Here is a 51,552-nt window from a genome sequence, read left to right on the forward strand (position 1 = left end):
CCGACCTCCTCTACCAGTGGATGAATCGGGCCGCCACAGCCGACAGCATCGACGAGGTCTTCGCCTCCTGACGCCGACAGCGTGAGGGGCCGTGCCGCGTTCGCGGGACGGCCCCTCCGTCGCTCCGGAAGCCGGAAGGCTCAGACCTCGGCGGTCTCCGGTTCGGTCTCCAGGGTGGAGCGGCGCATGGAGTAGCCGAAGTAGACCGCCAGGCCCACGAGCATCCACACGCCGAAGGTCACCCAGGTCGCCACGCCCATGCTGAGCATCAGGTAGGCGCAGGAGAGCACGCCCAGCGCCGGGGTCAGCGGCGCCAGCGGCATGGTGAAGCGGCGCCGCAGGTCCGGGCGGCGCTTGCGCAGGACGATCACCGCGACGTTCACCAGGCCGAAGGCGAACAGGGTGCCGATGCTGGTCGCGTCGGCCAGGTGGCCCAGCGGGACCACGGCCGCCAGCACCGCGATGGCCGCCGACAGGATCAGGATGTTGGCCGTCGGGTTCCCCCGCTTGTCCAGCTTGGAGAAGACCTTGGGGATCAGCCCGTCGCGGGACATCGCGAACAGGATGCGGGTCTGGCCGTAGAGGACCACCAGCACCACGCTGGCGATGGCGATCACCGCGCCGACGGCGAAGACCACCGACCAGATCGGGGTGCCGGTCACCACGGTCAGGATGTGCGCCAGGCTCGCCTCGGTGTCCTGGAAGTCGGTCCACGGCATGGCGCCCACCGCGACGAAGGCGACCAGGCAGTAGATCGCGGTGACGATGATCAGCGAGAGCATGATCGCCCGCGGCAGGTCCCGCTGCGGGTCCTTGGCCTCCTCGCCCGCGGTGGAGGCGGCGTCGAAGCCGATGTAGGAGAAGAACAGCGTCGCGCCGGCCGCGCTCACCCCGGCCATGCCCAGCGGCATGAAGGGGGCGAAGTTGCCGTCCCGCACGGCGGTGGCGGCGATCGCCACGAACATGACCATCACGGCGACCTTGACGACCACCATGGCGCCGTTGAGCCAGGCGCTCTCCCGCACCCCGCCGATGAGGGCCACCATGGCCAGCACCACCACCACGGCGGCCGGGGCGTTCACGATGCCGCCGTCGGCGCCGGGCGGCTGGGTCAGCGCGGCCGGCAGGCTCGCCCCGGTCACCAGGCGCAGCAGTTCGTTGATGTACTCGCCCCAGCCGACGGCGACCGCGGCCACCGACACCCCGTAGGTGAGCATCAGGCACCAGCCGCAGACCCAGGCGACCAGCTCGCCCATGGTGGCGTAGGAGTAGGAGTAGGCCGACCCGGAGGCCGGGATCATCCCGGCCAGCTCGGCGTAGGCCAGCGCGGAGAACAGCGCGGTGATCCCGGCGATCACGAACGAGAGCACCACGGCCGGTCCGGCCACCGGGACCGCCTCGCCGAGGACGACGAAGATGCCGGTGCCCAGGGTGGCGCCGATGCTGATCATGGTGAGCTGGGCCAGCCCCATGGTGCGCCGCAGGCTGCCGCCCTCGCCGTGGCCGGCCTCCTCGGTGAGCCGCTCCACCGGCTTGCGCCGCGTCAGCCGCTGCTTCACCGTCCTCTGCGGCGCCGCCGGCGCGGGGGCGCCGACCGTCTTCTCCTCAACCACCAGGGTCTCCTCGGGGGATGTCAGGCGACAGGTTCCGGGCGCGCTCGCGGAGCGGATCCGTACGGACCCTGAACAGGGGGGAAACGCGCCTCGGCAACAGTAGCGATGTTACCTGGGCTACAGAACCATCGAACGTTGCGGGTTCGATCGCCAATCCCCGCATTCTTTGCGGTGTGGCGCAATGAAACGCCGCTATATGTGGGTCAACTCACATATTTGGCCTTGATGACCTCTGTCACGCACTCCTGTGGCGCGGATGTCCGAATATGCACAACGGATGCCCGGCATTCCTCCCCGGACACGCGAAAGGGCGGGGCGCCGGTGGGCGCCCCGCCCGGATGCAACGCCGGAAGGCGGGCCGGAAGTCCCGGAGGGTCAGCCGGCGACGGCCACGGACGGCTCGCCGGACTCGGCGCCCTCGTCCTTCATGTCCTCGGCCAGGCGCATGGCCTCCTCGATCAGCGTCTCCACGATCTTGGACTCGGGCACGGTCTTGATCACCTCGCCCTTGACGAAGATCTGCCCCTTGCCGTTGCCCGAGGCGACGCCCAGGTCCGCGTCCCGCGCCTCACCCGGACCGTTGACCACGCACCCCATCACCGCCACCCGCAGCGGCACGTCCATGCCCTCCAGGCCCGCGGTCACCTCGTCGGCCAGCGAGTACACGTCCACCTGCGCCCGCCCGCACGACGGGCACGACACGATCTCCAGGCCCCGCTCGCGCAGCCCCAGCGACTCCAGGATCTGCGCGCCGACCTTGACCTCCTCGGCCGGAGGCGCCGACAGCGACACCCGGATCGTGTCCCCGATCCCCTCGGCCAGCAGCGCCCCGAAGGCCACCGAGGACTTGATCGTGCCCTGGAAGGCCGGCCCGGCCTCGGTCACGCCCAGGTGCAGCGGGTAGTCGCACTGCGCGGCGAGCTGCCGGTAGGCGTTGACCATCACGACCGGGTCGTTGTGCTTGACCGAGATCTTGATGTCGCGGAAGCCGTGCTCCTCGAACAGCGAGCACTCCCACAGCGCCGACTCCGCCAGCGCCTCGGGGGTGGCCTTGCCGTACTTGGCCAGCAGGCGCTTGTCCAGCGACCCGGCGTTGACGCCGATGCGGATGGGCACCCCCGCTTCGGAGGCGGCCTTGGCGATCTCGCCGACCTTGTCGTCGAACTTCTTGATGTTGCCCGGGTTGACCCGCACGGCCGCGCACCCGGCCTCGATCGCGGCGAAGACGTACTTGGGCTGGAAGTGGATGTCGGCGATCACCGGGATCTGGGACTTCTTGGCGATGATCGGCAGCGCTTCGGCGTCGTCGGCGGTGGGCACGGCCACCCGCACGATCTGGCAGCCCGAGGCGGTCAGCTCGGCGATCTGCTGCAGGGTGGCGTTGATGTCGGCGGTGGAGGTGGTGGTCATGGACTGCACCGACACCGGCGCGCCGCCGCCCACGGGCACGTCGCCGACCATGATCTGCCGGGACTGGCGCCGCTCCGCCAGACGCAGCGGCGGGGTGGCGGGCATTCCAAGATCGACGGTCACGGTCTCACCTCGCGGGCCGCCGGGGTGGTCCGGCGGCTTCGGTTGAAAGTCGAAGGGGTCGGGACGCCGCACCGGGCGCCGCGCAGGAGGCGGCCGGGCGCACCGGGACCGGGGTCCCCCGGTTCCTGGGAGAGCGGTGGCGCCGCCGTCCGCATGCGCTGCCTAGGCTACCTCCCCCTGAGCGGGGACGGGCCCACGGCCGCCGGGCGCCACCCGCCGGGCGGACACCCGCGGGTCACTGCGTCACGCGCAGCGGGTTGACCACGTCGGCGATCAGCAGCATGACGCTGAAGGCCAGGAAGCAGGCCACGACCACGTAGGCCACCGGCATGAGCTTGGCGACGTCGAAGGGGCCCGGGTCGGGACGCTTGAACACCTTGGCGAAGGCGCGGCGCACCGACTCCCACAGGGCGCCCAGGATGTGCCCGCCGTCCAGCGGCAGGATCGGCAGCATGTTGAAGGCGAACAGGAAGAGGTTCACCCCGGCCAGCAGGTTGATCAGGAAGGACGCCCGCTCGATCAGCGGAATGGGCTGCGCCAGCACCTCTCCGCCGATGCGGGAGGCCCCCACGATGCCCACCGGCGAGTCCATGGTGCGCTCCTCGCCCATGAACGCCGCCCGGAAGACGTCGTCGACCTTGGTGGGCAGCGCCACCAGCGCCTCGCCCACACCGACGATGGTCTCGCCCATGAAGGCGGCGGTCTCCCCCGGGCCCAGCGCCGTGCGCTCGTTCTGGAAGGTGATGCCGAGGAAGGCCGCCTTCTCGGTGTCGGGGATGCGGAACCCCTGGTCGTCGGTGAGCGGCTCGCCGTCGGGTCCGGTCTTGTACTCGATCTCGCCGGCGGCGTCGCGCGCCACGACAGTGTTCTCGATGAGGTCGGCCTCCAGCTCGACCTCCTCACCCCCGCGCTCGACGGTGAACGCGGTGGGGCCGGGCGATTCGCGGATGAGCCGGTTGGCGTCGTTCCAGCCGGCCACCCGCTCCCCGCCGACGGCCACGATCTCGTCGCCGGGCCGGAACCCGGCCGCGGCGGCGGGCGTGGGCGGCGCGTCCTCGGGGCAGGTCGCGTCGGTGGCGGTGGCGGGGACCACGCACTCGCTCACCGCGTTCACGGTGGTGGAGGGCTGCGGGACGCCGATCCCCATGAGCAGCACGATGAAAAGGCCGACGGCCAGCACGAGGTTCATCGCGGGACCGGCCACCATGACGATGATCCGCTTCCACGGAGCGCGCTGGTAGAACTGGCGGTCCTCGTCCCCCGGCTCCACCTCGACGCTGCTCGCCTCGCGCGCGTCCTCGATCATCGCGCGGATGCGGCCCATCGGGCGCCCGGAGACGTCGGGGGCGGCCGGCGGGATCATGCCGACCATGCGGACGTAGCCGCCCAGCGGGACGCCCTTGACGCCGTACTCGGTGTCGCCGATGCGCCGGGACCACAGGGTCGGCCCGAAGCCCACCATGTACTGGGTGCAGCGGATGCCGAACATCTTCGCCGTGCCGAGGTGGCCCAGCTCGTGCCAGGCGATGGAGAAGAGGAGTCCAAGGAAGAAAAGGACGATCCCCGCGATCGTGAGCACTGCGGTCATGCACCTCTCCTCAGGCTGCCCGGGCGATCAGCTCCCGGGCGCGGCTCCGGGCCCGTTCGTCGGCCGCGCGGACGTCGTCGGGGGTGGGTTCCTCCGGTTCGTCCGTGCCGTGTCGCTCTGAGACTACCCGGGCCACGGTGTCCACGATGGCGGGGAAGGACAGCCGCCCCTTCAGGAAGGCGTCCACGGCCTCCTCGTTGGCGGCGTTGTAGACGGCCGGTGCGGTCCCCCCGGCGGCGCCGACCTCGCAGGCCAGCCGGACGGCGGGGAAGGCGTCGTGGTCGAGCGGCTCGAAGGTCCAGCTCTGCGCGCGGGTCCAGTCCACGGGGGGCGCCGCCGCGCCGACCCGGTGCGGCCAGGACATCCCGTAGGCGATCGGGATGCGCATGCTGGGCGGGCTGGCCTGGGCGAGCGTGGAGCCGTCGGTGTACTCGACCATGGAGTGCACGATCGACTGGGGGTGGACGACCACCTCGATGCGCTCCAGCGGGACGTCGAAGAGCAGGTGCGCCTCGATCACCTCGAGCCCCTTGTTGACCAAGGTGGCCGAGTTGACCGTGATCACCGGCCCCATGCTCCAGGTGGGGTGGTTCAGCGCGTCCTCGGGGCCGACTCCGGCCAGTTCGGCCCGGCCGCGGCCGCGGAACGGGCCGCCGCTGGCGGTGATGACCAGCCGGCGCACGTCCTCCACGCGGGCCTCGACCTGCCCCTGGGCCAGGGCGGTCAGCTCGGCGGCGGGCACCCGCGGATAGCACTGGGCCAGGGCGAAGTGCTCGGAGTCGACCGGCACGATCTGCCCGGGCTGGGCGGCGGCGCGCACCAGCGGCCCGCCGATGATCAGCGACTCCTTGTTGGCCAGCGCCAGCAGCCGCCCGGCGCGCAGCGCCGCCAGAGTGGACTCCAGGCCCAGGGCGCCGGTGATGCCGTTGAGCACCACGTCGCAGCTCCAGGAGGCGGCCTCGGCGACCCCCTCGGCCCCGGCGAGCACCTTGGCGCCGCTGCCGCGCTCGGCGAGCAGCCGCGCGACCTCGGCGGCGCGCCCGGCGTCGGCGACCGCGACGGCCTCGGCTCCGGTCTCGGCGGCCTGGTCGGCCAGGAGCTCGGCGCGGCCGCCCCCGGCGGCCAGCGCCCGCACCCGGAAGCGGCCCGGGTTCGCGCGCACGACCTCCAGGGCCTGCGTTCCGATGGAGCCGGTGGATCCGAGGAGGACGACCTCGCGGGTGTCGTCGGGCCGGGAGCTCTGCAGGAGTCGTTCAGCGATTCGCACCCGGCCATTGTCGCGCATGGCGCACATGATCAGGGGACGGACGGCGCGGCTGATCAGGCCCGGACGGCGCCCCCTTTACATCGGCCCCCGCCGCGTCTAAGTTACCGGCCATGCAAGTTACCTCACAGTAGACTTCCGGTCCGCCGCCCCCTGGCGGACCCGCCCCGACGGGGGTCCGGCCGCCACGGCGGCCGGACACGGCGCGACCCCGGACGGGCACCCGCGGCACCGCCGCCGCACTCCCCCGCACCCCCGCACACGGCCCGCCGAGGGCCGGAAACGAGGACGCCATGCGCCGACTCCGCACACTGTGCACCGCCGTGCTCGCATCGCTACTCATGGTGACCCTGGCCGTACCCCCCGCTCACGCCGAGACGGGGGTCCGCGTCACCCACGAGACGATCCCCGGCCACGGCGGCATCGGCCTCCCCGCGAAGGTGATCACCCCCACCGGCCACGACGGGCCCCGCCCGCTGCTGGTCATGCCGACCGCCTGGGCCACCAACAACCTGCTCTACGTGGGCGCCGCGAAGCGGCTCGCCTACGAGTCCGGATACCAGGTCGTCACCTACACCTCCCGCGGCTTCTGGGACTCCGGCGGCGCGATCGAGGTCGCCGGCCCCGAGGACGTGGGCGACGCGCGCGCCGTCATCGACTGGGCGCTGGAGAACACCGACGCCGACCCCGGCCGCGTCGGCATGGCCGGGATCTCCTACGGCGCCGGGATCAGCCTGCTCACCGCCGCCGAGGACGACCGGGTCAAAGCGGTGGGCGCGATGAGCGGCTGGGCCGACCTGGCCGAGTCGATCTACTCCCACGAGACGATCAGCTACCAGGCGGTGGAGCTGCTGCTGTCCTCGGCCCACCTGACCGGGACGCCCGGCGAGAAGCTGCTGGAGATGGAGCGCGAGTACCGCGAGGGCAACGTCCAGCCCGCCCTGGACATGGCCCCCGAGCGGTCGGTCTCCACCAAGGTGGACGCGATCAACGCCAACGGCACCGCCGTGATGATCGGCCACGCCTGGAACGACGGCATCTTCCCGCCCGGCCAGCTCACCGACTTCTACGGGGAGCTGACCGGGCCCAAGCGCCTGATGCTCTCGGCCGGCGACCACGCCACCCCCGAGGCCTTCGGCGCCGTCGGCCTGCCCAACGAGACCTGGTCGGAGCTGACCCGCTGGTTCGACCACCACCTCAAGGGCGCCGACAACGGCGTGGGCTCCGAGGACCCGGTGCGGGTCAAGCCCAACAACGGCCGGGGCGCGTGGGCGTCCTTCCCCGACTGGGAGTCGGTCTCCGACGGCTCGCTCGACTACGGGCTGAGCGAGCCCGTGCGCACCTGGGACAACTGGCAGTCCACCGGCGGGCTCGACGAGGGGGCCGAGCCCGGCTGGAGCTACGGCGTGGGCGCCGGGCGCGGAACCGTCGCCGAGAGCGGGACGCTGCTGCTCAGCGGCGCGCTCCAGCAGTTCGCCGACATCCCCACCGGGGTGTCCCTGCCGCTGGTGAACCGCTCCTACGCCGGGGTGTGGACCGGGCCGCGGCTGTCCGAGGGCGCCCGGGTGAGCGGGTCGCCGGAGGTGGACATGGTCGTCACCCCGACCGCCGCCGACCAGTCGCTGTACTTCTACCTGTACGCGGTGGACCGGTACGGCACCGGGTCGCTGATCACCCACGAGCCCTACACGCTGCGCGGCGCCGAGCCCGGCGAGCCGGTCGAGGTGGGCCTGCGGATGGAGCCGGTGGTCTGGGACGTCGCCGCCGGGCAGCGGCTGGCCCTGGTGGTGGACACCGAGGACTCCCGCTACACCGACTCGGGCGACCGCGGCGAGCGGGTGGAGATCGGCTCCACCGAGGAGGCGCCGGCCGCGCTGTCCGTGCCCACCGGCCCCGACCCCGACGGCCGGGTCTGACGGCGCCCCCTGCTTGAGGGGCGGTCCCCGGCCGGTGCGCACCGGCCGGGGGCCTCAGCCGTTCCGGGGCCCCGGCCCCGTGTTTCGGTCCGACACTCCGCGACACGTCGTCCAACCGAAAGTGGGCACACCGTCACCCTGCGTGTGGCATGATCACGTCCCATGACACCGTCCCTCCTGCGCGTCCTCGTCGCGCCCCTGGTCGCGGCCGCCCTGGCCGCGGGTGCCACCGGAGCCTCGGCCGCCACCGGCCCGACCGGCCCCGCACCCGCCGCGGGCGGCCCCGGCGCCGTCCGCCACACCGCCTCCGAAGAGCCCGCCTCGGTCCTGGCCTACTGGACCGAGGACCGGATGGCCGCCGCCCGCCCGATCGGGCGGCTGATCGGCGGCGCCGCCGACGGGCTGCTCGACGCGCCGCCCGGGTACGGCGCATCCGGACGGGAGCACCAGGCCGACGGCGGCGACGCGCCGGAATGGACCGGCGGCGGCGCCGTGGCCCGGACCACCGGGCGGGTCTTCCTGAGCATGGACGGGCGCGACTTCACCTGCACCGCATCGGTGGTGCGCTCCCGCAACGCCTCCACGGTGGTCACCGCGGGCCACTGCCTCAAGGACGGCTCCGGGGCGTGGGCGTCCAAGTGGGTGTTCGTGCCCGGCTACGACGACGGCGAGGAGCCCTACGGGCGCTACACCGCCCGGGAGATGCTGGTGACGCCCGAGTGGGCGCGGCGCACCGACGACAGCCGCGACTTCGGGGCGGCCGTGCTGCGCGAGAGCGGCGGCGCACCGGTGCAGGAGGCCACCGGCGCCCAGCGCATCTCCTTCTCCGGCGACCACACCGGGTCGGTCCGGTCCTTCGGCTACCCGGCCCGCTCGCCCTACGACGGCCGGACGCTGCGCACCTGCGACGGCCCCACCCACGCGGACCGCGGCGGCACCACCGCGCGCGGCATGTCCTGCGACATGACCGAGGGCTCCAGCGGCGGGCCGTGGTTCGCCGGCTTCGACTCCGGGTCCGGCCGCGGCACCGTGGTGTCCGTGGTCAGCTTCAAGTACGCCTCGGACGCGGGCACCCAGTACGGGCCGGTCCTGGGCGCGTCCGAACGCCGCGTCTTCGACGAGGCCCAGGACGCCTGACTCCGGCGCCCCGCGGGACGGCGGGAACGCGCCGAGGGGGAGGGGCGCCGTCGCCCCTCCCCCTCGTGCCGCTCGGCGGCCGGGCGGTCCCGCCCGGCCGGTGCGGCTAGGACTCCGCCGAAGCGCTCTCCTGGGCCGGGGCGGCGGCCCCGGCCTTGCGCCTGCGGCCGAACACGAACAGGCCCATGTACAGGCTGGCGGCCAGCCCGACCGCCATGATGATCAGGAACGGCACCGCGCCCACGTGCGGGCTGATGATCAGCGGGATGGCCGCCGCGGTCACCAGGCCGCCGCCGAAGAACGGCTCGAACACCAGCTGCTTGTAGCCGAAGGCCGGGTAGGCCGGGGTCTTCAGCTCCGGGTCGACGATGCGCATGAGCACCAGGCCGGTGGCGGTGACGCCGAGGGACTGGCCGAAGTCGCCGATGCCGCGCTCGAACCAGTGCGAGGGCATCATCCGCGGGGCCAGGAACAGGAAGGCACCGACCACCCAGAGGATGCCGGCCGCGGCCAGCAGCAGGAACGGCAGCAGGTTCTCGGCGAGCACCTGCAGGGACAGGGTGGCCATGGCCGAGATGATCAGCATGTCCAGGGAGAAGCCCTGCACGCGCTCGATCATCATGGAGTCGACGATCGCGTTCTTGTCGAAGCGGTCGATGAGGATCTGCAGCAGGATGCCGCCGATCATCGCCAGCGGGAACAGCGGCACGTAGGCGAAGATCTCGATGGTGTCCGCCCACAGCGCCTGCTCGACGGCCTGCATCCCGGACAGGATGAGCTGCCCGATCAGCACGGCGATGGCGATCAGGCCGAAGTGCAGCGCCAGCGGGTCCAGCGAGGAGGGGTGCACGGTCAGCATCGCGCCGGGGCCGCGCTTCTCGCCGACCAGGAGCCCGGCCTGCTCGGCGTCGGAGATCTCGGCCTTGGAGTCGAGCACGACGGTCTTGCGGCGCCGCACACCCCAGTTGATCAGGGCGATGCCCAGCAGGATCCCGGCGAGCAGGCCGACGGTGGCCATGCCCACGGCCAGGTCCTGGCCCTCGGGGAACCCGGCCTTGTCGAAGGTGTCGCCGAGCCCGGCCGCGGTGCCGTGGCCGCCGACGAACCCGATCTCGATGAGCGCGCCGGTCAGCGCGGGCAGGTTGAAGACCGGGACCAGCACCAGCAGGGCGAGCAGCAGGCCGATGACGTACTGGCCGGTGCTCAGCGTCAACCCGAAGGCGAGCTGGGGTCCGGCCAGCCGGGCGGCGTCCTTGAACCTCGGCAGCGGCTTGCCCAGGAACAGCCCGGCGAAGACCACCGAGATGAGCAGGCCGGGCAGCGCGGACCAGACCTCGTTGACGCCGGCCCCGAAGAGCCCTCCCTCGGTGAAGGAGTCGACGCCGACGAGGGCCATGGCGCGGCCGAAGATGTCCGGCCCGAGGAGCAGCGCGATGCCGCCCCCGATGATCGAGCTCGGCAGGAACAGCTTCTGCGTGAGCTTCCACTTGACCCGGACGAGCTTCGCGACCAGCAGCAACACCCCCAGGAGGAGGAGCGCGAGGCCAATGGTGTCGGGGGACATCTCTTACCTCTCCGTTGAAGCATGAGCGCGCCCTCGGGGCGGGAGCGCACCGCGGAGCGGGCCTCGGTCGGAGAGGCGGTGCCCCGGGGGCGCGCCCCGTCCTCGGGCGCCGTGGCTGTGAGGGCGCCGGGCCGCACCGGGCCCGCGCCGGGTGCTCCGCACCGCGACGCGGCCGGGAAAACACCCAATAAACACTCAAACCGGGATAAACCAGGCTTAAGTGGTCGTCACCGGAAAGTGTGCCACCGTCCCGATACCGCTAGGTAACCCCCGGGGCACCGGACGGGGCGACGCGCGGCGCCCCGGGGGACCGTCCAGGGGAGGCGGTCAGAAGCAGGTCCCCTGGTGTGCGGCGCTTCTCACGAGAGCCGCACCACTCCGTATGCCTCTGCTCACAGCTGCACGCCGGTGAGAACCATCACCCGCTCGTAGGTCAGATCGTCCATCGCGGCGCGCACGCCCTCCTTGCCCACGCCGGACTTCTTGACCCCGCCGTAGGGCATCTGGTCGGCCCGGAAGGTCGGCACGTCGCCGATGACCACGCCGCCCACCTCCAGCTCCCGGTGGGCCCGGAAGGCGGTGGCGATGTCGGAGGTGAACACCCCGGCCTGCAGACCGAAGTCGCTGTCGTTGACCGCGGCGAACGCCGCGCCGGTGTCCTCGGCCCGCTGCAGCACCAGCACCGGGCCGAAGACCTCCTCGCGCACCACCTTGGCGTCGGCGGGGACCTCGGCGAGCACGGTCGGCTCCACCGTCACCCCGTCCCGGCCGCCGCCGGCGAGCACCTTGGCCCCGGCCCGCTCGGCCTCGGCGATCCAGCCGTGCACCCGCTCGGCGGCGGCCTCGTCGATCATCGGGCCGACCTGGGTGGCCGGGTCGGCGGGGTCGCCGGTGCCCAGCTCGCCGACGCGCTCGACCAGGCGGGCGGCGAAGTCGTCGTAGACCCGCGCGTCCACCACCACGCGCTGCACCCCGATGCACACCTGCCCGGCCTGGTTGTTGCCGAACAGGGCGATGCGCCGCGCGGCGTGGTCCAGGTCGGCGTCGGCCAGCACCACGGCCGCGGCGTTGCCGCCCAGCTCCAGGGTGAGGTGCTTGTGCGGGGCCCGGCGCTGCAGCTCCCAGCCGAACTGGCCGCCGGTGAAGGAGATGACGGGCAGCCGCGGGTCGGTGATCAGGTCCGAGGCGCGCTCGTTGGGCATGGGCAGCACGGAGTACGCCCCGCGCGGCAGGCCGGTCTCGGCCAGCACCTCGCCGAGCAGCAGCGCGGTGAGCGGGGTGCCCGGGGCGGGCTTGAGGATGATCGGCGCGCCGGCCGCGAGCGCCGGGGCCACCTTGTGGGCGACCAGGTTGAGCGGGAAGTTGAACGGGGCGATGCCCAGGACCGGGCCCTTGGGCACGCGGCGCACCAGGGCGACCCGGCCGGTGCCCCCGGCGTCGGTGTCCAGGCGCTGCAGCTCGCCGCTGTCGCGCCGGGCCTCCTCGGCGGCCAGCCGGAAGACGGACACGGCCCGCCCGGCCTCGGCGCGCGACCAGGCGATGGGCTTGGCGCTCTCGGCGGTGATCAGCGCGGCGAACTCCTCGGCCCGCTCCTCGATCCGCCGTGAGACGTGCAGGAGCGCCTCGGCGCGCACGTGCGCCGGGAGCGCGGCCAGCTCGGCGGCCGCGGCGTCGGCCGCCGCCACCGCCTGCTCGATCTGCTCGGGCGAGGGCACGGCGGCGGACCCCGCGCTCTCACCGGTGTAGGGGTTGGTCACCTGGATCTCGGTGTCGCCGGTCGCGGCTTCCCCGGCCAGCCAGAACGGACGCGTAGACATGCCCGAGACGCTAGTGCCCGCCGCACGGTGCGGCGTTATCCGCATTGGCCAGCACAGCGGCCCCGCTTGGCCATTCCGGCGCACCCGCTCCGCCTGTGCGCGCGGGGCCTCAGCCTCTCCGGCGACCGCGTCGGCCGCTGCCCTGCCACCAGCGCAGCACCCGCACCAGCAACGCGTCGGACCCCTCCTCCGGCCCCGGGTCCGGGGACCGGACGGCGGGCGCGGGGGCGGGCTCGGGCGCGGGCAGCGGCTCCGCCGGCTCGAACTCCACCGGAAGCGCGGCCGGGCCCCGGTAGAACAGCGACGGCGCCCACCACAGCTCCTCAGGGGGCAGGGCCAGGCGCAGACCGCCCAGCCGGGCGCGCAGCCGCTCCACCCCGATCTCCACGACCCGCTCGGCCACCGCCCGCGCCGGGCAGCGGTGCTCTCCGGCGCCCCAGATCAGGTGCGCGCGGTTGTGCCCGGAGGGGACGGCGGTCTCGTCCTGGTCCCCGCGCCGAAGCCGCGGGTCGGCGTGCGCGGCGGCCAGCCCGAACGCCAGCGGCTCCCCCTCGGCCACCCGGGTACCGCCGACCACCGCCGGGCGGGTGGCGTAGCGGGCGGGCAGCACCTGCACCGGCGGCACCGTCCACACCACGTGGTCGACGACCTCGTCGAGCAGCAGCCCGCCCCCGGCGAAGTCGCGGGCCAGGCCGTCGTCGCTGAGCAGCTCGCGCAGCACGTTGCCGAGCAGGTTGGCGGTGGGCAGGTGGGCGGCGGCCGCCATGGTCACCAGCTGGTCGGCGGTCTCCTGGTCGGTCGGGCCCGACGCGTGGCCCAGCATCCAGCTGGTGAGGTCCTCGCCGGGCACCGCGCGCTTGTGGCGGACCAGCCCGGCGAAGTAGTCGCGCATGCGCGCGGCGGCCTCGGCCGACCGGTCGCCGTCGTGCCCCCACATGGCGGTGGTCAGGTCGCCCAGGGCGTAGCCGAACGCGTCGTCCAGGCCGAAGAGGCGGTTGAGCACCATGGACGGGAGCAGGGCGCAGTAGTCGGCCACCAGGTCGGCGCCGCCCTCGGCGCAGAAGTCGTCGATGAGGCGGTCGGCGGCGCGGGTGATGTCGGCGCGCACCCGGGCGTCGCTCAGCCGGGCCAGCGCGTCGGTGACCGGGGCGATGAGGCGGGCGTGCTCGGCGCCGTCGGCGTACAGGGCGCTGCCGCTGTACCCCATGCCGATGGGGAGGTCGTCGCCGGGTGAGCGCCTGCCGTCGCGCACATCGCACCAGCGGCGCGTGTCCCGGGAGAAGCCGCCCCAGTCCCGCATGACCTCCAGGTTCTCCTCGTACCCCAGGAGCAGCCACACCGGCAGGCCCGGCTCCAGCTCGACCGGCGCGACCTGGCCGTAGCGCTCGCGCAGGGTCTCCCACACGCGGGCGGCCTCGCCGTGCTCGGCGTACTTGTACAGCGGGACGGCGGCCTCGTGCAGTGGGCAGCCGGGGGCGGTGTCGGGGCGCTCGGTCACGGCTTCGCTCGCAGACTGTCAGGGGGCGGTGACTGCGGTTCCACGAGGGTAGCGCCGCGCCCCGCGGGCCACCACCACCGTTCCCGCCCCCGGCCGCGTCCCCGGCGCGGGGCGGGGCGGGTCGGTGCGCCCGTTTCCGGCCGCGCCTCTCGAACTCCCGGGGGGCGCCGGGGTAGCCTGCCTACGCACCGTCGCCCGGCCATCACCGACGATCCCCGATCGCGCGTCGCCCTCCCGACCGACCTCTCCCCCACCCATCCCCCGTCGACCTGGGAGGGGCCCCGACCCGATGGCGATCCTCCGATCCCGCGCGCTGCCGCGCGCCCGCCCGCTCGTGCGCGCCTGTGCCGCTCCCCTCCTGGCCGCGGGCCTCGTCGCCGCGGCGGCCTCCCCCGCCGCCGCCGACGGCCCCGTGCACGACCTGCGCCGCGACCTCGACGCCCTGCTGCAGGACCCGGCCCTGGAGGGGGCGGTGTCCGGGGTGGTGGTGCGCAGCGCAGGAACCGGCGAGGAGCTGTACGGCCGCGAAGCGGACACCGCGCTGCTCCCGGCCTCCAACATGAAGCTGCTGACCTCGGCCGCCGCCCTGGAGGTGTTCGGGCCCGGGCACCGCTTCACCACGGATGTGCGGGCCGACACCGCGCCGAACCGGGGCGGGGTGGTCCGCGGCGACCTCTACCTGGTCGGCGGGGCCGACCCCACGCTGACCGCGGACGCCTACGACGACCTGGCCGAGGAGGTGGCCGACGCCGGGGTCCGCCGGGTCACCGGGGACCTGGTCGCCGACGACACCCTGTTCGACGACGAGCGGCTGCACCCGGACTGGGAGGCCGGGGACGAGCCGTACTACTACGCGGCGCAGATCTCGGCGCTGACCGTGGCCGCCAACGAGGACTACGACACCGGCGTCGTCACGGCCTCCGCCGAGCCCGGCGGCGACGCGGGGGACCCGGTCGAGGTCGGCCTGGAGCCGATGACCGACAACCTGGAGGTGCGCAACGAGGCGGCCACCGGGGCGCCGGACTCCGAGCCGTCGCTGACGGTGACCCGCGAGCCGGGCACCAACACCTTCACCTTCTCCGGCTCACTCCCGGCCGGGGGCGACGGGTACGAGGCGCTGCGCACGGTCGACGACCCCACCGCGCACGCGGCGCACCTGTTCGCCGACGCGCTGGAGGACAACGGGGTGAAGGTGACCGGCGGTGTCGCGCGCGGCGCCGCCCCGGCGGGCGCCGACGGGGTGGCCGACCGCTCCTCCGAGGAGCTGGGCGACCTCCTGGTGCCCTTCATGAAGCTGTCCAACAACGGGCACGCGGAGATGCTGGTCAAGGCGATGGGGGCGGAGCGCGCGGGCCTCGGCTCCTGGAAGGCGGGCACCGCGGTGGTCGAGACGGCCGCCGCGGGCCTGGGGCTGGACCCGCGCCTCTACGAGCAGGCGGACGGGTCGGGGCTGGCCCGCACCAACACGATGACCGCCAACGGGGTGGCCGACCTGCTGCAGGCGGCGCGCGGCGCGTCGTGGTGGCCGGAGTACGAGAACGCCCTGCCGCTGGCCGGAGCCGAGGACCGGATGGTCGGCGGGACGCTGCGGAACCGGATGCGCGACACGGCGGCCGAGGAGAACGTGCGCGCCAAGACCGGCACCCTGACCGGGGTGAGCGCGCTGTCGGGCTACGTGGCCGGGGCGGACGGCGAGGAGCTGGTGTTCGTGGTGCTGAACAACGGGTACTCGGGGCCGGCGCCGCGCCACGTGCAGGACGCGATCGGTGTACGGCTGGCGGAGTTCTCCCGCGACGGCGCCCAGCGGATGGCGGACGGGGCCGCTCCGGCGGGCGTCCCGGCCGCGACGGGCGCCCCGGCGGCGGAGACGGCCGCACCGGGCACGCCCGTGCCGGACGCCTCCTCCCTGGAGTGCTCCTGGGCCGGGACCTGCTGACACGCGCCCCGGATCCCCGATGATCCCGGGAAAAACGACCCTACAAGCGCGGTTCTGGCGTCGTTTTCTCCCGAGATCAACGAACGACACCACTCCAGCGGACACCGTTCGTCCGTGCCTCCCCCGTGTCGCCTCCGCGGCGCCCGCCCTCCCCCAGCGGCCGGTCGTGCGCCCCTTCCGCCCGCCCCTCCACCGGCACCCCGGATCGGATGGGACGACTGGTGTGCGCGCTCCGCTTGGGCCAGAGTGGGGGACAGAGGCCCGAACACCGGCGCTTCGCAGGCCAGATTCCGGCCCCTCGCGGGTCGGGCCCGACCGACCGGGAGAGAAGCAAGGGTGTCGCTCGTCTACCGCAGCATCGCCACCGTGGACCTGGACCGCGACATCACCGGCGAGGCCGCCGCCGCACTCGCGGCCTGGCTGAGCCGCCGCGGCCCGGCCGGCGCGCGGGTGGACTTCTCCCGGTCGGGCTCCTACGAGCTCAGCAAGCGCTCCAGAGCCATGGTGGTGCGCCACGACAACCGCGAGGACCGCATCGCCTTCCTCCGGCTCACCACCGAGTCGGACAAGGCCGACGGCCGCTGGCGCACCACCGCCACCATCGTCTCCGACCCCCAGCGCCTCCCCCACGGCTACAGCTGGGTCGACATGACCGCCGACCCCCGGCACGAGCTGTCCGGCACCGACCGGCTGGACGTGGTCCCGCCCGACGCGGTGCGGCTGCTGCTGGAGCGGCTGCCCTGCCGGGACGGCGGGCAGCGGCTGGCCTCCGAGCCGGCCATCGTGCGCGGCCGCGACACCGCCGCGGTCCAGGCGCTCGCCGACGCGATCGCCGACCCCGCCCGCCGCCTGGCCGTCGTCGTGTTCGGCCCCCCGTCCGACATGACGGTGGCGGCCTGGCGGGACGCCATGGCCGCGGTGCTCTCCCGCTCGGCCGGGATGTGCGCCGGGTACGTGCTCGACGCCGCCGCCCACGAGCGCCTGTCGGCGCTGCTCCCCCCGGGCGCGGACGTGCCCGCGGGCGGCGTGCGCACCTTCCTGCCCGGCGTCGACCCCGACGACTGGACCGATGCCCAGCGGCACCCGCGCATGTCGGCGCACACCCTGGACTCCGCCCGCGAGGGGGACCGGGTGCGGCCGTGGGTGAGCAGGGCGCTGGCGCGGTCGGTGCGCGACACCGCGGTCGACTCGCCGCTCCCCTCCGAGCTGCGCGACATCGACACCCTCCTCAACGAGGAGGAGCTCGACGCCTACCTGCGCGAGCAGGAGAACGGGGCGGCCGCGGCGCCGGTCGCCCCCGCCACCACGGGGCCGCACGGCACCGACCTCGTCCCGCTGCTCAAATCCCGGCTGGCCGACCAGGCCCGCGACGCCGAGCGGCTGCGCTCCGAGGCCAAGCGGCTCAGCGTGCGCAGCACGGAGCAGGCCAAGGAGCGCGAGCGGCTGGCGGCCGAGCTGGCCGACGCCACCGAGGACCTGCACAACACGCGGGCCGCCCTGCACGCGGCCACCGGGGAGCTGGAATGGCTGCGCGAGCGGCTGCACGAGGAGGGGCTGCACCGGCTGGCCGGGGAGCACCCGCCGCCGGACCGCCCGATGGGGCCCCCGCGCACCGTGGAGGAGCTGCTGGAGCGGATCACCGACCGCAGCAACTTCCCGAACCTGTACTTCACCATCGAGGACCGCGACACGGTGCGGGAGCTGACCGGCAGCCGCAAGGAGAAGCTGTGGGTCACGCGCGCGTGGGAGGCGCTGCTGGCGCTGGACGACTATGCGCGGTACCAGCTGGCCAACCCGGGGTCGGGGCTGGGCTTCCACGATTACCTGCGGGAGCCGCCGAACGGGTACCGGGCGGTGCCGGTGAAGCGGCTCGCGTCCCGGGAGAGCGACACGGTGCGCAACCGGGACAAGTTCAGCGACAAGCGGGTGTTCAAGGTGCCCGCGGAGGTCTCGCCCACCGGCGAGGTGCCGATGTTCGCGCACATCAAGCTGGACAGCGAGTACGGGATCTGCCCCCGCCTGTACTTCTACAGCGACATGGGGCCGGGCGCCACCAACCGCATCTACATCGGCTACCTGGGGCGCCACCTACCGGTTCAGGGCACCAACTGAGCGCTCGTACCCTCGGAGGCATGCAGACCCCGACGGAAGCGGGCACCCGCGCGCTCCCTGAGCAGGCGACGCGCGTGCTGCCCGAGGAGGAGTGGCGCGAGCGCGAGGCCCGCCACCACGCGCGCGTGGACGCGCTCGTCTCCGCGCACCTGGAGCGCAGGGCGGCCGGTGTGAAGCACCCCGTCGAGGACTTCCTGTTCACCTACTACAGCCACAAGCCTGCGCAGCTCCGCCGCTGGCACCCCGGGGCCGGGACGGCGCTCGCCGGGATGGACCCCGAGGGCGCGCGGTGGTACCGCGCCTCAGGGGCCGCGGATCCGGCGGGCCCGTCTGACACCGTCGCCGCCGAGCTGGACGTCCCGGCGTTCCTGGAGAAGAAGGGCGCGACGGTCGCGTTCGTGCTGCGGCTGCTGCGCGCCGTGCAGGGGCGCCAGGCCCATCTGGGATGCTTCGGCCTGCACGAGTGGGCCATGGTGTACCGGCTGGGGCAGGAGCAGGTGCGGCACTCAGCGGTACCGCTGCGCCTGGGGCACGAGGGCACGGACGCGGTGGTGGAGTCGCACCGGATCACGTGCTCGCACTATGACGCGTTCCGGTTCTTCACCGATGAGGCGCGGCCGCTGAACCGGCTGCGGCCCACCCGGGAGGGCCAGGCCGACCTGGACCAGCCGGGGTGCCTGCACGCGAACATGGACCTGTACAAGTGGTCGTACAAGCTCTCCCCGCTGGTGCCGTCCGAGCTGGTCGCGGACTGCTTCGTGTTCGCGAAGGACATTCGGGTCCTGGACATGCGGGCCTCCCCCTACGACCTGGAGGCGCACGGGTACACCCCGGTCCGGATCGAGACGGCGGAGGGCAAGGCCGAATACCTGGAGGCCCAGCGGTCCTTCGCCGAGCGCGGCGGACAGCTGCGGGCCCGCCTTCTGGAGGCCCTCGGCCGCGCCGAGCACCTGCTCCCGGAGGAGCACCACCGGCACAGCCCCTGTTGACCTCGGGAGGCGCGACGCTGCGGGGGCGCATACCGGACCATTCGAGCGCACGAGGGCCGGTCCGGCCGTCGAGGGCGGTGGGTTCCACCGCCCTCTTGTCCCTGGAGCGGCTCTTTCACCACGCTGGGCCCCGTGTTCCTGCGCCCGGCGCCCTGCCGGCCTCCTCAGCGAAGGACGACGAGGCGGCCTCACCCCCGCCCGGCGCGGACCAGGCCCGAGTCGTAGGCGGCGATCACCGCCTGCGTCCTGTCCCGCACCCCCAGCTTGGCCAGGATGTTGGAGACGTGCGTCTTCACCGTCTCCACGCCCACGAACGCCTCGGCCGCGATCTCGGCGTTCGACAGCCCCCGCGCCATCCTCTTCAGCGTGTCGGCCTCGCGCTCGGTGAGCCCCGCCACCGCCCGGGCGGCCGGCCCCGCGCCGTCGGCGTGCACGGCCGCCAGGGACCGGATCGCCTCCGGGAACAGCAGCGAGTCGCCGGTGTGCACCACCCGCACCGCCGCCAGGATGTCCTCGGGCCTGCTGCGCTTGAGCAGGAACCCCGCCGCCCCGGCCCGCAGGGCGCCGTAGACGTAGTCGTCGTTCTCGAAGGTGGTGACGACCAGCACCTTCGGCGGCCGGTCCCGGCGCACCAGCTCCGACGTCGCCTGGATGCCGTCCAGGCGCGGCATGCGCACGTCCATGAGCACCACGTCCGGCCGGGTGCGCCGCACCAGGTCCAGGGCGGCGTCGCCGTCGTCGGCCTCGCCCGCCACCTCCATGTCGGGCTCGGCCCGGATGAGCGCTCCCAGCCCCGCCCTGACCAGCGCCTCGTCATCGACCAGCGCAACCGAGATCATCGCCGTCCCGCCGTCCCGTCCCTCGCCCGTCGTCCGCCGCCCGGCACGTCCGCCGTCACCGGCCACTCTTCCACGGGATGTCCGCCTCCAGCCGCCACACCCCGTCCTCGGCCCCCGCCCGCAGCTCGCCGCCCAGCAGGCGCACCCGCTCCCGGGCGCCCTCCAGCCCCCTGCCGCCGCCGCGGCGGCGCGGCCGCCGCCCGGCGCAGGGGTTGACGACCTCGACCCGCACCCGGCCGTCGGCGGCGTCCACCCGCACCCGGACGGGGCCGCCGGCCCCGTGGCGCAGCGCGTTGGTCACCCCCTCCTGGCAGATCCGGTACAGCTCCCGGGAGACGACCGGCGGCACCTCCCCCACCGGGCCGCGCGCGGTGTACTCGGCCTCGGTCCCCGCCGTCCGGGCCGCCTCGACCAGGTGCGGGACGTCGGCGAGGGCGCGCTGCGGCGCCCGGTCGCCGGGGGCCTTCTCGCGCAGCAGGCCGAGCACGTGGTCCAGCTCGGCCGTGGCGGTGCGGGCCTGATCGGCGATGGCCTCCAGCGCGCCGCGGGCGAACTCGGGGTCGCGCTCGATCACCCGGGAGGCCGCCCCGGCCTGCAGCGCGACCACCGACAGCGCGTGCCCGATCGAGTCGTGCAGTTCGGCGGCGAGGCGGTTGCGCTCGCCGAGGTCGGCGGCGCGCGCCCGCACCGCGGCGAGGCGGTCGGCGGCCGAGGCCCCGAGGAAGGGCCGCGCCAGGCGGGAGGCGCCCGCACCGAGCAGCGCCACCGCGTAGACGAACAGCACCAGCAGCCCCGCGCCCGCGAAGGGGGCCGCCCACCGCTCGGCCCCGGAGGGGCTCCAGTCCACCAGGATGATGCGCTGGCCCAGGTCGGGCGCCGATCCGAAGAGGGGGATCAGCGCGAGGGACGCCGCGTCGGTGAGCACCACCATGGTCGCCAGGCACACGCCCAGCCCGACCGCGAACAGCAGCGCCAGCCAGCAGGCCCCGCGCACCCGGGTGCGCCAGTCGGCGCCCGCGAGCCGGGGCTCGTCGGCCAGCGGCCCACCGAGCAGGCTGCGGGCGACCTGCGACTGCGCCGCGTGCACCCCCGGGATGAACCCCGTCGCCCCGCCGAGGAGCGCGGCCACGGCCGTCCCGATGTAGCCCTCGCCCCCCAGGCCGGACTGGTCCGATCCGGGCGTCGGCCCCCACGGGGTCACCAGGCTCATCAGGACGAAGACCGCGATGAAGAAGGGCGTGAACAGCGCTCCGCCCAAGACCAGGTACACCCAGCGGGTGTAGGTCCGGGCGGAGACGAGCGGCGCGGCGGCGGCGCGGAGGATCCCCACACCGTGATCGTTGCACGCCGGGCGGACGGCACGCCTCCCTCGCCCGGGGGACGCGGTTCACTGCGCTGCGGGATGGCGCCGGAGCGTTCTCCGGGGAGTCTCGGAGGCGGTCGGCGCGCGGCGCGCCGACGGGGCCGCACGAGACGGGGAGGCCGCCATGGCGGTAGAGGCGCAGACGAGGAAGAGGGGCGCGGGGAGGTGGGCGTTCCCGGCGGCGCTGGCGTGGTCGGCCGGGGCGGCGCTGCTGGCCGTGGCCTGGGCCGCGGAAGTGCTCCCGCACCCGTTCTCCCGAACGGACGCGGTGAACATCGGGGCGGTGCTCAACGCCTACGACCCGTCCGCGGGATCGGCGTTCGTGCTGGCGCTCGGCCTGCTGGGGACGGTCTGCGGGGCGGTACTGGTGCGGGCCCCGTCCGGGGTGGCGGGGCGCGCGGCGTCCGTGACCGCGCTGTTGGCGGCGGGGGTGATCGTGCTCGTCCCGCTGCAAGGGGCGCTGCTGACGGTGCTGGGGTACACGCCGGTCGTCATCGTCGCGGGGTGGGCGCTCCCCGGGCTCCCGGCGAGCTACGCGGAGTACGTGACCTCGGCGGAGAACCTGTTCCTGATGTACTGCGCGCTGGGCGCGGTGCTGTGGGGCGTCAGCGGGCTGGTCGGGCTGCGCCTGCAGCGCGGGGCCTGCACGGCGTGCGGACGGGCCGAAGGCCGGACCCGGGAGCAGGAGGAGCGTGTCCGGGCGGCGGCGCTGCGCACCGGCAGGATCGCGGTGGCACTGGCCGTGGCGGCGTCACTGGCCTACCCGTCGATCCGCATCCCGTGGCTGTTCGGCTACTACCCCGGCATGGGAACCGAGGAGGGGTTCGACGCCGACGGCGGTCTCCTCGTCGTCGGCATGGGGCTGGCCTCGGGGGCGCTGGTCGGCGCGGTGCTGATGCTCGGCCTGGTGCAGCGGTGGGGCGTGCGCTTCCCCCGCTGGATGGTCGGCCTGGCGGGGCGGCGCGTACCGGTGTCGCTGGCGGTGGCTCCCGCGACCCTGGTGGCCCTGGCGCTGGTGTCGCTGGGCAAGGTGGTCCCCGCCGCATGGCTGACCGGCCGGTTCTTCACCGAGGCCGCGCCGGGCGGCGGTGTGAACGCCGTACACGAGGTGGCGTTCGCGTCGATGCTGTTCTGGGGCGTGGCGCTGGCGGTGGCCACGGGGGCCTACTGGATCCGCCGTCGGGCCGAATGCGCCACGTGCGGGGAAGGGTTCCCCGAGTCGTTCCGGTGAGCGCACCGCGGACTTCGGGCCGTGGGACGGTCGAGGGCCGTCCCACGGCCGCGTCGGTGTGAGCGGATTCAGCGCCCGCCCTTGGGGGCGCGGACCGCGGTGCGGCGGAACGTCAGCACCATGAGGGCGGCCCCGGCGCACACCAGCGCGATCCCGGCGGCCGTCGGGTCCGCGCTCCCGCCCGTGACCGGGAGACTGCCGTTCCCGTCCGCGGCGCCGTCGCCGTTCCCGTTGCCGTCTGCGCCGTTGGCACCGTTGCCGTCGCCGTTCGCGCCGTTGTCGCCATTGCCGTTGCCGTCGTCCCCGCCGTTGCCGTCGTCGTCCTCGCACTCGACCCAGAAGACCTTCTGCTTGGCCTTCCCGTGCTCCCCCTCGAAGTTCCAGAACAGCTTGTAATGGCCGTCGGGGAGTTCCTGCACTCCGGTCTCACCGTTGCCGTCGTCCCCGATCGTCAGCTCTCCGGAGAGGACCTGCGTCCCCTTGTCATCGCCCGGGGCCCACTCCTGGATCTCCCAGCTCACCTCCTGGGCCTCGTCGAAGTTGGACCCGACGAGCTTGAACGTGCACACGTGCGGCTCGTTGGCGTTGCCGGTGGACGGATCCTCCGGGTCGACCACCTTCACGGTGCCGTTGTCCCCTGGCGGATCACCGGGCGTCTCGGCCGCCGCGGGGTTCACCGCGGTCCCCAGTGCGGCGAACAGGGTCCCCGCCGCGAGCAGGGCGCCGAGGGCGGCACGGGCGGGATTCGGGCGCGGTCCCGTCGTCAGGAAGGTCTCCACTGTGACTCCTTGTGATTTTTTGTGCACAACAAGTCAATGGTCCGGGTTCGGCTTCGCTCCTCCCCGCTCGGACACGCCGCATGACGAACCGTTGACGGAACGCGCCCGGCACCTCCCCGCGTCCGGGCCGGGGCACCGGGCCGCCCTCCAGACCGGCCTTACCTCGCGGGCACACCTTGGTCGCGGCCGTGACCGGATCGCGCCAGAGGTCCGCCTGCCGCGCGCGCTCGGGCATCACGACAACGACAGCCCGGAAGGACCGGCTACCGACGCCTTGTGCCGCCCCCGTCCCGCACTCCCCCGCGCCCTGGGCGCGACCCCGCGCTCGCGAGGAGGCCGAGATGCCCCTGCTCCCCTCCGGCGCCCCCGCCTCCGGAACCGTCCCGCCCGCGCTGGACGGGCATGTCCTGCTGCAGGTCAAGACGACTGGGCCCGCTCCTCTCGGCGACGTGTCCCCCGTCGACGGAGGACTGGTCTTCTGCGGCCGGAGGGCCGCCGACAACGCGGCCGAGGCCCTCCGCGAAGACGGGTTCACCGGCCCTGTCCTCATCGACCCCTCCGCCTATGAGCGGCACGTCGCCACTCCGGAGCGCCCCTTCGTCACCGGGCAGGGTTCACTCCTCGCCGAGGACGGGCTCCAGGAGGAACTGGAGCGCCAGCGCGAGCGGAAGGCCACCGTGGCCCTCACCCCCACGGCCTTTCTGAAGGCCGGGGACCGCGCGTCGCTGGAGGCGGTCGCCGAACGCGCCTCGGACCTCGGAGGCGACGACGTCCTGCTGGCCCTGCCCCTCGACATGGACTGGCTGCGCGGGTCGCGGCACCACGACCTGATCGCGCTGCTCCCCCGGATCGCGCTCCCCAAGGCGCTCATCCTGTGCGCGCCGCGCGATCCGCTCTCGTCGATGAGCGCGGCCCGCAACCTCAGGGAGGTCATCTCCTCCGCCCCCGGGATCGGCCTGCTCCGCTCCGACCTGGCCGCGCTGGACGCGATGGTGCACGGTGCCGGGTTCGCCGCCGTGGGGGACTCCGCGTCGGCACGCCACGGGCCGGTACCGGGGGGCCGAGGCGCACCGCGTCCCCGACGCGACCCGGCCGTCCTGTTCCCGCGCGCGCTGAGCTACCACTACGGCGAAACGCTCGCCACCGCCTTCGAGGGCGCCACCGAGGTTCCCCGGTGCCACTGTGCGCCGTGCAGGGAGTGGGGCGCCGCCCACGGCACGGCGGACGGCCTGCGCCCGCTCACCTCGTTCACCGACTCCGCCGACAGGGCCGACGCACACCGGCACAACCATGCCGCCTGGTCGATGATCTGGGACTACGTCATGGCGGCCCCGGACGAGAACGAGGCCGCGAGGCGCTGGGGCCTGTGCTGCGAGCGCGCCCTCCCCACGCTCTCGGCGGCGAACGAGGCCGCCGGACGCCCGGGGAACCCCCTCAAGCCGCCTCCGGCGCTACGGGTGTGGGCGGCGAGCCGCGGCCGCTCCCGACGCCGCTGAGGCCAGGACTTCCGTCTCCCCCGCCCCTGCCAGCACGAGCTCGGCGAACTTCCACGTCACCGCGGTATGGCGGCGGAGTCCGGGCGACGGGGCCACGAGGGGCCGCACGTCGCCGCCCTCACCGGCGTCGCCCACGCACCGTGCGCCCAGACCGATGCCGTAGTAGTCGGCCTCGTAGGCGGCCACGGTGCCGTCCTTGGGCGGCCGACCGGCCACCGCGACGCGCACGCTGGTCGGAGGGAAGCGTCCGACCCGGCGCAGCGCGGCGCGCCATGCGGGCGCCTCGACCAAGACCATCTCCACCCGCAGGGGCAGCGAGGCTAGACGGACGACGTTCGGGCCGTCTCTGCGCACGGCGGCGCGCGGTGCGGCCCGGAGCAGGCACCGCTCCCGTTCGGTCAGGGCCCTCTCGGGAACGGGCACCCCGTGGGGCAGCCCCATCAGGGCCTCCAGCGCGCCCAAGCGCAGGATCGGCGGCTGCCCTGTGTCGGCGCGCCTGCGCACCTCGGCGGCATCGGGCCGGAACAAGAGCAGTGCGGGCACACCGAGCACACGGAGCCGGGCATGGCACACCCGGCCGGGGGCCTCCGTCCCGTCCCCGCGGCCGTCGTCCAGGTCGCCCATGAGGCGGCGGGCGAAGGGCAGGAGCGGGTCGGCGAGCACCTCTCGGGAATCGACGTCACCATCAGTCCGCACCGGCCCAAGTGTGCCGGATCGCTCCCCGGCGCGCGCGGCTTTCGGCAAGCCCGTACCGGACACCGCCGGGGCCCAGTGCGCCGTGCGGTGCGCCGGGTGGCCGCTGGGGCGTTAGCATTGCCCCTGGGTACGGCCGGAACCGGCCGGGGCGGCGACCGCCCGGCACGCGGCCGCACCGCTCCGACCGCGCACCGCCCGCGACACCCAAGGCCCCGAGAACCCGTGACGCACCTCCCCGAGTCCCGCGCCGGATCCGGCCACGGCACCGGGCCCGCCGACGGCCCTCCGGCCGCCCCGGGCCCCGCCGTCCGGATCGGGTTCTTTCAGTTCGCCCCCGGGGCGCGCAGTGCCCGGGAGAACATCGCCGCGATCCGGGCCGCACTCGACGGGGTCCGGGACGCCGTCATCGTCCTGCCCGAGTTCTTCCTCGGCGCCTACCGGACCCCCGGGGAGCGCTTCCCCGCCGACGGGTTGGCCGACCTGCTCCGCCCGCTCACCGAGGCCGCCGCCCTCCGGCGCCTGCGCCTGGTCGGCAGCCTGCCCGTGCGGTGCTCCCGGGGGTGGGTCAACCGGGCGGTCGCCATCGGCCCCGACGGGCCGCGCCCCGTCCACGACAAGGTGCGGCTCTTCGGGGCCGAGCGGGCCGCCCTGACCGCCGGCACCGCCGGGCACCGGGTCGTCGACGTCGCCGGCCTGCCCTGCACGGTGCAGATCTGCATGGACGTGGCCGACCCGGGTCCGACCCGGGCGGCCGCGGCCGAGGGGGCCGCGGCCGTCCTGAGCCCCTCGGCGGTCTCGGTGGACCTGCTGCGCATCCTCCACCGGGCGCGCGCCGTGGAGAACCAGGTGGTCAGCGTCTTCTGCAACCGGTACGGGACCGACCCCGACGGCACCGTCTACCTGGGCCGCAGCGCGGTCTTCCTCCCCGACGGCACGGACGCCTCGGCCCCGGCCGACGCCGACGCCCTGGTCCTGCACCCCCTGCGGCCCGGGCTGCTGCACGCCTGGTCCGAGGCGCGCCGGGACCTCATCGGCGCCCCGCCGCCCCCGCCTCGCCTCCCCGGCCGCGCCTGACCACCAGGCGGTCGCCCAGGACCAGGGCGTCCAGGTCCATCGCGAGGAAGGCCCGGCAGGCGTCGTCCGGCGTCTCCACGAGCGGCTCGTGCCTGCGGTTGAAGGAGGTGTTGAGCAGGACCGGCACGCCGGCGTGCGCGTCGAAGCGCCGGAGCAGCAGGTGGCAGCGCTCGTCCTGGTCGCGGCGCAGGGTCTGGACCCGGGCGCTGCCGTCGGTGTGGGTCACCGCCGGGATCAGGGCGCGCCGCTCCGGGCGCACCGGGACGGCCAGCTCCATGAAGGGGGTGGGCCGGTCCAGGTCGAAGAAGTCCGCGGCCCGCTCCTGGAGCACCATCGGCGCCGGCGGGCGGAACCACTCGCGCCGCTTCACCGCCCCGTTGACGCGCTCGCGCATGCCCGGGCGCCGGGGGTCGGCCAGGATGCTGCGGTGCCCCAGCGCCCGGGGGCCCAGCTCCGACCGGCCCTGCCACCACCCGAGGACCTGGCCCGCGGCCAGCCGCTCCGCCGCCTCCTCGACCAGGGCGGCCCCGGTCGGCCGGGTGTGCCGCACGCGGTCGGCGAACCGGCCCAGCGCGGCCCCGACCGCCTCCGGCCCGTAGCGGGGCCCCAGGTAGGCGGTGCGCAGGGCGGTGTCGACCGGCAGGCCGCGCCGGTGCACCTCCAGCATGAGCTTGCCCAGGGCCTGGCCGTCGTCGCCCGGCGCGGGGACCACGAACACCGCGCCGAACGGCCCCTCGCGGACGATGCGGGCGTTGGCCACGCAGTTGAGCGCGACCCCTCCGGCCAGGCACAGCCGCCCGCCGCCGACCAGCCGGTGCGCCCGGCGCACCAGGCCCAGCAGGATCTCCTCCAGCACGGCCTGTCCGGCGTGCGCGATGTCCATGTCGTCCCGGCCGAACCGCCCGGCGGCCACGGGCCGCCCGCGCGCCGCGGCGAAGGCGTCCCAGAGGGCCTGTTCCCGCGGGGCGGGGGCGGGCCAGCCGAAGTACCACCGCCCCATCGTGTTGGCGAGCACCGCCCGGGTGACGCGCGGGTCCACCCGGTAGGCGCCGTCCGGGCCGGTGCCGGCCCACTCGCGCACCATCGCCGTGAAGCGCGAGGGCCGCCCGTAGGCGGCCAGCGCCATGGTGGTGCCCTCCTCGTGCATCCGGCCCGCCCCCGCCAGCGCGCCGATGGCCGTGTAGAAGTGGCCGAGCGAGTCGGCGGCGAAGTCCCCGTCCGTGGTGGAGAGCCGTTCCACCGGTTCCAGGCCGTCCGGACCCGCCCGCCACAGGGAGGTCCCGGTGAGCAGGCCGCCGCAGTCGCCCTGGCCGTCCACCACGAGCACCGCCGCGTCCGGGAAGCCGGACCCGTAGAAGGCGCTCGCGGCGTGGTAGAGGTGGTGCCCCTCGCGGACCAGCCCGCCGGAGTTGTCCACCGACCGGTCGCCGGGCCCGCCGAAGAGCTCCCGGTAGGCGGGCAGCGAGCGCAGGTGGCGGTAGGCCACGCGGGAGTCCCAGCAGTGCTTGCGCCGCTCGCCGACACGCTCGGAGGCCAGCGCGGTGATCCCTCCGCCGGGCTCCAGCACGGCCGCGCCCCCGTCGTGCCAGGAGCTGGCGTGGGTGTGCACCAGCGCGGGCAGGTCCGGGCCCACGGGCGCCCCCTCCCCTCCGCTCAGGCGGTGAACCCCAGCGAGGCGACGAACACGAACTGCGGCGACCGGTTCTCCAGGCGGACGACGACGAAATCGTCGTACAGGCCCGGGGGGACCTCGGTGTCCACGCGCACGCGGACGCTCACCCGCGCCGGGAGCGCGGCACCGGAAAGGTCGACCGGGATATCGACTTCATTGTTGTCGGCACTCGTCAGCAGAGAAGTCGAAAGAATGGTCTCGGTGAAGTGGTTCGGCTGGTCCTCCTCATAGAGGACCACGGTGATCGCGTGCCCGGGGTACCCGCCGAAGGTCGCCACGTCCTGGGTCCTCACCCGCAGCGTGGTGGTGTCGGGGCCGTTCGGGTCGGTCTTGGCCAGCGTGAGCGGCAGCTCCATGGCGAGCCCGGAGTAGGCCGCGTCCCCGTAGACGCCCGGCTCGTCGCCGAGATGAATGCGCCCCTGCCACACGAGTTCCGCTTGAGCGCTGTGCATGGACCCTCCTCGCCGATTCGCGGAGACGCATCGTAACAGCGCGGCGCCGATACGATTCAGAGCCGTTCTCCTCTGTCAATTCCTCCTTTTCCGGTCGGAGGTCGACTCGGGCCCCCTGCGTCGCGGTCCCCTTCCGGACGCGCGCCCCCGCCCTCCGGTGGCCGGGCCGCTGGCCGGTTCGTGCCACCGCGGTGTGCGGGAGAGGCGGCCGGGCTGGGGCACGATGGTCGGTGACGCCCCCCGGTCCCCGCCTCTGGAAGGACGCGCCGTGCACGTCTCCGCCCTCCTCGAATTCGACGCCGTCCCGCTGGACACCGGCGACGAGGTCGCGGTCCTGCTCGACATCACCGCCCCGGAGCGCGACGAGGGCGAGGAGCGCCCCCCGTCGACGCTGCAGGTGGTGCTGGACCGCAGCGGGTCGATGCACGCCGGGGGCAGGCTCAGCGGCGCGGTGCGGGCCCTGACGTCCCTGGTGGACCGGCTCGACCCGGCGGACCGGTTCGGCGTGGTGGTCTTCTCCGACCAGGCGCAGGCCCTGGTCCCCGCCGGGCCCCTCACCGACAAGGCGACGGTCAAGGAGCGCATCCGCGCCCTGCGCGCGGGGGGCTCCACCGACCTGTCCAGCGGGTTGATGCGCGGGGTCCAGGAGGCCCGGCGCGCCTCGGGCGACCAGGGGGCGACGCTGCTGCTCGTCTCGGACGGACACGCCAACCAGGGGGTGACCGACCCGGCCCGGCTGGCCGAGATCGCGCGGACGGCCTATGGGTCCGGGGTCGCCACCACCACCGTGGGGTACGGGCTGGGCTACGACGAGGCGCTGCTGGGCGCGGTGGCCGACGGCGGGGCGGGCGACGCCCTGTTCGCCGAGGACCCGGACACCGCCGTGGGGCTGCTCCAGGGCGAGGTCGACCACCTGCTCGCCAAGACGGCGCAGGCGGCGTCGCTGCGGGTGCGGAGCGGGCCGCACGTCCGGTCGGTCGAACTCCTGGGCGGGCTGCCCGCGGACCGGCTCCCCGACGGGGACATCGTCGTGGAGCTAGGGGACTTCTACTCGGGGGAGCGCCGCCGACTGCTGATGCGGCTGGACGTGGCGGGCATCCCCGACCCCGGTCCCGCGAGCGTGGCCGCCTTGGAGGTGACCTACGTCGACCCTTCCGAACTGGACACCTACACGGTGACGATGCCGGTCCCGGTGAACGTCGTGCCGGGGGACGAGGCCGCACGGAGGATCGCCGACCCGGCCGTCAGCACCGAGAAGGCCTACCAGAAGGCGCAAGAGGCCAAGCGGCGCGCGAGCGAGGCGCTGCGCAGAGGCGACAGGGGCGCGGCCGCCGCCGAGCTGGAGAGCGCGCGGCAGGAGCTGCACACCCGCGCCGGCGACGCGCCCGAGGACATGGCGCGGCAGGTGGCCGACCAGGTCGCCGAGCTGGACCTGCTGGCCCGGAGCGCGCGCACGGACGACGCGGCGCGCGCCGCCAAGGCGACGTACATGAGCGGACACAGCCAGAGCAGGAAACGCGGTTCGCGGCAGCAGGCGTACGGGGACGGCCTCCCGTTTCCCCCGAACGTCGCGGCGCCCGGTGGGAGGACGTCGCGTCGGCACCTGGAGTCGTCCCTTCTCGGGCTCGCGGTGGGCGACGGGTTCGGAGACCGGCACTTCTCCCCCGCCGTTGCGCGCAACGCCGGGAAGGAGCTGCCCCCGGCGCCCTGGCGGTGGACGGACGACACCCTGATGGCGTGCTCCATCGCGGACGTCCTGCTGCGCTCGGGGCATGTGGACCCCGACGCCCTGGCGCGCTCGTTCGCCGAGCACTTCGACTCCGGGCGCAAGTACGGTGCGGCCACGCTCGAACTGCTGGAGCGGGTCCGCCAGGGGGAGCACTGGAAGGGGCTGGCCGAGGCGCAGTTCAGCGGCGGCGGCTCCTGGGGCAACGGGGCGGCGATGCGGGTGGCCCCGCTGGGGGCGTACTTCGCCGGAGACCTCGCGCGCGCTCGGGATGAGGCGGCGCGGTCGGCACGCGTGACGCACACGCACGAGGAGGGCGTCGCCGGGGCGGTGGCCGTGGCGGTCGCGGCATCGGCGGCGGCGGGCATCCCGGACACCACCGGGGAACAGCTCTTGGAGGCCGCGATCGAGCACACGCCCGGGGGCCAGGTGCGCGAAGGACTGATCCAGGCGAGGAACCTGATGCAGGCGCCGTCCGACACCGCGGCCCGGTCGCTGGGCACGGGGTCCCGGGTGAGCGCGCCGGACACGGTGCCGTTCGCGGTGTGGTCGGCGGCGACCCGGATGGACGACTTCGGCGCGACGGTGCGAACGTGTGCGGAGGCCGGGGGCGACCGGGACACGACGTCGGCCATCGCCGGGGGCATCGCGGCGGCGCGCACGGGCGCCGAGGGGATCCCCGCCGAATGGCGCGCCCGGGTCGAGCCCCTGCCCGAGTGGGTCGGCCGCTGACCGGCCCCGCTCCTCCTCCCCCACCACGGAAACGGAGCCCCCGGCAATCGTGACCGAGTCCTCCATCGCCATCATCGTCGCCGTCCTGGGAATCGCGGGCACCCTGGGGTCCGCCGTGTTCACCCAGCTCCTCGCGTCCCGGGCGCGCCAGGCGGAGATCGACCGGGAGCAGCAGGCCCGAGCGGACGAGCACGCGCGTGCGCAGGCCGACGAGGCCCTGGCCACGCGCCGCGCCTGCTACATCGCGTTCAACTCGGCCGCGCGGCGCTTCCACGCCCAGATCCGCCACTGCACGCACGCGCTGCGCGGCCAGAAGCGCCCGGACGACCCGTGGGCGGCGCTCGACGAGACGCGGTCCGCATTCGCGAACGACTACGCGGAACTGCAGCTCACGGCGCCCGACCGGGTTCTGACGGCCGCCCACGGGGTCAATTCCGAGTTGAACTGGCTCTACGGGATGGTCCGCCGCCTCAACGACGGCAACGGGCGCGACGAGGAGTCCGTCGAGCGCGCCTAGCGGGAGCTGGAGAACCTGTGGGGCGACCTGGACGTCCTGCGCGCCCTGATGCGCCGGGACCTCGGCGTCGCGACCGACGGGGCCACCGAGCCCCCGCTGGAGGCGCCCCGCCGTACCGCTTCTATCACCTCGTCAGCGCGATCGCACGGCAGGGACCTCCCGGCCCGCCCGTGAAGGGGACGACCCCCGCGACGAGCGTCGCGCCCCGAGGCGGCCGGGGTCCCGCCGACCACGTGCGCCGGGGCGTCCAGGTGCGTCCCGGTGTGCTCGTTGAACGTCCACCGCAGGTCGTAGAAGGGCCCCTCCGCCATCTCCCCGTCGGGCGGGGGTTCGGCGATCACCTCGAATGACGGCTTCCCGGGGTGGAAGGCCGGCATGCCGGGGCCGTAGGTGTAGGAGAGGTCGAGGACGCGGCCCCCGCCGGAAGCCGGTGCCGCCGCGGGACGGCGGGAAGGGGCCCACGACCGTCCTAGGGCGTGTTTCTCGGAGGCTTTTCGATCAGCGAGCGGCCGTCCCGGGCGGCGCTCGCAAGACGGGGCGCGAAGTTCATCCTGGTTGGCTGCTCGAGCGTCCCGGCGCAGCGAGCGTCGTCCTGGTGGCCGCGAGCCGAAAATGATCCGAGAAACACGCCCTAGGCGTGCGGCCCCTCGCCCGTGCCGGGGCCTCCCCCACGGGGCGGAAAGCGTTCCTCGTTGATGGCGGTCTTCTCCTTGAGGGCCTCCTCCAGGTCCACGTCGAGGACCGTGGCCATGCGCAGGAGGTAGCTGAGGACGTCGGCCATCTCCATTCGGACGGCGTGTGCTTTGTCCGGGTCGTCCATGACGCGGCGGGCCTCGTCCTGTTCCAGCCATTGGAACTCGGCCGCGAGTTCACCGGCCTCCCCGGCGAGGGCCATGGCGAGGTTCTTCGGGGTGTGGAAACGCCCCCAGTCCCGCCGCTCAGCGAAGTCGGCGAGGAGGTCCTGCATGGATGAGATGCTCACGCGACCATCCTTACCACCGCCGGGCACGTCCGCAGGCCCCCGCGAGGTGCGGGCGGGCTCGGGCGGTCGTGCACGCGAACGGCCGCCGAACGTTGTCCTTGCAGGTGTGGCAGGAACAATGGATACGCCCGGCGGCCTTGGGAAGACGGTAACGGATCTGAAGCACGGACACCGGGAAATCCACGAGATCGATCGTTCTTCCCGGGGACCGGTTACCGCCCGGTCGGCAAGGGCCGCCGGAACCGCGTCGCGCGGCGGGTGGCAGCGGCAGGGCGCACGCGGTAGACCGGGGGCATGGCCGAGACGTCTTTGGACGGGGGCGACCGCGCCCCCGTGGTGATGGGCGGGGAGCCCGGCTCCTACGCCCGGAGCGTGCTCACCGAGCGGCACCCCGCGCTCATCTCCCGGGTCCGTGATGCGCACCCCTACACACCGGCCCAGCGGGGCAGACTCGACCTCCTTCTCGAGGAGACCGCCTCCGGCACGGTCCAGCCCCTGCGGCCCGAGGCGCACGACCGCGGGGCCTGGGCCGCCTGGGGGATGGACGAGCACACGGGGGTCCCCTGGACCGGGCTGCCCTTCCTGTGGGCCGAGAGCTATTTCTACCGCCGCCTCCTCGGCGCCGTCGGGTACTTCGCCCCCGGGCCCTGGCAGGGGGTCGACCCGTTCGAGCCCTCCAAGAGCGCCGAGCTGCACTCCTCCGACGCCGACGAGGAGATGCAGGCCCTCGACACCGTCGCCCTCCTGCCCTCCGAGGAGCGGGACCGGGCGCTGCTGCTCTCCTCGGTGTGGGGCAACCGCGCGGACCTCGGATTCGCCCTGTCGGAGCGGGAAGGACCTGCCGACCCCGGCGCCGACGGTGGTACGGGCGGCGCGGCGGGGGAAGGGCTGGTCGCCGACGAGAGCGGACGGCTGTGGGAGCTGCTCGGCGACGCCGAGCGGGTCTGCTTCGTCGCCGACAACGCCGCCCGCGAGCTGCTTCCCGACCTCGCCCTCATCGACCTGCTGCTCGCCTCGCGGCGCGTCGGGTCGGTCGTGCTCCACATCAAACCCCACCCCTACTTCGTCTCCGACGCCACCATGGCCGACGTCCTGGCCGCCCTCCGGCGCCTGCGCGAGGCCGGAGGGGAGGCGGCCGCGTGCGGCGGGCGGCTCCGCGAGGCCCTGCGGGGCGGCGCGCTCACCGTCCGCGCCCACCCCTTCTCCTGTGCTCCCCTGCCCTACTCCGCCATGCCCGAGGACCTGGAGGCCGATTTCACCGGCTCCTCCCTCACCGTCCTCAAGGGCGACCTGAACTACCGGCGCCTGGTGGGCGACCGCTGGTGGGACCCGGCCACGCCCTTCGCCGAGGCCGCGGGCGGCTTCCCCTCCCCCGTGGCGGCGCTGCGGACGGTCAAGTCCGACACCGTCACGGGGCTGGACCCGGTCGTCGCCGCCGAGCTGGAGGCGGGCGGCATCGGCTGGAGGACGAGCGGGCGGTGCGCGGTGGTTCAAGTCGCGGGGTGACCGCGCCCCGTCACGGGCGCGCCCCCGCCGCCACCACGGCCGCCACCGCCCCGGTCAGGGCGCCCGGCCGCGCCAGGTCGTCCCAGGCGGGCCTGAGCACGGTCACCGACGGCCGGGCCGCCTCCAGCTCCTCCTGCAGGCGCGGCGGGACGGCCCCGACGGGGTCGACGATCAGCGCCCCCGTCCTCCACCACAGCGGTGCCCGCACCGGCCGCCCCGGCAGCGGGCCGCCGCCTTCCGCCAGCTCCTGCGGGTACAGGTCGTCGGGCGGGAGCCCCGCGTCGGTGCACAGCAGCCGGATGCGGGTCTCCAGCGGGGTGGAGGCCCGCGGGTCGGCCAGGCCCCACCACGGCTCGGACGCCTCGGCGCCCGGGCGGCAGGCGTTGAACGGCGGCTGGGCCAGCAGCTCGCGCCAGGTGAGCAGGCCCCGGTACAGCGCGGAGTCCATGAGGGCGACGGCGGTGGCCCGGTCGACGGTGGGCACCGTGTCCCGCAGGGTCCGCCCCGGAGAGGTGAGCCGCAGCCGGTCCTTGCGGTCGGCCTCGTGCCGGCCGACGAGCAGGGTGCTGGTGCGCACCCCGGGCAGGTCGGCCCCGCCCCGGCAGGGGGCGGGCAGGGTGATGTGCACCTCCCGGCCGTTCCACCGGGGCAGCCCCTGGACGCCCCACAGCCGCGCCGCGGTCGGCCCGGAGGCTACGGCCGCGGGCCCCAGCGCCAGCTGGGCGGCCTTGACCGCCCGCCGCAGCCGGATCCCGTCCGCGCTCCGCGAGGAGTCGGTCCCGGCCGAGAGCGGCCGCACCGCGTAGACCTCGGGTAGGGCGCACACCCACTCCCGGCGGCGGAGCAGCCGGTGGATGCGGGTGTCGTCGAGCCCGCAGCACAGCGCCTGCCGGTGGCTGATCAGGCCGTACTGGGAGGCGGCGGTGCTCATGACATTGCTGATCTCGCTCGGTCGCATTCGCATGCCACGACTGTGCGGCGGCTCCGGCCCACACGGCGGAAGGGTTCCGCGCCTGTGGACAACACGGGCGGGGAGGCGGAGGCGGGCACCGCACTTCCCGACCGTCGGCTCCGCAATTTCGTCGCGTCCATTCCCGGCCGCGCCGTCCCGTGTCCGCATCAGGCCGCTCCGCCCCGGCCCCGGCGGGAGAACGCGGTGGAAATCCCGGCGCACGCGGGCGATAGCATCGCCGGGTCGCCCTTTTCCCTCCGAGCGCGCCTCCGGGCGCCAGGGCCGTCGTGCCCGGGCCCGTGGGGGAGGGGACGGGGCCGGTGGAACCACGAGAACCTCGGGATCACGGGAACGGACGTCACGACGCAGATGGAATCCGAAACGACCCAAGTCATGAGCAGGACCGGCGAGTTCTCGACCGTCCTGAACTGGGAGGCCTCCACCCGGAACCGGCTCGCGGCCGCCATCGACCGCTTCTCCGGTCCGCTGGCCGACCTGGTGGAGCGCGACGCCAACGAGGGCGACACGCGGATGCTGGTCACCGACTTCCTCAGCTACGGGCTCAACTTCAGCAAGTACGAGGAGATGACCACCGAGTACCGCAACAGCGGGGACTCCATCGACTACGCCCTCAAGCTCGATGGGGAGCTCTTCGCCCCCATCGAGGTCAAGCGCTGCGGCCAGGACCTCGACGCGCGCAACATCCAGCAGGCGCGGCGCGTCGCCGTCGAGGAGGGCGCCGAGTGGATCATCCTCACCAACGGCCGCGTGTGGCAGGTGTACCACCTGCGCGGCGACGGGGAGGACGGGTCCGCGGCCACGGTGCGCATCCTCGACGTGGACCTGATGGACGGGGCCGAGGGCGCGCACGACCACGCCGTCGACGCCCTGTTCCACATCACCCATGAGGCGATCGAGCACGGCCGCCTGCAGGAGCTGCGCAAGTGGCGCGAGGCCGTGGAGCCGGCGCCGCTGGCGGAGGTCCTGGTCAGCGAGCCCGTGGTCGCGGCGATCCGGTCCCGCCTGCGGGAGCGCACCGGCCACGCGGGCCACATCGGCGACCTCGAAGAGGTGCGTCGCGCCCTCGCCGAGGACGTCATCGCGCGGGCGCTGGCCCATGTCGAGCTCGATGAACCGGACGGGGACGCCTGACGGCGGCCGACGGGACGGGCGGGCTCCGGCACACCACCGGGCCCGCCGCCGGCCCCATGGTCCCGCGCCCCGCGCGGTCCCCGCGGGTACGTTGGTCTCCGGACCGATTCCCGGTGAGAGGACGACCATGCTCGACTCCGTTTCGCGCCGCGGTGCCGCCGCCGAGGCCCAGAGCCGCGCCACCCCGACCCTGCAGGTGCTCGGTCGGCTGATCGAGCAGACCGGGCGGCAGAGCGGCTCATCGGCGGTGTTCGGCTCCCCGATCGAGCACGACGGGGCGGTCGTCGTCCCGGTCGCCCGCACCCGCTTCTTCTCCGCATTCGGCGCCGGGACCAGCCGCGCCTTCCGCATGGTCGGGGACGGCGGGGGCGGCCAGGGCTTCACCAGGGCCGACCCGGCCGGTTACCTCGTCCTCCGCGACGGGGACGCCGTGTTCCGCCCGATCCGCCAGCCCGCGAAGGCGCTCGTGGTGCCGCTGACCTTCATCGCCGCGACGGCCGCCGTGCAGATCGTGCGCACGACGATGCGCCGCAAGCGCCGCGCCGAGACCGCCAGGGCCATGGCCGAGGCCGCCAAGGCCCAGCTCGGCCGGGGCGGCGGCCGCCACTGCTGCGGCACGCCGGAGGAGGAGGGCGGCGGCGAGGGCTAGAGGCCGCGCGGAATCCGCCGCCCTACACCCACTTGGCCGCCTTGCGCTGAGCCGCGAGGACCCTCTGGTAGACGTCGACCAGCTCCTCCGAACGGGTCGCGCTGCGCGCCTGCCAGGACCACTCCCGGTGCTCTTCCACCAGGTCCCCGTGGGCGTGCAGGTCGCCCGGCGTCCACGGACGGCCGCGTTCGAGGAGGGACCCCAGGCGGTGCAGGGCCGCGTCCAGCCTGCCGCGCATGACTTCGTACCGGTGGCGCTCCTCGGCCTCGGCCCTCCGGTGCGCCCACGCGGCGCCGCGTGCTCCCACCGCCCGGAGCCTGCCTCGGATGCGCAGTCCCAGCCGTTCCATACGCTGATTCTGCCCCCGGCGCTCCAGGCATAGCCGGCGCGCGGCACCGCGTCCGCGCCCGCGTGATCAACGCGTGGGGCGGTCAGTGCGGGGCCCGGCGAGCCAGGGGCCTCCGCCGTCTCCCAAGGCCGTCTCCACGAGGTCGGACGACCAGGACACGGCCTCCGCCTCCGCCGCGAGACGGGCCAGCGGCGTCCCGGGCGGGTGCGCCCCGGCCTCCGAGGCGCCCGCCAGCCCCAGGAGTCCCACCAGGCGCACGTCCCGCCCGCCAGGGGTGTCGGCGGCACCGGGGGCATCGGCCTCCGCCAACGCCTCCGCCCCCGCACGTGTCACCGGTGCCAGCCGTTCGGGGCCCACGACCCGGTCGACGAGGAGGGCCGCCCCGAGGACGAAGAACAGGACCGCCATGCCGCCTGCCGGACCCGTCCACCACGCCGCCGTGCCCCCGGTCGCCGCACCGGCGAACACCAGCAGCACGGCGAGCGCGCCCGCCACCGCCATGCCGAGCCACCCCACCCGCAGCACCGAGCGCCGCCGGGCCAGGGCCCACAGCACCTCGTCCTCCCCGAGGAAGAGTCCGCGCCCGGTCACCGCCGCGCGCGCGGGAAGCGCGATGCCGCCGGTCGCCAGGCGCCGCAGCAGCGGGTCGAGCCGGACCGGCCCCTCCCGGTCGAGCAGGGCCGCCACGGCCGACGCCTCGGCCGTTCCCGGAGCGCCCACGCCCGAGGCCCTCAAGGTGCCGTCCAGGTCGACGCCCGCGTGCCCTCCGAGCACGGCCTCGGCGACCGCGGCCTCAGCGGCGCGCCGCTCTCCTCCCGCGAGGAACGCCAGCTCGTACGTCCCGATCGGCCCCTGGGGCGCGGTTCCGGGTCCCCGCTCACGCTCCTGCCCATACTCGCGCACCAGAGCATGTGCCCGGCGGACCAGCGCCACGGCGTAGCCCGCGTACACCAGCCCTGCCACGAGCATGAGCGCGGGATAGACGGCCGGTCCGAGCACGGCCTCCTCCCCTTCCCCTGGTCCCCTCCCGCGTCGACCACGGGAAGAGCGACCCTGTACGCACGGTTTCAGGGTCGTTCTTCCCGAGCCCGACGGCGGGGACGCCTGGACCGTCCGTCATCCGCTCCCCGCAGTACCTCTCGGCGTGATCTCTCCGGCGGCGATCTCCTCCGCGTAATGGCACGCGACCCGGTGCCCCTCCCCCACCGACCGCAGCTCTGGGCGCTCGGTGGCACAGCGCTCCTCCTGCCGCCAGGGGCACCGGGTGTGGAAGCGGCAGCCCGACGGCGGGTCGGCGGGCGAGGGCAGGTCCCCCGGGAGCAGGATCCGCTCCCGCGCGTCCTCCACGACGGGGTCGGGGACCGGAACCGCCGACACCAGCGCGCGCGTGTAGGGGTGCCGCGGGTCGGCGTAGAGGGCGTCACTGCCGGCCTCCTCCACCAGCGCACCGAGGTACATCACCCCCACCGCGTCGCTGACGTGCCGCACCACCGCGAGGTCATGGGCGATCATCAGGTAGGCCAGGCCGCGCTCCCGCTGCAGCTCCTCCAGCAGGTTGAGCACCTGCGCCTGGATCGACACGTCCAGCGCCGAAACCGGTTCATCGCAGATGATCAGGTCCGGTTCCAGGACCAGGGCCCGGGCGATGCCGATGCGCTGCCGCTGGCCGCCGGAGAACTCGTGCGGGTACCGGTTCAGCGCGCGCTCGGGGAGCCCGACCGCGTCCAGGGCGTCGAGCACCTTTCGGCGCCGCTCGCTCCTCCCGGCGCCGATGCCGTGCACCTCCAGCCCTTCCATGAGGAGCGACTCGATGTTCTGCCGCGGGTCGAGGCTGCCCAGCGGGTCCTGGAATACCATCTGCGCCTGCCTGCGGCTGCGCCGCATCTCCTCCTCGGGCAGGTGCGCCAGGTCCACGCCGTTGATCCACACCTCGCCTCCGGTCACCGGCACCAGGCGCAGCACCGCGCGCCCCAGCGTGGTCTTCCCGCACCCGGACTCGCCCACCAGCCCGTAGGTGGTGCCCGACTCGACCTCCAGGGACACCCCGTCCACGGCGTACACGTGCCCGACCGTGCGGTCGACCAGGACACCGCTCTTGATGGGGAAGTGGACCTTGAGGTCCTTGATCTCCAGAAGGCTCATCGGTCCCCTCCGTCGGGCGCGGTCGATTCGGGCGCGGTCGATTCGGGCGCGCGGCCGCGCACCGGGTGGACGCAGCGGAACCGGTGGCCGGTGCGCTCCGCGCGCATGTGGGGCGGCCCGCCGAGGCAGTCCTCGGCGTAGTTGTCGCAGCGGGGCGCGAACGCGCACCCGTCGGCCCAATCGATGGCGTCGTTGACGGTCCCCCGGATCGGGGTGAGGGGGTCGTCGGGCGAGGCGTTCAGGCGCGGGATCGACCCCAGCAGCCCGGACGTGTAGGGGTGGGTGGGGGCCGCGAAGAGGTCGTGGCGCGGTGCGCCCTCCACCACACGGCCCGCGTAGAGCACGTTGATCTCGTCGCACAGCCCGGCGACCACCCCCAGGTCGTGGGTGATCATCAGCAGGGCGGTCCCCTCCTCGGTGACCAGCTCCTTGAGGAGTTCGAGGATCTGCGCCTGGATGGTGACGTCGAGCGCGGTCGTGGGCTCGTCCGCGATCATCAGGCGGGGGCGGCAGGCCACCGCCATGGCGATGAGCGCGCGCTGGCGCATGCCCCCGGAGAGCTCGTGGGGGTACTCGGAGAGCCGGCGCCCGGGATCGGGGATGCCGACGCGCTCCAGCAGCTCGGCGGCGGCCGACCGCGCGGCGGCGCCCTTGATCCCGCGGTGGCGGACCAGGATCTCGGTGACCTGCCGCCCGATCGGCACGACCGGGTTGAGGGAGGACAGCGGGTCCTGGAACACCATGGCCAGCTCGCTGCCGCGCAGGTCGCGCATCCGCCGGGTCGGCAGGGACAGCAGGTCCACCTCGGCGTCGCCTCCGCCGGGCCGGAACAGGGCGCGCCCCGACACCCGCACCCCGCGCGGGGGCAGCAGGCCCATCAGGGCCAGGGAGGTGACGCTCTTGCCGCACCCGGACTCGCCGACCAGGCCGACGACGCTCCCCTCGCCGAGCGAGAAGGAGATGCCGTCCACGGCCCGCACGTCCCGGCGCCGGCGCTGGGTGAAGGTGACCGCGAGGTCGTGCACGGCCAGAAGGGGTCCTGCGGGCATCTCACTTCCTCAGTCTCGGGTCGAGTGATTCGCGGAGCGCCTCGCCCATGAGGGTGAATCCCAGGGCGGTCACGATGATCGCCAGTGCGGGATAGACGGCGAGCTGCGGTGCGCCGCTCAGGAAGCGCTGGGCGTCGGCGAGCATGGTCCCCCACTCGGGGACCGACGGGTCGGGGTTGCCCAGCCCCAGGTACGACAGGGCGGCCGCGTCGATGATGGCGGTCGCCAGGCTGAGGGTGAGCTGCACCAGGATCGGTCCCATGGAGTTGGGGAGGATGTGCACCAGGGCGATGCGCCGCCGCCGGGCCCCCAGGGCGCGCGCGGCGATCACGTAGTCGCGGCTCCCTTGGGCGATCATCGCTCCGCGCAGCAGGCGGGCGAAGATGGGCACCTGCGCGGTCCCCACGGCGATCATGACGGTGACCAGCCCCTGTCCCAGCAGGGCGGCGATGCTGACGGCCAGCAGCAGCGAGGGCAGGGCGAGCATCATGTCGACGACGCGCATGAGCACGGCGTCGACGCGCCGCCCCGCCGTGCCGCCGAGGGCGTACGCGGCACCGGACACCCCGCCCAGCAGCGCCCCGGCGGTGAACCCGAGCCCGGCGGCCACCACGCCCACCATCAGCGTCTGGCGGGCCCCGATCACCATCCGGGAGAACTGGTCGCGCCCCAGGTTGTCCAGGCCCAGCCAGTTCTCCGCGCGCGGCCCCACGAAGACGTTGCGGTTGGGGAAGACCTCGTCGCCCCAGTTCTGCTCGGTCGGCCCGTAGGGCGCGATCAGGTCGCCGAGCACGGCCACCACGATGAAGAGCGCCACCACGGCGGCGCCGGTGATCGCCATCGGGTTGCGGCTCATCCGGGCGAAGGCCTCGCGCCAGACGCCGCGCCCTTCGGCCTCTTCGCGCCGCGCCGCGGTCAGCTCGGCGAGCCGGTCGATACGTTGGGTCCTGGCCGCCATCAGCGCACCCGCACTCTCGGGTCGAGGAGGCTGTAGGAGATGTCCACCAGCAGGTTGATGGCCACGTAGATCGCCGCGATGATCAGGATGAACCCGAGCAGGACCGGGTAGTCGCGGGTCTGGGTGGCCGAGTAGATGAACTGGCCGATGCCGCCGAAGGCGAACACGCTCTCGGTGAGCACCGCCCCCGCCAGCAGGGCCCCGCTGAGCAGCCCGATGGCGGTGACGACCGGCAGCATGGCGTTGCGCAGCACGTGCCGGCCGCGCACCGTGCGCCGGTGCAGCCCCTTGGCCTCGGCCGTGCGCACGTAGTCCTCGCCCAGTACCTCGATGACCCCGGCCCGGGTCATGCGGACGATGACCGCCAGCGGGATGCTGGACAGCGCCAGCCCCGGCAGGACCAGGTGCATCAGGGCGTCCCAGGCGGCGTCCCACTCCCGGGTGGCGATGCCGTCCACGACGAACAGCCCGGTGATGCGGGTGGCGTCGATGCCCGGCGTCTGCCGGAACGCCGACGGGAAGATCCCGAGCTGTTCGGCGAAGATCAGCTTGAGGACGAAGGCGAGGAAGAAGACGGGGGTGCAGATGCCGACCAGGGACCCGCCGACGACGAGCGCGTCCAGCGCGCCCCCGTGCCGCCGGGCGGCCACGTACCCCAGGGGGACGCCGACCGCCACCGCGATCAGCATCGCCATGACGGCCAGTTCGACGGTGGCGGGGAACTTCATGGCGAACTCGGTCATGACGGGGCGTCCGGTCTGCAGCGATTCGCCCAGATCGCCCCGGGCCAGCCGTCCGAGGAACGCCCCGTACTGCACGATGACCGGGTCGTCCAGGCCCATCGCCCGGCGCAGCGCCTCGCGCTGCCCGTCGGTGGCGTTCTCCGGGAGGAGCGCGTACGCGGGGCCGCCGGGGAGGCTGCGGACCCATATGAACAGCAGGATGGAGAGGCCGAACAGGGTGGGAACGGCCTGCAGGACACGTCTGACGATGAAGCGGAGCACCTCGGTAACCGCCTGCCTGTCCGGGCCCGGCGGGGCGGGATCGCCGCCCCGCCGGGCGCTGCCGGCTGAGGATCGCTGAGTCTCCTAAGGCGTCACTTGAAGGACGCCTCCTGGAAGCGCTCCTGGGTCAGCGGGCTGGCGGCCGGGGGCTCCACGTCCGGCGAGAACACGATCGACGGCGGTGAGTGGGAGATGGGCAGCCCCGGCAGGTAGTCCATGATGATCTCGTTGGCGTCCTGGTAGAGGCCGACGCGCGCCTCCGGGTCGGGTTCGGAGGCGACGGTCTCCATCGCCTCGAAGACCTCGTCGTCGCGGAAGCCCCACGCGCTGTCGTAGCCGCCGAACCAGGTGCCGAGGAAGTTGTAGGCCTCGTTGTAGTCGCCGGTCCAGCCGAGGAGGTAGAGGCTGCAGTTGCCCGAGTCGGTGTGCGGGATGTACTCGTCCCAGGGCTTGGAGTCGGCCTCGACGGTGATCCCGGCGTCCTTCAGGTCGGACTGGATGACGTCGAAGATGTCCTTGGGGGCGGGCATGTAGGGCCGGGTGACCTCCGTCGGGTAGCAGAAGTCGATGGTGAGGTCCTCTTGCCCGGCCTCCTCCAGCAGCTCCCGGGCGCGGTCCGGGTCGTAGTCGTAGGTCGCCACGTCGGGGGACCACCCCTCGACGGTCTCGGGGATGAACTGCGTGGCGACCTGGGCGCCCTCGGGCAGGATCGTGTCGACGATGCGCTGGCGGTCCACCGCGTGCGCGAGCGCCCGCCGCACCTCGGGGTCCTCCAGCTCCTCGGAGGCCTCCTGGTTGTAGGCCATGTAGAGGATGTTGAACACGTCGCGCTGGGGGACCTGGAAGCCCGCGTCCTTGAGGGGCTGGACGTCGGCCGGCGCGACGAGGTCGTAGCCGTGCACGTCCCCGGCCTCCAGGGCCTGGCGGCGGGCGCTCTCCTCGGAGATGGTCTTGATGATGACCGTCTTGATCCCGGCCGGCTCGCCCCAGTAGTCGTCGTTGCGCTCCAGGGTGACCTCTTGGGCGTCGTGGTCCCACTCGCCGTAGGTGTAGGGGCCCGTCCCGGCGATGGCACCGGCCTCCTGGCTGTACTCGGGCAGGACCGGGGCGCCCTCCTCGCCGCCGACCTCCTGGTCGGCGACGGCCTCGATGGAGGCGGGGCTCATGATGCCGAAGGAGGACAGCGTGAAGCCGCCGGGGAAGGCCGCGGAGGACTCGGTGAGCGTGATGACGGGGGTGAGCCCGTCCTCGGCGGTGCAGGAGTCGTAGATCGACTCGGGCAGCTCATCGTCCTCGTTCTCGGCGAACCCGCCGAAGACGTTCTGCCAGTAGTAGGTCTGGTTGCTGGACTGGTAGTCGCCGGTGAAGTTGTACCAGCGGTCGAAGTTGGCGCAGACCGCCTCGGCGTCCAAGGGCTCGCCGTCGTGGAAGGTCACCCCCTCGCGCAGGTGGAAGGTCCACTCGGTGCCGTCCTCGGACTGCTCCCAGCTCTCGGCGAGTCCGCCCTGGATCTCGGTGCCGCCGGACTCGTGCACCAGCAGGGTCTCCATGACCTGGCGGGTGACGCGGAAGGTCTCCCCGTCGTTGGCCAGGGCCGGGTCCAGGGAGCGGGGATCGCCCGTTCCGGCGAAGATCAGCGGCTGGGTCTCGTTGGGGTCGCCTCCGGTGTCCCGCTCGCTCTGCGCGCACCCGGCGGCCGCGAGGGCCAGGGCCGCCGCGGCCGCCGCCGGAGCGAGGAGCCGCCCGTTTCTCCTTTTGAACACTGTCCACCTCGTCTGGGGGGTCGGTGGCACTGCGCTTGCTGGCACGAACTTTATTGCTTTCGCCCCTTATTTCAGATCCCGTAATGGATCGTCAACGGAACCGTGGCCGTTCCGCGCCATTGCCGATCTGCCCGCCATTGGAGGTTTTCCGTCGTTTGTCACCGCGAACGAGATTTGTGCGACGAGTGCTCGATGGGACTGCTGTTAACCATGGGGAGGATCTCCGACAGATGTCCTTCCGCGATCTATCGGCACCGACCTCCCATACGTGCCGACCAGGCATGCTTCATTCCCGATCGGGAGGTTCGACCGCATTCTGCGGTCTTCCTGCGGCGTATGCCTCGATGTTCTCCCGTGTCGTGGTCAGGATTCGCCGGACCGCCTGCCGGGTGTCGAACCCGCTGTGCGGCGTGACGAGCACATTGCCCATGCGCAGCAGAATGTGGTCGGCCAGGAGCGTACGCATGTCCCGGTCGCGGTCCGCCGCCAGGGTGCGCAGCAGTTCCGCCTCCTCGCGCAGCCCGGGTTCGGCTTCGAGCACGTCCAGCCCGGCGGCCGCCACCCGCCCCTCCCCTAGCGCGCGCACGAGCGCCGCGGTGTCCACGACCTCCCCACGGGAGGTGTTGATCAGCACCGCCCCGGGCTTCATCTGCGCGAAGCGCGCGGCGTCCATCAGGTGGCGCGTCCCCTCGCCTCCCGGTACGTGGAGGCTCACCACGTCCGAGCCGGCCAGCAACTCGCCCAAGGGCACATAGCGCACGCCCGGGGTACCCGCCAGAACGGGGTCGGGGCGCACGTCATGGGCCAGGACCCGCATGCCGAACCCGAGGGCGAGCCGCGCGGTGCACGCCCCGATCCGCCCGGTGCCCACCACCCCCATGACGGCCCCGTTCAGGTCGAAGCCCTGGAGCCCGCCGAAGGAGAAGTCGCCCCGGCGGGTCCGGTCCACCGCCTCCACGATCCGGTGGGAGATCGCCAGGAGAAGCGCGAAGACGTGCTCGGCGATCGTGCGGTCCCCGTAGCCGGGTGCGTTCGCCACGGCCACCCCGTTTCTCCGGCACCATTCCAGGTCGATGTGGTCGTGGCCGGTGGAACGGGTGGCGATGAGGCCCAACCGGTCGAACCGCTCCAGCACCCGCGCGTCCAGGCGGGAATGGATGAAGGTCGACACCACATCGGCGTCGGCGTGCGCGGCCGCGGTTCGCGCGTCCAGGCGCCCGCTCTCGAACCGCAGTTCACAGCCGTCCCCCAGCCGTTCCAGTTCGGCATGCTCCCAGTCCTCCATCTCGAAGAAGGAGATCTTCACGCCCGCCTCCTCGTCCGTGGTCCCCCGCCCGGTGCGGGCGCCGTCGGGTCGACTCGTTCCCCCTCTGGGACGGCACCCCCTTCCCCGAACGTCCCGAGGCCGGGGTGTCGGCAATGTGCACGGTGCGTGGATTCCCGTCGTCAGCGGGTAAAGGGATGGCAAAGCCGTGGGGCCGGTAAAGCACGCGGGGCGGTTGGGAAAGCACAATCTCTGTGTCAGGTGGCCGCACCGGGCCGCCTTCCCCGCTGACCGAGAGGACACAGATGGCAGTCCCCCGCGCATTCACCCTGCGTGCCGTCACCGCGGCCTGCGCCGCGGCCGTCACCCTCCCCCTGGCCGCCGCCCCCGCACAGGCCGACACCCTCCCGCCCGATGAGCTCCGACGCGTCACCGACGCCTACGTCTTCGACTACGCCCTGGACGACTTCACCGCCGTCAGCGCGCAGCGGCCCCACGAGCCCCAGCTCGACTGGTCCAACGACGGCTGCAGCATGTCCCCCGACCAGCCCATCGGCTACGACTTCAAGCCCGGCTGCGTGCGCCACGACTTCGGCTACCGCAACTTCAAGCTGCAGTCGCGGTTCACCGAGGCCAACCGGCTGCGCATCGACAACGTGTTCCGCGACGACCTGTACGGGATCTGCGACGGCGACTGGGTGTGCCGCGGCGTCGCCGACATCTACTACTCCGCGGTGCGCGGCTTCGGCGGCTTCGCCTCCGACCTCGACGACGCCCTGGAGCAGGGCGACGTGGAAGAGAAGACCGAGCGGTTCCTCGCGACCGCGGAGAAGGCGGAGGACGCCGGCTCCGCCCGCGAGGCCGAGCGCCTCATGGCCGAATTCGAGCAGGAGACCGGCGTGGACCTGGACACCGAGTCGGTGCCGGTGGGCTGACCCGCCGCCTCACTTGGCCTGGCAGCCCGGGCACCAGTACAGGGTCCGGGCCGCCAGCTCCGCCGCGCGGACCGGCGTGCCGCACACCCGGCAGGGCTCGCCGGTCCGGTAGCAGACGTAGAGCGTGTCGGGCCGCGGCACCGGCCGGGCCTGCGGGTCGGGCCGGTGCTCGGGGCGCGTGGTGATGATGATGCCGTCGCGCACGCCGTCCCGCAGCAGGCCGCACAGGTCGGCCCAGAGGCCCTCCCACTCGCCGGGCGTGACGTCGCGGCCCGGGCGGTAGGGGTCGATCCCGGCGCGGAACAGGGACTCGGCCCGGTAGATGTTGCCGATCCCGGCGACCACGTCCTGGCGCATCAGCAGGGTCGCGATGGGCGAGCGGGAGCGCGTGACGGTCCGCCAGGCCCGCTCGGGGTCCGCGTCGGCGCGCAGCGGGTCGGGGCCGAGGCGGGCCTGGACGGCGCGCTTGCCCTCCTCGGTGATCACCTCGCAGGCCGAGGCGCCGCGCAGGTCCGCCCAGCCGTGCGCGGTGACCAGGCGGGCCCGCACCGCCCCGACGGGCGGCGGCGGGACGGCGAAGCCGTCCGCACCGCGCTCCAGCGGGCGGCCGTCGGCCCCGGCGGCGCGCGGGGCGCCCAGGTGCCGCTCGCCGTCGGCGTCGCCGAAGGTCCAGGCGCCGTACAGGCCGAGGTGGACGCGGAGCCACTCGTCGCCGTCGAACCCGAGGAAGAGCTGTTTGCCGTGGGCCTCGGCGGTCTCCAGGGTGCGGCCGTCGATGCGGCGCGCGCCGTCGGCGAAGCGCCCCTGCGGGCTGGAGGCGCGGACCGGTTCACCGCCGTAGTGCTCGCTGAAGTGCGCCGCCAGGCGGTGCAGCGTGTGGCCCTCGGGCACCCCGCCCCCTCGTGTCGCGTTCCGGGTGTCCCGCGCGCGGCTCCCTCCGGCCGACGAGCCGGGACGCGGGGCACGGGAGGGGCCGCGCAGGCGCGGCGGCCACCGGAATCGCACTCTATCTCCCTCTCCAGGCGCGCCCGTTTCGGTGCGCGGTCATCCGGCCCCTCGCGGGCGGAAGCGGCCGCGGACGGCATTCGGCCGTCCCGTGACGGCGGGGCGTCGGCCGCGCTGAGTCGACCGGATGGAGCCCCCCCAGAGGATCTCAACCGCCGTCGCCCAGAGGACTCACCGACGGCCGCGGGAAGCGAGGCACACCGCACCACCCGCCCTGGGGGACTCCCCTCCACGCACGCGCGCCCTACACGGAATGCAGCGCGCGGTCCGCGCCCTCGTCCCCGTGGGCGAAGGTGGTGATCTCGTCGGCGACGCCGGCCGGGTCCTGCAGGCACCTCCAAGCGGGGACGCACACGACCGGCCCCTCGTAGAGGCCCTCCAGCATGCGCCCGCGGCGCAGCAGACGGCGCAGCTCCGCCCCGTTGCGCGCCTGGTCGACCAGGATCAGCGCCGATCCGCCCCGGGTGCGCACGCACAGGTCGGCGCGGTGCCCCCGCACGGACGGCGCGGTCGTGGCGTCGGCCGCGCGCCGGCGGAGCGCCCGCTGCAGCACCCGGACGGCCGGGGTGGCGGCCTCCTCCCCCGCCTCGTCCTCGCCTCCGGCCTCCGCCCAGCGGCACAGCTCACCGCCGACTCCGCCCTGGCGCGCCCAGAACGCCCGGTCCCCCACGGCGATCAGGCGCAGTCGGGTGCGGGTCAGCGCGGTGGTCCACAGCCGCTCGGGCACGCCCGGCCCTCCCGCGGCGCCGGGCGCGCCCGTCGCGGACACCACCATCACGTCGACGCCCCGGTGTTCGGCGCGGAAGTGCTCCGGACCGCCCACCCGGACCTCCCGGGTGAACTCCTGGCGTTCGGCCAGGCGGCGCAGCAGCGACCACTGGGCCTGGTGGGGCGCGACCACGCCGAGCCGCAGCCCGCTCGGCAGTCCGCCGTCGAGCTGGCGCAGCAGCACCGCCACCCGGTAGGCCTCGTCCCGGTTGACCGCCGATGCCCCGGGCACCGCCTCGGAGCGGCCCGGCGCGTGCCGCCACTCGACCGCCGGGCCGGTGACGGCGGGCAGGGTGCGCGGGTCGGTCAGCACGTGCACGCGGCCGCCGTAGCAGTGCCGGGAGGCCAGCCGGGCGATCTCGGGGCGGGACCGGTCGTGCTCGTCGAGGCGCAGCCGCGCGCCGTGCCCCGCCTCGGCGGACGCGGCGCAGGCCGAGTAGGCCGAGGCGCCGTGGCCCAGCCCCCACCGGCGCAGCCACTCCCCGCCCAGGCCCGAATCCGTCCGGGCGCGGTCCTCGTCGGCGGGGTCCATCAGGCGGGGCGGCGGCGCCTGCGCCGGGTCGCCCAGCACCAGGGCCCGGCGGGCCCGGTACAGCAGCGGCAGGAGGCGCGCCACCGGGATGCGGTCCGCTTCGGCCACCACGACCAGGTCGAACAGGCCGGGGGTGCACGGCAGCGCGTGCGCGGCGTCCGCGCGCACCGACCACGCGGGAACGGCGGTCAGCAGGTGCGCCAGCCCGGACCTGCGGGCGGCGTCGTGCCAGTTCAGCGCCTCGATGCGGGAGGTGATCGCGGGGCGCGCGCGGGCGGCGCGGCGGACCGCGGAACTCTCCAGGTAGGCGGCGCCGGAGAGCAGATGGCAGGCGAGGGCGGCGTCCAGGTCGGCGGTCAGGTCCGCGAGCGGGGCCAGGCGGCGGCGCCGGTCCAGGCAGGAGCGCCACTCGCTCTCCAGCGCGGCGGCCCGCGCCAGCCGGTCCAGGTTCTCCGGGGCGGGGTTCACGCCCAGCTCGCGGCGGATCGCCGCGCGGTGGGCCCGGGCGGCCATTCCGGCCCCCTGGGCCCGCTCGGCGCGGCGCTGCCAGGTTTCGGGCTCGCCGGTGTCGACGGTGAACAGCGCCTCGGGGTCCCAGCCGGCCTCCGCCAGGCGCCGCCGCTCGGCGCCGAGCAGGGCCAGGGTGTGCCCGCCCGCGGCGACCGCGTCCACGGCGCGCCAGGCCTCCTCGGCGCGTGCCCAGTCGTCGCGCAGGCTCTGCCGGTCGCCCACCGCGTCGGGCGGGTCGGAGCGCAGGACCGTGTCGGCGATCCCGGCGAGGGCCCGCGCCTCCTCTTCGGCGGGGCCGCCGACCGGCAGGACGCGGTGGGCCCGGTCCGCGCCGGCCGCGGCGGCCAGGCGGGACGGGAGGCGGCCGTCGGGGGCGACGAGCAGCACGCTCTGCCCTGCGGCGCACGCGGTGCGCACGGCGGTGTCGGCGACCTGGTCGGCGCCGGTGCCGGGCGGCGCGGCGGCGACGGTGAGGGGGCGACGCATGGCGGAAGAGACGACGGCGTGGTGGGCCTCGGACAGGCGGTGGGGCGAGACGGGAAGGACCGGCTCGTCTCGCGCGGAGCCGCCTTCGAGGAGCGCGGCCAGGGCGGTGGAGTCGGCCTTCTCCGCCCGGATGCCGTCTCCGCCCAGGTCGGCGGCGAGCCCGGCGTCGGAGGCGGGGGCGGGGGCGGGGGCGACGCGCCCGCGGTCTGCGGGGTCCTCCCCGGCGCGGAAGAGGAGGGCGATGTTGTGCGCACCCGGGCGGAGGTCGGCCAGGGGCATGACGCCGCGCAGGCGCGCCGGGACGACGTCGTCGATGCGGTCGATCTCCAGGCGGGCCAGGACCATGCGCGCCTTGGCCTCCAGGTCGCTGATCTTGGCGGTGGTGGCCCTGCCCGCGCCCTCGTCCGCGCTCTTGCCGTTGTCCGCGCTCCTGGCGTTCTTGTCCGCTGTCTTGTCCGCCGCGCTGGAGCGGACGATGCGGCGGAACTCGGCCAGCTCCTCCGGGGTCTCGATCCCGAGACGGCGCAGGAGCGCGGGGTTGACCTCGGGGCGCGAGGCGATGCGGACCCGAGGACGCGCGGGGTCCTGCTCCGGCAGGGGTTCGGCGTCGACCACGAAGAGCGGCGCTGCACGGCGCACGGCGCCGGTCCCGTACGGGGCGTGCGGATGGTCCGGCTCCACGGGTGCGCGAACATGGTCGGCCCCGTAGTCGCGTCCGTGGTCGGCTCGATGGCCGTCGTCGCGGCCCCAGCTGCCCCGGTCGGGGCCGTGGCCCCGCTCCTCGGGAAGGATCACCAGCGGGTATCCGTAGCGGAGACGGCCGCCTCCCGAGCCGTCGACCAGTGCCGCGGCGCCGACGGGGACGTCCACGGTGGTGCGTTCTCCGGTGAAGACCGTTTCGGAGCCGCCGGGCAGGGCTGCCCAGGCGTCGAGGCGGGAGGTGTCCAAGTCGACGAGGTGGCCGAGGATCCGTTCGCGCTCGACGCAGTCCCGGTGGTAGCCGACGAGGGCGGCCAGCCGCTCGGTCGGGGTCCGGGGCACAGGGCGCACCGGCGCGGGGCCGACGGGACGCACGGGGGCGTCCGCGGACCGCGCGGACGACCGACCGGAACCCGCGGAGGTTCGGTCGGCCCGCCGCACCGGCGGTACGGCCGGTCCGAGCGCGGCGATGCCGGTGGCCTCGGTGACCTGGGCGGCAGCGTCGGCGACCTCAGTGGCCTCGACAGACTCAGCGGGCTCAGCGGGCTCAGCGGCCGGAGGCGTCTCCGTCCGCTCCTCAGTGGGCGGCGCGATCTCCGCGACGACGCGGACGGGCTCGGCGGGCGCCTCCCCGTCACGGTCGCGCAGGGACGGGTCGGATCGGGGGACCGCCACGTCACACCTCACGTATTCGATGGCATTTCGGGCGATGCCGAACAGCGACCGTCAGGTCACTCAGGGCTATCATCTTCATTCTCCGACATCCCCCGCACATCCGCAGGAAGTCCGGGGAATTGCCCCTGACGACGTCCATCGCTCCAGGAGAGCCGGGGACTGACGGACCAGCGGGCTCCCGCTGACGGGCCCCGGCCGGGCGGCGGGCTGCCGGGGTGTGGGGCGGATGGCGGCGACGACGAAGGACAGCGGCCCTACCTGCTGTTCTGTCGGCCGCCGGGTGTGCGCGTGGTCACCGTGCTTGGCGGCGACGGCGTGAGCCGGGCGATTCCCCGAGCCTGCTTGCCGTCCGCCGGGTTCCTCGCGGTGCGGGTGGGGGCGGGTCGGCAGGTACCCCGCTGACGGGCCCCGGCTGGGCGCCGGGCTGCCGGGGTGCGAGGGAGGTGGCGACGACGAAGGACAGCGGCCCTACCTGCTGTTCTGTCGGCCGCCGGGTGTGTGCGTGGTCACGGTAGTTGGCGGCGACGGCGAGAGCGGGGCGGTTCCCCGGGCCTGCTTGCCGGGCGGCGGGCCCCTCGCGGTCCGGGCGGGCGGCGGCTCGGCCGGTACCCCGCTGACGGGCCCCGGC

The 51,552-nt window shown here is 74.3% G+C and carries 40 protein-coding genes; 14 read left to right on the forward strand and 26 right to left on the reverse strand.

Annotated elements, in window-relative coordinates:
• Window positions 1-140: 140 nt before the first annotated feature.
• The 4 genes from O4U47_RS22430 to dxr form a co-directional block, all read right to left on the reverse strand.
• Entirely contained in the window at window positions 141-1,613 is a 1,473-nt protein-coding gene (locus O4U47_RS22430) for an amino acid permease (protein WP_270679911.1), read from the reverse strand.
• Window positions 1,614-1,988: 375 nt separating this feature from the next.
• Window positions 1,989-3,146, reverse strand: coding sequence for a flavodoxin-dependent (E)-4-hydroxy-3-methylbut-2-enyl-diphosphate synthase (ispG, locus tag O4U47_RS22435; RefSeq protein ID WP_270679912.1), 1,158 nt, complete (start codon window positions 3,144-3,146; stop codon window positions 1,989-1,991).
• Window positions 3,147-3,381: 235 nt separating this feature from the next.
• Window positions 3,382-4,734, reverse strand: coding sequence for a M50 family metallopeptidase (locus O4U47_RS22440; protein WP_270679913.1), 1,353 nt, complete (start codon window positions 4,732-4,734; stop codon window positions 3,382-3,384).
• 10 nt (window positions 4,735-4,744) lie between these two features.
• A complete protein-coding gene (gene dxr, locus O4U47_RS22445) occupies window positions 4,745-6,019 on the reverse strand; it encodes a 1-deoxy-D-xylulose-5-phosphate reductoisomerase (protein WP_270679914.1) in 1,275 nt (424 codons plus the stop codon).
• A gap of 272 nt (window positions 6,020-6,291) precedes the next feature.
• Between dxr and O4U47_RS22450 the strand changes: the two genes are divergently transcribed.
• Together O4U47_RS22450 and O4U47_RS22455 are read left to right on the forward strand one after the other, a co-directional pair.
• A complete protein-coding gene (locus O4U47_RS22450; protein ID WP_270679915.1) occupies window positions 6,292-7,914 on the forward strand; it encodes a CocE/NonD family hydrolase in 1,623 nt (540 codons plus the stop codon).
• Window positions 7,915-8,076: 162 nt separating this feature from the next.
• Window positions 8,077-9,051, forward strand: coding sequence for a trypsin-like serine peptidase (locus O4U47_RS22455; protein ID WP_270679916.1), 975 nt, complete (start codon window positions 8,077-8,079; stop codon window positions 9,049-9,051).
• A gap of 106 nt (window positions 9,052-9,157) precedes the next feature.
• Here O4U47_RS22455 and O4U47_RS22460 read toward each other — a convergent pair whose 3' ends face one another.
• The 3 genes from O4U47_RS22460 to O4U47_RS22470 all read right to left on the reverse strand — a co-directional run bounded on the left by O4U47_RS22460 (window position 9,158) and on the right by O4U47_RS22470 (window position 13,930).
• Entirely contained in the window at window positions 9,158-10,615 is a 1,458-nt protein-coding gene (locus O4U47_RS22460; RefSeq protein ID WP_270679917.1) for a sodium/glutamate symporter, read from the reverse strand.
• A gap of 392 nt (window positions 10,616-11,007) precedes the next feature.
• Complete coding sequence (locus tag O4U47_RS22465; RefSeq protein WP_270679918.1) at window positions 11,008-12,432, reverse strand: aldehyde dehydrogenase family protein; 1,425 nt, start codon at window positions 12,430-12,432, stop codon at window positions 11,008-11,010.
• A 109-nt stretch (window positions 12,433-12,541) separates the two neighbouring features.
• A complete protein-coding gene (locus O4U47_RS22470) occupies window positions 12,542-13,930 on the reverse strand; it encodes a cytochrome P450 family protein (RefSeq protein WP_270679919.1) in 1,389 nt (462 codons plus the stop codon).
• A 289-nt stretch (window positions 13,931-14,219) separates the two neighbouring features.
• On the opposite strand from O4U47_RS22470, the gene dacB reads away from it, so the two are divergent.
• From dacB to O4U47_RS22485, 3 genes are all read left to right on the forward strand, one after another.
• On the forward strand, window positions 14,220-15,866 hold the full coding sequence (gene dacB / locus O4U47_RS22475) for a D-alanyl-D-alanine carboxypeptidase/D-alanyl-D-alanine endopeptidase (protein WP_270679920.1): 1,647 nt from the start codon (window positions 14,220-14,222) through the stop codon (window positions 15,864-15,866).
• A gap of 336 nt (window positions 15,867-16,202) precedes the next feature.
• Window positions 16,203-17,978: a hypothetical protein gene (locus O4U47_RS22480; RefSeq protein WP_270679921.1), complete on the forward strand. Its 1,776-nt coding sequence runs from the start codon at window positions 16,203-16,205 to the stop codon at window positions 17,976-17,978.
• Window positions 17,979-17,998: 20 nt separating this feature from the next.
• Window positions 17,999-18,967 (forward strand): 3-methyladenine DNA glycosylase, encoded by a 969-nt coding sequence (locus O4U47_RS22485; protein ID WP_270679922.1) that lies wholly within the window; start codon window positions 17,999-18,001, stop codon window positions 18,965-18,967.
• 188 nt (window positions 18,968-19,155) lie between these two features.
• On the opposite strand, the gene O4U47_RS22490 is transcribed toward O4U47_RS22485, so the two are convergent.
• Window positions 19,156-19,806 (reverse strand): response regulator transcription factor, encoded by a 651-nt coding sequence (locus tag O4U47_RS22490; RefSeq protein WP_270679923.1) that lies wholly within the window; start codon window positions 19,804-19,806, stop codon window positions 19,156-19,158.
• 55 nt (window positions 19,807-19,861) lie between these two features.
• A complete protein-coding gene (locus tag O4U47_RS22495; protein WP_270679924.1) occupies window positions 19,862-21,136 on the reverse strand; it encodes a sensor histidine kinase in 1,275 nt (424 codons plus the stop codon).
• A 157-nt stretch (window positions 21,137-21,293) separates the two neighbouring features.
• Between O4U47_RS22495 and O4U47_RS22500 the strand changes: the two genes are divergently transcribed.
• Complete coding sequence (locus O4U47_RS22500) at window positions 21,294-22,400, forward strand: hypothetical protein (RefSeq protein ID WP_270679925.1); 1,107 nt, start codon at window positions 21,294-21,296, stop codon at window positions 22,398-22,400.
• A 68-nt stretch (window positions 22,401-22,468) separates the two neighbouring features.
• On the opposite strand, the gene O4U47_RS22505 is transcribed toward O4U47_RS22500, so the two are convergent.
• The gene (locus tag O4U47_RS22505) at window positions 22,469-23,179 is read right to left on the reverse strand and encodes a hypothetical protein (RefSeq protein ID WP_270679926.1); all 711 of its coding nucleotides are present in this window, start codon (window positions 23,177-23,179) and stop codon (window positions 22,469-22,471) included.
• A gap of 341 nt (window positions 23,180-23,520) precedes the next feature.
• Between O4U47_RS22505 and O4U47_RS22510 the strand changes: the two genes are divergently transcribed.
• A complete protein-coding gene (locus O4U47_RS22510) occupies window positions 23,521-24,675 on the forward strand; it encodes a hypothetical protein (RefSeq protein ID WP_270679927.1) in 1,155 nt (384 codons plus the stop codon).
• Here the strand turns inward: O4U47_RS22510 and O4U47_RS22515 are convergent.
• Window positions 24,631-25,371, reverse strand: coding sequence for a hypothetical protein (locus tag O4U47_RS22515; RefSeq protein WP_270679928.1), 741 nt, complete (start codon window positions 25,369-25,371; stop codon window positions 24,631-24,633). The two genes, O4U47_RS22510 and O4U47_RS22515, sit on opposite strands and share 45 nt — an antisense overlap.
• 222 nt (window positions 25,372-25,593) lie before the next feature.
• Between O4U47_RS22515 and O4U47_RS22520 the strand changes: the two genes are divergently transcribed.
• The gene (locus tag O4U47_RS22520) at window positions 25,594-26,445 is read left to right on the forward strand and encodes a carbon-nitrogen hydrolase family protein (RefSeq protein ID WP_270679929.1); all 852 of its coding nucleotides are present in this window, start codon (window positions 25,594-25,596) and stop codon (window positions 26,443-26,445) included.
• Here the strand turns inward: O4U47_RS22520 and O4U47_RS22525 are convergent.
• Together O4U47_RS22525 and O4U47_RS22530 are read right to left on the reverse strand one after the other, a co-directional pair.
• Window positions 26,399-28,078: a carbamoyltransferase family protein gene (locus O4U47_RS22525; RefSeq protein WP_270679930.1), complete on the reverse strand. Its 1,680-nt coding sequence runs from the start codon at window positions 28,076-28,078 to the stop codon at window positions 26,399-26,401. The genes O4U47_RS22520 and O4U47_RS22525 overlap by 47 nt on opposite strands.
• Window positions 28,079-28,098: 20 nt before the next feature.
• Window positions 28,099-28,569: a hypothetical protein gene (locus O4U47_RS22530; RefSeq protein ID WP_270679931.1), complete on the reverse strand. Its 471-nt coding sequence runs from the start codon at window positions 28,567-28,569 to the stop codon at window positions 28,099-28,101.
• Window positions 28,570-28,837: 268 nt separating this feature from the next.
• On the opposite strand from O4U47_RS22530, the gene O4U47_RS22535 reads away from it, so the two are divergent.
• Both O4U47_RS22535 and O4U47_RS22540 read left to right on the forward strand, forming a co-directional pair.
• Entirely contained in the window at window positions 28,838-31,027 is a 2,190-nt protein-coding gene (locus O4U47_RS22535) for an ADP-ribosylglycohydrolase family protein (protein ID WP_270679932.1), read from the forward strand.
• 49 nt (window positions 31,028-31,076) lie between these two features.
• Window positions 31,077-31,544 (forward strand): hypothetical protein, encoded by a 468-nt coding sequence (locus tag O4U47_RS22540; RefSeq protein WP_270679933.1) that lies wholly within the window; start codon window positions 31,077-31,079, stop codon window positions 31,542-31,544.
• On the opposite strand, the gene O4U47_RS31325 is transcribed toward O4U47_RS22540, so the two are convergent.
• Both O4U47_RS31325 and O4U47_RS22545 read right to left on the reverse strand, forming a co-directional pair.
• Window positions 31,541-32,161 carry a cyclase family protein gene (locus O4U47_RS31325; protein ID WP_408639012.1) on the reverse strand — a complete coding sequence of 207 codons (621 nt, stop codon included), beginning with the start codon at window positions 32,159-32,161 and terminating at the stop codon, window positions 31,541-31,543. The two genes, O4U47_RS22540 and O4U47_RS31325, sit on opposite strands and share 4 nt — an antisense overlap.
• A 14-nt stretch (window positions 32,162-32,175) precedes the next feature.
• Window positions 32,176-32,511: a nucleotide pyrophosphohydrolase gene (locus O4U47_RS22545; protein ID WP_270679949.1), complete on the reverse strand. Its 336-nt coding sequence runs from the start codon at window positions 32,509-32,511 to the stop codon at window positions 32,176-32,178.
• A gap of 309 nt (window positions 32,512-32,820) precedes the next feature.
• On the opposite strand from O4U47_RS22545, the gene O4U47_RS22550 reads away from it, so the two are divergent.
• On the forward strand, window positions 32,821-34,032 hold the full coding sequence (locus tag O4U47_RS22550) for a damage-control phosphatase ARMT1 family protein (protein WP_270679934.1): 1,212 nt from the start codon (window positions 32,821-32,823) through the stop codon (window positions 34,030-34,032).
• 10 nt (window positions 34,033-34,042) lie between these two features.
• On the opposite strand, the gene O4U47_RS22555 is transcribed toward O4U47_RS22550, so the two are convergent.
• A complete protein-coding gene (locus O4U47_RS22555; protein WP_270679935.1) occupies window positions 34,043-34,996 on the reverse strand; it encodes a transcriptional regulator in 954 nt (317 codons plus the stop codon).
• 381 nt (window positions 34,997-35,377) lie between these two features.
• On the opposite strand from O4U47_RS22555, the gene O4U47_RS22560 reads away from it, so the two are divergent.
• Window positions 35,378-36,136: a hypothetical protein gene (locus O4U47_RS22560; RefSeq protein WP_270679936.1), complete on the forward strand. Its 759-nt coding sequence runs from the start codon at window positions 35,378-35,380 to the stop codon at window positions 36,134-36,136.
• Window positions 36,137-36,263: 127 nt separating this feature from the next.
• Complete coding sequence (locus O4U47_RS22565) at window positions 36,264-36,785, forward strand: hypothetical protein (RefSeq protein ID WP_270679937.1); 522 nt, start codon at window positions 36,264-36,266, stop codon at window positions 36,783-36,785.
• Window positions 36,786-36,807: 22 nt separating this feature from the next.
• Here the strand turns inward: O4U47_RS22565 and O4U47_RS22570 are convergent, their stop codons facing one another.
• The 8 genes from O4U47_RS22570 to O4U47_RS22605 form a co-directional block, all read right to left on the reverse strand.
• The gene (locus O4U47_RS22570) at window positions 36,808-37,134 is read right to left on the reverse strand and encodes a hypothetical protein (RefSeq protein WP_270679938.1); all 327 of its coding nucleotides are present in this window, start codon (window positions 37,132-37,134) and stop codon (window positions 36,808-36,810) included.
• A gap of 66 nt (window positions 37,135-37,200) precedes the next feature.
• The gene (locus tag O4U47_RS22575) at window positions 37,201-38,133 is read right to left on the reverse strand and encodes a TIGR04222 domain-containing membrane protein (RefSeq protein ID WP_270679939.1); all 933 of its coding nucleotides are present in this window, start codon (window positions 38,131-38,133) and stop codon (window positions 37,201-37,203) included.
• A 117-nt stretch (window positions 38,134-38,250) separates the two neighbouring features.
• A complete protein-coding gene (locus tag O4U47_RS22580) occupies window positions 38,251-39,276 on the reverse strand; it encodes an ABC transporter ATP-binding protein (RefSeq protein WP_270679940.1) in 1,026 nt (341 codons plus the stop codon).
• Window positions 39,273-40,325, reverse strand: a complete 1,053-nt coding sequence (locus O4U47_RS22585; RefSeq protein WP_270679941.1) for an ABC transporter ATP-binding protein — start codon at window positions 40,323-40,325, stop codon at window positions 39,273-39,275. Before O4U47_RS22585 ends, O4U47_RS22580 begins: the two co-directional genes overlap by 4 nt.
• A gap of 1 nt (window position 40,326) precedes the next feature.
• The gene (locus tag O4U47_RS22590; protein ID WP_270679942.1) at window positions 40,327-41,283 is read right to left on the reverse strand and encodes an ABC transporter permease; all 957 of its coding nucleotides are present in this window, start codon (window positions 41,281-41,283) and stop codon (window positions 40,327-40,329) included.
• On the reverse strand, window positions 41,283-42,287 hold the full coding sequence (locus tag O4U47_RS22595) for an ABC transporter permease (protein ID WP_270679943.1): 1,005 nt from the start codon (window positions 42,285-42,287) through the stop codon (window positions 41,283-41,285). Before O4U47_RS22595 ends, O4U47_RS22590 begins: the two co-directional genes overlap by 1 nt.
• Window positions 42,288-42,379: 92 nt before the next feature.
• Window positions 42,380-44,050 (reverse strand): ABC transporter substrate-binding protein, encoded by a 1,671-nt coding sequence (locus O4U47_RS22600; protein WP_270679944.1) that lies wholly within the window; start codon window positions 44,048-44,050, stop codon window positions 42,380-42,382.
• Between the two features lie 286 nt (window positions 44,051-44,336).
• On the reverse strand, window positions 44,337-45,356 hold the full coding sequence (locus O4U47_RS22605) for an NAD(P)-dependent oxidoreductase (RefSeq protein ID WP_270679945.1): 1,020 nt from the start codon (window positions 45,354-45,356) through the stop codon (window positions 44,337-44,339).
• 263 nt (window positions 45,357-45,619) lie between these two features.
• Between O4U47_RS22605 and O4U47_RS22610 the strand changes: the two genes are divergently transcribed.
• On the forward strand, window positions 45,620-46,249 hold the full coding sequence (locus O4U47_RS22610) for a phospholipase (RefSeq protein WP_270679946.1): 630 nt from the start codon (window positions 45,620-45,622) through the stop codon (window positions 46,247-46,249).
• Between the two features lie 9 nt (window positions 46,250-46,258).
• On the opposite strand, the gene O4U47_RS22615 is transcribed toward O4U47_RS22610, so the two are convergent.
• Complete coding sequence (locus O4U47_RS22615) at window positions 46,259-47,140, reverse strand: Fpg/Nei family DNA glycosylase (RefSeq protein WP_270679947.1); 882 nt, start codon at window positions 47,138-47,140, stop codon at window positions 46,259-46,261.
• A 358-nt stretch (window positions 47,141-47,498) separates the two neighbouring features.
• Window positions 47,499-50,924, reverse strand: a complete 3,426-nt coding sequence (locus O4U47_RS22620) for a DEAD/DEAH box helicase (protein ID WP_270679948.1) — start codon at window positions 50,922-50,924, stop codon at window positions 47,499-47,501.
• Window positions 50,925-51,552 lie beyond the last annotated feature (628 nt).

It is taken from the genome of Nocardiopsis suaedae (assembly GCF_027706745.1).
Lineage (GTDB): Bacteria > Actinomycetota > Actinomycetes > Streptosporangiales > Streptosporangiaceae > Nocardiopsis_A > Nocardiopsis_A suaedae.

Bases quoted from the DNA above. Each gene is read 5' to 3' on its own strand.
- O4U47_RS22440 (WP_270679913.1), bottom strand. From the start codon at position 4,734: ATGACCGCAGTGCTCACGATCGCGGGGATCGTCCTTTTCTTCCTTGGA.
- dxr (WP_270679914.1), bottom strand. From the start codon at position 6,019: ATGCGCGACAATGGCCGGGTGCGAATCGCTGAACGACTCCTGCAGAGC.
- O4U47_RS22450 (WP_270679915.1), top strand. From the start codon at position 6,292: ATGCGCCGACTCCGCACACTGTGCACCGCCGTGCTCGCATCGCTACTC.
- O4U47_RS22455 (WP_270679916.1), top strand. From the start codon at position 8,077: ATGACACCGTCCCTCCTGCGCGTCCTCGTCGCGCCCCTGGTCGCGGCC.
- O4U47_RS22460 (WP_270679917.1), bottom strand. From the start codon at position 10,615: ATGTCCCCCGACACCATTGGCCTCGCGCTCCTCCTCCTGGGGGTGTTG.
- O4U47_RS22465 (WP_270679918.1), bottom strand. From the start codon at position 12,432: ATGTCTACGCGTCCGTTCTGGCTGGCCGGGGAAGCCGCGACCGGCGAC.
- dacB (WP_270679920.1), top strand. From the start codon at position 14,220: ATGGCGATCCTCCGATCCCGCGCGCTGCCGCGCGCCCGCCCGCTCGTG.
- O4U47_RS22485 (WP_270679922.1), top strand. From the start codon at position 17,999: ATGCAGACCCCGACGGAAGCGGGCACCCGCGCGCTCCCTGAGCAGGCG.
- O4U47_RS22490 (WP_270679923.1), bottom strand. From the start codon at position 19,806: ATGATCTCGGTTGCGCTGGTCGATGACGAGGCGCTGGTCAGGGCGGGG.
- O4U47_RS22500 (WP_270679925.1), top strand. From the start codon at position 21,294: ATGGCGGTAGAGGCGCAGACGAGGAAGAGGGGCGCGGGGAGGTGGGCG.
- O4U47_RS22510 (WP_270679927.1), top strand. From the start codon at position 23,521: ATGCCCCTGCTCCCCTCCGGCGCCCCCGCCTCCGGAACCGTCCCGCCC.
- O4U47_RS22530 (WP_270679931.1), bottom strand. From the start codon at position 28,569: ATGCACAGCGCTCAAGCGGAACTCGTGTGGCAGGGGCGCATTCATCTC.
- O4U47_RS22545 (WP_270679949.1), bottom strand. From the start codon at position 32,511: ATGCAGGACCTCCTCGCCGACTTCGCTGAGCGGCGGGACTGGGGGCGT.
- O4U47_RS22550 (WP_270679934.1), top strand. From the start codon at position 32,821: ATGGCCGAGACGTCTTTGGACGGGGGCGACCGCGCCCCCGTGGTGATG.
- O4U47_RS22555 (WP_270679935.1), bottom strand. From the start codon at position 34,996: ATGCGAATGCGACCGAGCGAGATCAGCAATGTCATGAGCACCGCCGCC.
- O4U47_RS22560 (WP_270679936.1), top strand. From the start codon at position 35,378: ATGAGCAGGACCGGCGAGTTCTCGACCGTCCTGAACTGGGAGGCCTCC.
- O4U47_RS22565 (WP_270679937.1), top strand. From the start codon at position 36,264: ATGCTCGACTCCGTTTCGCGCCGCGGTGCCGCCGCCGAGGCCCAGAGC.
- O4U47_RS22570 (WP_270679938.1), bottom strand. From the start codon at position 37,134: ATGGAACGGCTGGGACTGCGCATCCGAGGCAGGCTCCGGGCGGTGGGA.
- O4U47_RS22580 (WP_270679940.1), bottom strand. From the start codon at position 39,276: ATGAGCCTTCTGGAGATCAAGGACCTCAAGGTCCACTTCCCCATCAAG.
- O4U47_RS22585 (WP_270679941.1), bottom strand. From the start codon at position 40,325: ATGCCCGCAGGACCCCTTCTGGCCGTGCACGACCTCGCGGTCACCTTC.
- O4U47_RS22590 (WP_270679942.1), bottom strand. From the start codon at position 41,283: ATGGCGGCCAGGACCCAACGTATCGACCGGCTCGCCGAGCTGACCGCG.
- O4U47_RS22610 (WP_270679946.1), top strand. From the start codon at position 45,620: ATGGCAGTCCCCCGCGCATTCACCCTGCGTGCCGTCACCGCGGCCTGC.